This is a genomic window from Curtobacterium sp. NPDC089689 (genome assembly GCF_044749145.1).
GTDB lineage: Bacteria > Actinomycetota > Actinomycetes > Actinomycetales > Microbacteriaceae > Curtobacterium.
Genome location: NZ_JBIVHJ010000001.1, coordinates 1119706 through 1162061 on the forward strand (window position 1 = coordinate 1119706; position 42356 = coordinate 1162061).

Here is a 42356-nt window from a genome sequence, read left to right on the forward strand (position 1 = left end):
GCGGCTCGCCGCCACCGCGCGCGGCGCATCCTCCCCGGGCCGCGGCGCGCCGCGCCCCCCCCCCCGCGCCCCCCCCCGCGGGGGGGGGGGGGCGGGGCGCCCCCCCCCCCCCCCCCCCCCGGCCGTCATCCCGTTCCGCCTACTGCACCACCGGCTGCGGCAGTGCTGCGAGGATCTCGGCGGCCGCTTCGCGGCCCATCCGCACCGCCCCGTCGACGTGCTGGTACCCGTGCCCGGCGAGGTCGCTCGACGCGAACCGCAGCGGTCCGACGGCGGCTCGCTGGTCGGCGCCGTACCGGACGAGCCCGCCGAGGTCGAAGCTCGCGGCGTAGGCGCCACGGGTCCACTCCTCGGTGCCCCAGTCGCTCTCGTAGTAGACGACCGGGCGGCGCGCCTCGTCACCGTAGTAGTGCGCGAGCGAGTCGAGCACGCGGGCCTTGCGTTCCTCCGCCGACAGCGCGAAGACGTCGTCCGCGTGCTGGTCGGAGACGAACCCGACGAGCGTGCCCTGCTCGGAGCCGTGCATCGAGTTGTCGTACGCCTCGTGCACGAGCTCGTACGGGCTGAACGCGGTGCCGGACAGCCCCGCGCCCCGCCAGAACGGCCGGTCGTAGACGGCGTGCACCTTGATGACGAAGCCCATCGAGAGGTGCTGGTGGAGCTGGTGCTGCCGTCGGGGCAGCGGCGGCTCGTAGGAGATCCGCGAGTACAGGGGCGGCGGGACGGCCACGAGGGCCTGCCGCGCTCGGACCTCGACGCCGCCGTCGGCGATCGCGACCACGCCCTCGTCGTCCCAGCGGAGCGTCCGGACCGGGGCGTTCAGGTGAACGTCGTCACCGAGCCGGGCGGCCAGGCGCTCGGAGACCTGCTGCATCCCGCCGACGACGCGCTTGTCGAGGATGAAGTCGGCGTCGACGAGGTTCGAGAAGCTGCCCGCGGAGGCCGCCATGAGCAGGGCCTGCAGGGCGGAGAACGTGTGCGCGGGCTTCGTCAGCATGGCGCCGGCGATGAACAGCTCGACGTTCTCGGTCGCGACCCGGTCGTCGCTGAGCCGCCGCAGCCACTCGCGGAAGGAGACCTCGTCGAGCGCTGCGGCGTCGGGGGTCTCCCACGGCTGCGACGGGTCGACCTTCGCGACGTACTCGTCCACGACCGCCACGAGCCGCTCGATCTCGGTCGCGGTGGCCTCGGGCAGCGGGAAGATGTCGCCGGTGTACTCGGTGCGGGAGCCGTGCTGGTCGATGTAGACGCTCGAGCCCTCGCGGTACCGGTCGTACGTCGCGAGCCCGAGTTCCTCGAGCGTCTCGAGCAGGGCGGTCTGGTCCGGGGAGACCCACTGCCCGCCGATCTCGAGCGTCACGCCCTCGATGTCGTTCGTCCACGTCCGACCGCCGACGCGGTCACGGGCCTCGAGCACGGCGACGCTCCGGCCCTGCGCGACGAGACGGTTCGCGGCGACGAGGCCGGTCACCCCGGCGCCGATGACGACGACGTCCTTCTCGATGGTCACCGCTGCGTTCCCTTCGTGCGCCCGAACGGGTCGGGCGTCAGTGTGTACATGGTCTCGAGGTACTCGTGCAGGCCCTCGCCGCCACCCTCGCGGCCGAGCCCGGACTGCTTGACGCCGCCGAACGGTGCGGAGGCGTTCGACACGATGCCGGTGTTCAGCCCGAGCATGCCGGTCTCGAGCCGCTCCATGAGCCGCTGTCCGCGGGCGGGATCCTCGGTGAAGGCGTACCCGACGAGGCCGTACTCGGTGTCGTTCGCCGCGGCGATGCCCTCGTCCTCGGAGGAGAAGGTGCGGATCGCGAGGACCGGTCCGAAGATCTCGTCGCGGAGCAGGTCGCTGCCGGGCTGCACGTCGGTGATCACCGTCGGCGTGTAGAACGTCCCGGGGCCCTCGACGGGCTGGCCGCCGGTGCGGAGGGTGGCGCCCCGGTCGAGGGCGTCGGTCACGAGCCGGTGCGCCTTGTCGACGGCGCGCTGGTCGATGAGCGGTCCGATGGCGACGCCGTCGTCGGTACCGCGGCCGACGGTCATCGCCTCGACGCGTTCCGTGAGCCGCCGGGCGAACTCCTCGGCGACCGACTCCTGCACGATGAACCGGTTCGCCGCGGTGCACGCCTGCCCGGTGTTGCGGAACTTCGCCGCGAGGGCACCCTCGACGGCGAGGTCGAGGTCGGCGTCCTCGAAGACGAGGAACGGCGCGTTGCCGCCGAGCTCCATGCTCGTCCGGAGGACGTTCTGCGCGGCCTGCGCGAGCAGTGTCCGGCCGACGGGGGTCGACCCCGTGAACGACAGCTTCCGGAGCCGGGGGTCGTTGATGATCGGTTCGGAGAGCGCGCCGGCGTGGCTCGTCGGGACGACGTTGACGACCCCGGCGGGCACCCCGGCCTCGAGCAGCAGGTCCGCGAACAGCAGGGTCGTGAGCGGGGTGAGCTCGGCCGGCTTCACGACCGCGGTGCACCCGGCGGCGAGCGCGGGGGCGATCTTGCGCGTCGCCATCGCGAGCGGGAAGTTCCACGGGGTGATGAGGAACGTCGGACCGACGGGCTTGTGGGTGACGATCGCGCGCCCGGAGCCCTCGGGGTTGGTGCCGTAGGAGCCGCCGATCCGGACGGCCTCCTCGGAGAACCAGCGGAGGAACTCGCCGCCGTACGTGACCTCGCCGTTCGCCTCGGCGAGCGGCTTGCCCATCTCGAGCGTCATGAGGAGCGCGAAGTCCGCGCGGCGCTCCTGGAGCAGGTCGAACGCCTTCCGCAGGACCTCGGCGCGCTGCCGCGGCGGGGTCGACGCCCACGCCTGCTGGGCAGCTGCGGCGGCGTCGAGGGCGCGGACACCGTCTCCGGGGGTTGCATCGGCGATCTCGAGGAGCGTCTCGCCGGTGGACGGGTCGACGACGGGGAACGTCGCGCCGTCGGCTGCCTGCTGCCAGGTGCCGTCGACCAGGAGGCCCGTGGGGACCTTGGCGAGCAGCTCGCGTTCGGTGTCGGTGCGGGTGCTGAGGTCGGTCTGGGTGTCGGTCATGCTGCGGCGAGTCCTTCCAGGACGACGTCCAGGCCTTCGCCGAGGAGGGCGTCGTCGATCGCGAGCGGGGGGAGGAAGCGGAGGACGTTGCCGTACGTCCCCGCGGTGAGCGCGATCACACCGTGCTCGTACGCGTACTTGACCACACGACCGGTGAGCGCGGCATCGGGTTCGCCGGTCTCCGGGTCGACGAGCTCGATCGCGACCATGGCGCCGCGGCCCCGGACGTCGCCGATGCGGGGGTCCTCGGCCTGCGCGGCACGGAGGCGCCCGAGCAGGAGGTCTCCGATGGCTGCAGCGCGCTCCACGAGCCCGTCGTGCTCGAAGGCGTCGATCGCGGCGAGTGCGGCGGCGCAGGCGACCGGGTTGCCCCCGTACGTGCCACCGAGGCCGCCGACGTGCGCGGAGTCCATGATCTCGGCCCGACCGGTCACCGCCGAGAGCGGCATCCCGCCGGCCATGCCCTTCGCGGTCGTGACGAGGTCGGGGACGATGCCCTCGTGCTCGCTGGCGAACATCGCGCCGGTGCGGGCGAACCCGGTCTGGACCTCGTCGGCGATGAAGACGACGCCGTTCGCGGTCGCCCACTCGGACAGCGCCGACAGGAACCCGGCTGCGGGGACGACGAAGCCGCCCTCGCCCTGGATCGGCTCGATGAGCACGGCCGCGGTGTTCTCGGCGCCGACCTGCTTCTCGATCTGGGTGATCGCGCGCTTCGCGGCCTCGGCGCCGGACAGGCCACCGTCGCGGAAGGGGTAGGACATCGGGACGCGGTACACCTCGGGGGCGAAGGGGCCGAAGCCGTTCTTGTACGGCTGGTTCTTCGCCGTCAGCGCCATCGTGAGGTTCGTCCGACCGTGGTACGCGTGGTCGAACACCACGACGGCCTGCTTGCCGGTGTGCTTGCGCGCGATCTTCACGGCGTTCTCGACGGCCTCGGCACCGGAGTTGAACAGTGCCGTCCGCTTCTCGTGGTCACCGGGGGTCAGCCGGTTCAGCGCTTCGGCGACCTCGACGTAGCCGTCGTACGCCGCGATCGTGAAGCACGTGTGCGTGAACGACGCGACCTGCTGCTGCACGGCCTCGACCACGCGGGGGTGGGCGTTGCCGACGCTCGTCACGGCGATGCCGGACCCGAGGTCGACGAACGAGTTGCCGTCCGCGTCGACGACGACACCGCCCCCGGCCGCGACGACCGCGATCGGTACCGCGACCCCGACGCCTGCGGCCACCGCGACGCGCTTGCGGTCCATGAGCTCCCGGGAGCGGGGACCCGGCACCTCGGTGACGAGCCGGCGCTCCTGCGGCAGCGAGGGGCCACCCGTGGCGGCGCTGGTCGAGGGTGCGACGATGGAGGTCATGCGGCGATCGTAGGAGCCTCGCGCCGGGAGCCCCACCGTCCACGGCGTACAGCAGTCCCGGCCTCGTTCGCCACAGCGGATAGAGTCCGACCATGTCCGCGACCCTGCGTTCCCTGCTCCACCGCGCCGACCTCCGGCTCCGGCTGCTCACGCGCGACGACGCCCCGGCACTGGACGCCCCGCTGTCCTGGCTGCACAGCTCCGACCTCGAGGACCCGACGCCGTTCCTCGCCGACGGCCAGGGCCTCCTGACGACGGGCACGCAGTTCGGCGACGCCGAGGTGGATGCGGAGGTCGCCGAGGGCTACGTCGACCGACTCCGACGGCGCGGCGTCGTCGCGCTCGGGTTCGGGACGGAGGTCGTCCGGAACGGCACCCCGGCGTCGCTGGTCGCGGCCTGCGACGCGCACGGCCTGCCGCTCTTCGAGGTGCCCTACGAGACGTCGTTCATCGCCGTCGCGCAGGCGAACGCCGACGCGGTGTCCCGCGAGGCCAACGCCCGGAACGCGTGGGCACTCGCGGCACAGCGGGCGATCTCGCTCGCGGCGATGCGGCCGGACGGCCTCGGAGCGACGATCGCCGAGCTCTCCCGGCAGCTCGACGGCTGGGTCGGGCTGTTCGACCTCTCCGGGCGGCTCGACCGCGGGTTCCCCGACGGTGCCGTCCCGGTCGCCGACCTCGACGTACTGCGGTCCGAGGCGCTGCGGCTCCTGCGCGCGGGTCAGCGGGCGAGCCTCCCGGTCACCACCGAGCACCGCACCGGGTACACGCTCCAGACGCTCGGCAGCGGCGGGCACCTCGCCGGTGTGCTGGCGATCCAGAACGGCGGGGCCCTCGACCGGGCGGGTCGCGAGGTCGTCACCGCCGTCATCGCCCTCGCCGGACTGGCCCTGCAGCAGAACCGCGAGCTCGCCCGGGCCCGGGGGCTCCTGCGCACCGGACTCCTCACGATGCTGTCGGTCGGGGACCCGGCCGTCGTCGACTCGACCTCGCGCGAGGTCTGGGGGCCGTTGCCCGCGGAACCGGTGCGGATCGCGGCCGTCGACGTGGCCGACCAGGACCTCGACGCGGTCGTCGACCTGCTCGAGCTCTGGGTGCAGGACCGCCCCGGCCGGTTGTTCTTCGCCGTGGACGACGCGCTCTTCCTCTGCGTCGGCGCGGAGGACACCGCGGTGGTCGAGGAGCTCGTCGACCGCTTCGAGCTGCACGCCGGACTCTCCGACGGGGCCTCGTACCGGTACTTCGGCCGCGCCCGCACCGAGGCCGTGCAGGCGCTCGACCGCCGACGCGAGGGACGTCCCGGCACGACCGAGTTCGGCGACCTCGCCCGTGAGGGGGTGCTCGCCCACCTGGCCCACGTCGACGTCGACGCCGGGGCCGTCGCCCGCGCGTTCCTCGCCCCGCTGCTCGACCACGACCGGGCCGCGGGGACCGAGCTCACCCGGACTGTCCGGACCTGGCTGGAGCAGAACTGCGAGTACGACCGCACCGCGCAGGCCCTCGGCGTCCACCGGCACACCGCCCGCGCCCGGGTGGAACACGCCGGCCGGCTGCTCGACCGCGACCTCTCCGCGTTCGCCACCCGCGCCGACCTCTGGGCGGCGTTCGTCGTCGACGGCAGCGGCGGCCCGACCGGCGCCACCGGTACGACCGGCACCGGCGGAGTGGCTGCCGTCTAGGCTGTGCGCGTGCCGACCACACCGCCCCGCCGGCGCCTCAGCCCGGCCGAGCGGGAGTCCCAGATCACCGAGACGGCCGCCGCGGTCGCCCGCGCCGACGGCCTCACCGCGGTCACGCTGCGCGGGGTCGCCGCGGCCGTCGGGGTCGCCCCCTCACTCGTGGCGCACTACCGCCCGGTGATGGAGGACCTCGTCGGCGAGACGTTCCGCTCGATCGCGTCGGCCGAGGTCGCCGAGGTCGCCGGGCTCGTGGCGCGCGAGGCCGACCCGGTCGCACAGCTGGCCGTCCTGGTCGGCGCCGTCACCGATCCCGCCCGCGACGACGTGGCCGTCCTCTGGGCCGACGCGTGGAGCCTCGGCCGGACGAACGCGGTGCTCGCCGCCGCCGCGCGCGACGTCATGGACGACTGGCAGCGGCTCGCGACCGGTGTCGTCGAGGCGGGGGTGGGCGCCGGGGTCCTGCACGCCGAGGACCCGGCGGCCGTCGGACGGCTGCTCTTCGCCCTCGTCGATGCCGCGAACGGCTACGCCCTCGTCGACCACCTCGACCGGTCGACGCGCGACGATCTCGTCCGGAGCACGATCGCCCGCGCCGTCGGCCTCGACGCGGCCACCCTGCGGCGTTGAGCGTCGTCGCCGCGCGAGCGCAGCGCGACCGCGCACCGGACTGGAGGCACGGGTCGGGCCCGCCCCGCGCCTCCAGTCCGGAGGTGGCAACGCTCACCCCAGGACGCGCGCCGTCCAGTCGGCGAGCGCCGCGACCGCGCGGCGGGACACCGTCGCGTCCGGGACCATGCTCGTGAAGCCGTGGAACGCCCCCGGCCACACGTGCAGCTCCGCGTCGACGCCCGCGGCCCAGAGCGCGCTCGCGTAGACGACCGTCTCGTCGCGGAAGACCTCGGCGGTGCCGCAGTCGAGGTACGTCGGCGGGAGTCCGGTGAGGTCCGTCGCCCGCGCCGGTGCGGCGTACTCCGACACGTCGGCGGTCGCGCGGCGGGCGCCGAGGTACGCGTCCCAGCCGAAGCGCGTGAGCTGCCGGTCCGCGACCCCGACGCCGTCGATCTGCCGGCTCGACACCGTCGCGTCGCGGTCGTCGAGCATCGGCGAGACGAGCACCTGCGCGAGCACGCTCGGCCCCTGCCGGTCACGGGCGAGCAGGACCGTCCCCGCCGCGAGCCCGCCGCCCGCGCTCTGCCCGGCGACGACGATGCGCTCCGGATCGATCCCGAGCTCCTCGGCGTGCTCCGCGACCCAGACCAGTCCGGCGTAGCAGTCCTCGACCGGGTACGGGTCGGGGTGCTCGGGCGCGAGGCGGTAGTCGACGCTCACGAGCACGACGTCGTGGTGGTCGAGGAGCCACGGGTCGTACGAGTCGAGGTTGCCGAGGTGGTGCCCGAACACCATGCCGCCGCCGTGGATCGCGTACACGACCGGCGCGGTGCCGGTGCGGCCTCGGCGCTGGACGACGGCGAGGTCGATCGGATCGCCGAGGTGTCCCGGCACGCTGATGCTGTGCCGTTCGAGCCCGCGGCTCTCGAGACGGGCGTCGAGCTCGGCCTCGGTGACGTCGAGCTGGCGCATCCGGGGCAGGGCCTCGGGTGTCACGGTGACCGGTCCGCGGGCGGCGAGCGCGTCGAGGAACGGGACGAGCTCGGGGTCGAACGGCGGGTGGACGAGACGGTCGCTGGGCACGGGGTCGATCGGCACGGGGTGCACTCCTTCGGTGAGAAGTGGCGACTCCCGTGAGACGCGTGCGTGGTCTCGTGTGCCGGAGCTCACGGACGTTTTCCCTCTGCCGCGACCCTAGCGCACCGTCACGGTCCATCCCGGTTGCGCTCCCGCCGACGGCGGACCGCGACCAGAGGTGCAGCAGTGTCATGTTTGACATTTCAATACTGGCGCGCCAAGGTGGGCAATGGCGGCTGCGATCGCCACGGAAGACGAAACATGCCGGCACCGACGCCGGAGAGAAGGGAAAGACGTCCGTGAGCTCGAAGAAACATCAGCGTGTCGCCGCGATCGGCCTCGGCCCACTCGTGGTTGTGGCATCGACGTTGCTCGTCACCCCGGCGAACGCGGCGACCCGCACAGCCGAGGCGGCAGACATCTCATCTCCGGCCACGTCTGTTCTCAAGGAGATCGGACGCGAACTCGTGATTTCCGGCTCAGGCGCAGAACTCGCCTCCTTTGACCGTCTGAGCAGCACGCAACGCAACGAGCTTGCGTCCTACTTCCTCGACCCCGCGCCACGGGGCAACCCGAACGCCAGCGGTGGGCAAGCAACGTCGAAGTGCAAGGTCGTCGTGAAGCGCGGGGTCCTGACACCGTGGGGGACGGTTGCTTGGAGCACGTACTCGGCCATCCAGCGTCTCAGCGCGAGGGGGAACGGAGCGATCACGGCGAATCGCTGGGAGTGAACACCGTGCCGAACACCCAAGGAGGTAAGTCGTGAACCCTCTCGTACCGACCGTGCTGGACGGCACGTTGATGGTCGTCTCGCTCGTGGCGCTGGTGCTCTCGTTGAGCGCGTTCCTCTCCCTCGCTCGTGCAGGAGCGCTGACGGGTCGTCGTGGTCTCGCCTGGACGCTGGTGGTCCTGTTCGTCCCGTTCCTCGGGGCCACGGCGTGGTTCGTCGCACGGCACCGTGAGCGCGCGGCGGCGCGGCGGAAGCGTGGCGCCCACTGACGCGGTGCGAGCCCCCCGTGACCACACGACGGACGGGAGCCACGGTGCCAGCCGGCACCGTGCCTCCCGTCCGTCAGCGCGTCAGCGCGTCAGCCCTTGACCGGGATCGACTGCGCCTTGAGCGCTGCCACGGTCTTGGACTGTCCCGACTGGAGCGCCTCGAGGAGCGTGCCGTTCCCGGACGCCGCCTGGCCGAACCCGTCGGACACGTCCGAGTAGGTCTGGGTCATCGTCGGACCCCAGGTGAAGGGCTGGATGTCCTTCGCCGCGGTCGCGAACTCCTCGTAGATCTTCTGGTTGCCGTAGAAGGGGAGCCCCTCGGTCAGCGCGGGGAGGTCGGCGCCGGTGGTGGACGCCGGGTAGAGGTTGGCCTCCTTGTTGAGGGCGGCGAGCGCCTCCTCCGAGGTGTTCAGCCACACGAGGAACTTCGACGCCTCGGCCGGGTGCTTGCTGCCCGTGAAGACGACGTTGGACGAGCCACCCCAGGCGGCGGACTTGGTCTCACCCGAGATCCACTGCGGCATCGGCGCGACGGCCCACTTGCCCGAGGTCGAGGGCGCACCGCTCGAGATGGTGTTCGCTCCCCAGACGGCGGAGACCCAGGTCCAGTCCTGGCCCTTGTCGTACGCGTTGTTCCACTGGTCGGTGAAGCTCGGCAGCGTGTTGACGAGCTTCTTGTCGATGAGGTCCTGCCAGTAGTCGGCGACCTTCTTCGACGCGCTGTCGGTCAGGTCCACGTTCCAGTCCGAGCCGGAGTTCGAGAACCACTGGCCGCCGGCCTGCGAGACGAGCCCGGCGAACTGGTTGACGTCACCCTTGGCGAAGTTGGTGATGTTGCCGCCCATCGCCTTGATCTTCACGGCGTCCTCGGCGTACTCGTCCCAGGTCTTCGGCACGTCGAGGCCGGCCTTCTCGAACAGGTCCTTGCGGTAGTACAGCGCCATCGGGCCGGAGTCCTGCGGCACGGCGTAGACCGACTTCGACTCGCCGAAGGTGACCTGGTTCCAGAGGCCGGAGGAGAAGTCCTTCTTCGCGTCGCTGATCCCGGCGCAGGCGCCGATGTCCTCGAGGCCGCCCTGCACCCGGAAGGCCGGCAGCGTGTCGTACTCGACCTGGCCGATGTCCGGCGCCTGCTTCGCCTTCAGCTGGTTGAAGAAGTTCTGGTACGTGCCGCTGTTGCCGTTCGCGACGATGGAGACCTTGACCTGGATGTCCGGGTTCTCCTTGTTCCAGATCGCCACGACCTTGTCCATGTTGGGGACCCAGGTGGTGAAGTCGAGCGTGACCTTGCCGCTCGACGGCTTGCAGCTCGCGGCCGCGGTGTCGGAACCGCCTCCGGAGCCGCTGCCGCCGGCGCTGCAGCCGGCGAGGGCCACGGTCGCGGCGACCGCCACGGCGGCGACGCTGAGGAACTTCGTTGTCTTCATGCTGTTTCCGTTCGGATGTGGGTGAAGGGTCGGTGGTGCTGGTGGAGGCCGTCGCGGATGCGGCTGGGGGATCACAGCCGCGACGGGGTCGGGGATGCTGCTACTTCAGGCCGCCGGCGCCGAGGCCGGATCGCCAGAACCGCTGGAGGGAGAGGAACGCGATGAGCAGCGGGATGATCGAGACGAACGACCCGATGAGCACGAGGGTGCGCAGGTCCGGGTACTGGTTCACGCTCGAGTTCCACGTGTAGAGGCCGAGGGTGACGGGGAACAGGGACGAGTCGCGGAGCATCACGAGCGGCAGGAAGAAGTTGTTCCAGATCGCGACGAACTGGAACAGGAAGATCGTCACGAGTGCGGGCGACATGAGCCGAACGGCCACGGTGAAGAAGGTGCGGACCTCGCCGGAGCCGTCGATGCGGGCGGCCTCGATGATCTCGTCCGGCACGCTCGACGCCGCGAACAGCCGCGACAGGTACACGCCGAACGGGCTGACGATGCTCGGGAGGAACACCGACCAGAACGTGTCGGTCAGGTCGACCTGGCTGAAGATGAGGAACAGCGGCAGGGCCAGCGCGGTCGCCGGGACGAGCACGCCGCCGAGGAACACGTTGAAGAGGGCCTCGCGGCCGCGGAACCGGTACTTGGCGAGTGCGTACCCGCACATCGCGGAGAGCACGGTGCCGATGAGCCCGGCGACGCCGGCGTAGGCGATGCTGTTGAGCATCCACCGGACGTAGACGCCGTCCTGGTAGGTGAACAGCCTGCCGAGGTTGCCGAGGAAGTCCTGCACGCTGGAGGCGCTGAACCACAGCGAGAACGTCGTGTTGAAGTTCGCGGTCGTCTTCGTCGACGAGACCAGCAGCCAGAAGATCGGCAGCAGGAAGTAGACGGTGAAGACGCCCATGACGAGCATCGCCGCGCCGCGCGAGATGACGCTCTCACGCGGTCCCCGCGCTCCGCGCTGGTGCGGCAGGGAGGCACGGTTCGGCTCGAGCGGTCGGCCTGCGTCCGCCACGAGGTCGCGTCGGGAGGGTGCGTTGACGGTCACTGGGCGGCCTTCCGCTGGGTCAGTCGGAGGAACCCGATCGACAGGACGAACGTGGCGACGGCGAGGACGACCGAGAACGCCGCGGCGAGGTTGAAGTTCGGCACCGAGGAGGTCGAGTAGACGAGCATGTTCGGCGTGAAGGTCGACGAGATCGTCGAGGTGAACTGCCGGAACACGGTCGGCTCGGTGAGGAGCTGGAGGGTGCCGATGATCGAGAACACCGCGGTGAGGACGATCGCCGGGATCACCATCGGGATCTTGATCGAGAGCGCGATGCGGAGCTGCGAGGCGCCGTCGAGCTTCGCGGCCTCGTAGATCTCGGTCGGGATCGCGAGGAGCGACGAGTAGATGATCAGCATGTTGTAGCCGACGTAGACCCAGGTGACGACGTTCGCGACGGCCCAGAGGACGGTGCCGGAGCCGAGCAGGTCGACCTTCGACGTGACGGCGGAGAACGGCGAGAGGTCCGGCGCGTAGAGGTAGCCCCACATGATCGCGGCGATGACCCCGGGGACGGCGTACGGCGCGAAGAACGCCAGGCGGAAGAACCGCTTGCCGCGCAGCAGCGGGGAGTCGAGCAGGAGCGCGAAGACCAGGGCGAGCGCGAGCATCACGGGGACCTGCACGACGCCGAACAGCAGCACGCGGAGGACCGAGCCCCAGAACTCGCTGTTCTGGAACACGAGCACGTACTGGCTGAGGCCGCCGAACACCTGCGTCGGGGCGCCGAACGTGCCCTGGCGCTCGATCTTCAGCAGCGACTGCCACACCGCGTAGAGGATCGGGACGAGGTAGAACGCGGTGAAGAGCACGGCGAACGGCGTGACGAAGACCGCGATCGCGCGGCGGTACCGGAAGCCCCCGCCGCGTCGACGTCGGGCGACCCGGGGTCGCTGGGCTGTGGTGGTCATGAGCGCTTCCTGTCCGTGCGGATGATCTGGGTGCCACCGGGGGCGATGGTCGTGGTGCCGGTGACGGCGCGGTCGGCGACGAGTTCGTGGCCCGCCTCGTGGTGCTCGACGGCCTGGTCGGTGTGGTTGAGCAGGAACACCCACTCGTGCTGGTCGTCACGGCGTCGGACGACCTCGAGTCCCGGCTGGGCGGCGGGGTCCGGCGACACCCCGGCCTCATCGAGGACGTCGCGGAGGAGTCCTCGGAGCGTCTCCGCGGCGAGGACGGTGGAGACGTACCAGGCGGCCCCGGCCCCGTGGTCGTTGCGGGTGACGGCGGGCGCCCCGGCGACCTCGCCGTCCGTGTAGTCGAGGACGCTCGTGGCGCCGCGGAGCTCGACCGGCTCGCTCCACACCGTGCCGACGGACCCGTCCGACAGGTGCACCTCGCCGCCAGCGGGCAGCGGGAGGAACTCGTCGACGCGGACGCCGAGGAGCTCGCGGAACGCCCCGGGGTAGCCGCCACGGCGGACCCGGTCGCGCTCGTCGACGATGCCGCTGAAGAACGTCACGACCGCTCGACCTCCGCCGGCGACGTGGTCGGCGATCACCGCGGCGTGCTCGTCGCGGACGAGGTACAGCTCGGGGACGAGGACGACGGCGTACCCGTCGAGGGGTGCTCCGGGCGCGACGACGTCGACCGTGACGCCGAGGTCCCACAGTGCGCCGTGGAGCGCGTGCACCTGCTCCAGGTACTCGAGCGCGGTGGTGGGGTGGGCCTCCAGGTCGGCCGCCCACTGGTTCTCCCAGCTGAACACGAGCGCGACGTCCGCGGTGACGCGGGAGCCGCGCAGCTCGCCGAGCCGCTCGACCAGGGAGCCCAGTTCGACGACGTCGCGCCAGGTGCGGGAGTCCGTGCCGGCGTGCGGGAGCAGCGCGGAGTGGAACTTCTCGCTGCCCTGCACGGACGCGCGCCACTGGAAGAAGCAGACGCCGTCGGCTCCGCGGGCGATGTGCGCCGCGGTGTTCCGCAGCATCTCGCCAGGGGCCTTCGCCACGTTGTGCGGCTGCCAGTTCACGGCGCCCGTCGAGTGCTCCATGAGGAGCCACGGGGTGCCGCAGGCGAGACCGCGCGTGGTGTCGGCGGCGAAGGCGAGCTCGACGTGCGGCCGGGGCAGGCGGTGGTCGAGGTAGTGGTCGTTGGCGATGACGTCCATGTCGCCGGTCCACGTCCAGTAGTCCATCGCCGTGATGTGCGCGGCGACCATGAAGTTCGTCGTGACGGGCTTGTCGCTCAGGCTGCGGAGCACCTCGGCCTCGGCGCGGTGGTGGGCGAGGAGTTCGTCGGACGAGAACCGGTCGAAGTCGAGCGTCTGGCCGGGGTTGGTGGAGGACAGCGTGGCCCGGGGCGGCAGGACCTGCTCCCACGCGGAGTAGCGCTGGCTCCAGAACGCGGTGCCCCACGCGGCGTTGAGTTCCTCGACGGTGCCGTAGCGGGCCCGGAGCCAGGTCCGGAAGGCCTCGGCGGAGACGTCGCAGTAGCAGTGGGCGTTGTGGCAGCCGAGCTCGTTCGAGACGTGCCAGAGCTTCACGGCCGGGTGGTCGCCGTACCGCTCGGCGGTGGCACGGACCAGGGCGAGGGCGTGCTCGCGGTACACCGGGCTGCTCGGGCAGAACGCCTGGCGTCCGCCGGGCCAGCGGGTGGTGCCGTCGGCGACGACCGGCAGGACCTCGGGGTGCGCGGTCGTGAGCCACGGCGGGGTGGAGGCGGTGCCGGTGCCGAGGTCGACCCCGATACCGGCGTCGTGCAGGAGCTCGATGACGCGGTCGAGTGCGCTGAAGTCGTACTCGCCCTGGCGTGGCTCGACGTGCGACCACCCGAAGACGTTGATCGCGACGAGGTTCACGCCGGCCTCGCGCATGAGCCGGACGTCCTCGACCCAGACCTCGGGGTCCCACTGCTCGGGGTTGTAGTCGCACCCGAACGCCAGGCCGGTCGAGCCGAGCCCGAGCGCGCCGGTGGCGACGGTCGGCTGGGTGGTGGTGGTCACGGGAGTCCTCGCTGGTCGGGGCGGTCCTGCCGTCCGGCCGCAAGCGACCCCTTCGACGGCGAAGGTCACCCAGGATTCTGGGAGCGCTCCCAGTCCGCCGCGATCGAGCGGGATCGAGAAGTTCTGGGAGCGCTCCCAGAGTGAACACCAGCGCGCCGCCGATGTCAACACGGCACGGTCACGGACCAGTCGGAGCGGTCGGTACGCTTGCCGCATGTCCGACGTCCGTGCCGCCCGTTCCCGCGCCACGATCCAGGACGTCGCGGACGAGGCCGGCCTCTCGCGCGGCACGGTCTCCCGCGTCCTCAACGACGAGCCGTACGTCTCACCGAAGGCCCGCGAAGCCGTTCAGGAAGCCGTCCGTCGCGTCGGCTACGTCCGCAGTGCCGCAGCCCGCAGCCTGGTCACGCGGCGTTCCGGCGCGATCGCGCTCATCGTCCACGAGCCCTCGGTCCAGGTGCTCGACGACCCGAACATCGGGAACATCCTGATCGGCACGAACACCGTGCTGTCCGAGGCCGACCAGCAGCTCGTGACGATCATGGTCGACTCCGCCCGCGACAACGAGCGCGTGGTCGAGTACCTCCGTGGCGGGTTCGTCGACGGCGCGATCGTGCTCTCCGCCCGCGATGGCGACGCCGTGACCCGGGCCGTCGAGGAGATCGGGCTGCCCGCGTGCTTCGTCGGCCACCCGTCGGACGCGCCGAACACCTCGTACATCGCGATCGACAACCGCGCCGCCGCGTACGAGATCACCAGTCGACTCGTCGAGACCGGACGGCAGCGCATCGGCATGCTCGCGTCCGGCCTCGACCGCGACTCCGGGCAGGACCGTCTCGCGGGCTTCGAGGCCGCGCTCGGGGACCGCTTCGACCCCCTGCTCGTCGCCCCGAACCCGCTCGTCAGCTACACGGCCGGCGTCGAGGGCATGCGCGAGCTCCTCGGCCGTGCGCCGGACATCGACGGGGTCTTCGCTGCGTCGGACGCCGTCGCCGCCGGGGCGATGGACGTCCTGCAGCGCGCCGGTCGGTCCGTCCCCGGCGACGTCGGCGTGGTGGGCTTCGACGACAGCGCGTGGGCGCTCCGCTGCGACCCGCCGCTGTCGACCGTGCGGCAGCCGGCCAAGACGCTCGGCGAGCACGCAGCGCGACAGGTGCTCGAGCAGATCGCCGGCTCCGACGAGGGTCCGCACGGGCTCATCCTGCCCACCGAGGTGGTCTGGCGGGCGAGCGCCTGACGAACGGTCGGGTCAGCCCCGAGCGCTCCGGCGCAGGGCGAGCCACTGCAGCAGCATGATCGTCTTGCCGTCGGAGATCCGCCCGTCGTCGACCATCGCGAGCGCCTCGCGCACCGGGAGCTCGAGCACCTCGATGTCCTCGCCCTCGTCCTCGATGCCGCCGCCGTCCTCCACCCGGTCTGCCGGCGTGTACACCCCGACGTACCCGTGCACCCGCTCGGTGACGGACCCGGGACTCATGAACGCGTCGAACACCTTCGTCAACGCCCCGAGCCGGATGCCGAGCTCCTCCGCTGCCTCACGCCGGACCGCCGTCTCCGGGTCGTCCTCGTCGAGCAGTCCCGCCGCGGCTTCCACGAGCATGCCGTCCGGGTGGCCGTTGACGTACGCCGGCCAGCGGAACTGCCGGGTGAGCAGGACGGTGTCGCGCTCCGGGTCGTGCGGCAGCACCGTGGCGCCGTTCCCGCGGTCGTAGGTCTCGCGCTGCTGGCGGTCCCACCGGCCGTCGCGCCGCCGCACGTCGAGCGTCGTCCGGCGGAGCACGTGCCAGCCGTTCGAGACCACCTCGACGTCGTGGACGACCACGTCCGGGTTGCGGTCGAGGTCACGGCCGACGGCGTCGAGGCCCGTGCGACCCCGGTCGTCCGGGACCCTCTCGCCGGGGCGTGCGTCCGTCATCGGGGTCTCCACGCCGCCACGGTAGCGCGGCGGCCGGACGCACCAGGATGAGCCGTGGACGACGCGACCGACGAGCCGGGGCCGAGCCGTGCCTCCAGGCCGGTCGCCGGGTCTCGCCCGGGCGGGCGCGGGCGGAACGCAACAGGCCCCCGGATTCCTCCGGGGGCCTGTTGCCTGCCTGGTGCGCGAGGGGGGACTTGAACCCCCACGCCGTTTCCAGCACACGGACCTGAACCGTGCGCGTCTACCAATTCCGCCACTCGCGCCAGCCCCAGAACACTACCATGCACAGACGGCCCCAGGCGCCAGCCACTACCATGCAGGAGTCCCTGACCGAGAACACTGGAGACCCATGGGCCTGTTGGACAGCTTCGAGCGGGGGTTGGAGCGCGCCGTGAACGGTGCGTTCGCCAAGACCTTCCGCTCCGGCGTGCAGCCCGTCGAGATCTCGAGCGCTCTCCGGCGCGAGCTCGACACGAAGGCGGCCGTCGTCTCCCGCGAGCGCATCCTCGTGCCGAACGAGTTCACCGTCCGGCTCGCCCCGCCGGACTGCACGCGCATGACGGACATCGGCCAGCCGCTCATCGACGAACTGCGGCAGATGGTGCAGCAGCACGCGGTGGCGCAGAACTACTCGTTCTCCGGGCCGGTCTCGATCACGCTCAAGCAGGACGGCACGCTCTCCACGGGGATCCTGCAGATCGACTCCTCGACCGTCCAGCGCGACGTCGCCTGGGTCGCGGTGCTCGACATCGGCTCCCAGCGGCACAAGCTCCAGCGTGGGCGCACCGTGATCGGGCGCGGTTCGGACGCCGACATCACCGTCGCGGACACCGGCACGAGCCGCAAGCACGTAGAAGTGATCTGGGACGGCAAGCACGCCCAGGCCAACGACCTCGGGTCGACGAACGGCTCGAAGCTGAACGGCGAACGCTTCCAGCAGGCGATCGTGGAGCCGGACTCCACCATCGAGATCGGTCGTACCCGTATGGTGTTCCGGGTGATCCCGGAGAACGACGGAGGTGCTCGATGACCACGGGGCTGACCCTGCTCGTCCTGCGCTTCGCGTTCCTCGCGGTGCTCTGGCTGTTCGTGTTCGTGATCGTCTTCGCCCTGCGGAGCGACCTGTTCGGCCAGCGCGTCCGGACGATCCCCACCGACCCCAAGGCCGCGCCGTCCGGGCCGACGACCCCGTCGATCCCGACCGCAGCGACGACCGCCTCCGCTCCGGCCGGGGCGTTCACCGAGCTCATCGACCAGGGTGGGGGCACCGCGTCGAACGCCGCCGTCGCCACCCGACTCGTCATCACCGAGGGGTCGCGCGAGGGCATGGAGATGCCCCTCGGCGGCGGTCCGATCACCATCGGACGCTCGAGCGAGTCGAACGTCGTCATCCGTGACGACTACACGTCCACCAACCACGCCCGACTCGATCTGCGTGCCGAGGGCTGGGTCGTCACCGACCTCGAGTCCACCAACGGCACGTTCGTCAACGGTCAGAAGGTGACCTCCCCGGTGCTCGTCGCCGAGGGGACGCCCATCACGATCGGGACGACGACGTTCGAGCTGCGGCGGTAGGCGGATGACGGCACGGACGCTGAGCGCCGCTGTGTCCCACGTGGGGCGCATCCGCGCGAACAACCAGGACTCCGGTTACGCCGGAGCGCACCTGTTCGCGGTGGCGGACGGCATGGGCGGGCACGCCGGCGGTGACGTCGCCTCGGCGATCGCGATCCGCCGCATCCGCGAGGTCGACCGCGAGTTCCCGTCGGCGCACGACGCCGAGTTCGCCCTGCAGTCGGCACTCATCGCGGCGAACCAGCTCATCACCGAGACGGTCTTCGAGCACCAGGAGCTCACCGGCATGGGCACCACGGTGTCCGCGCTCATCCGGGTCGGCGACCAGATCGCGATCGCGCACATCGGTGACTCCCGCATCTACCGCTACCGCGACGGCGAGCTCCAGCAGATCACGTCCGACCACACCTTCGTGCAGCGGCTCGTCGACAGCGGACGCATCACGCCGGAAGAGGCTGCGGTCCACCCGCGACGCTCGGTGCTCATGCGGGTGCTCGGCGACGTCGACGCGGCGCCGGAGGTCGACACCGCGGTCATGGACATCCAGCCCGGCGACCGCTGGCTGCTCTGCTCCGACGGCCTGTCCTCCTACCTGGCCGAGGAGCGCATCCGCCACGCACTCGCGTCGAACATGGACGCGAACCAGGCCACCCAGCGCCTCGTCAAGGAGACGCTGGACCACGGCGCCCCGGACAACGTCACCGTCGTCGTGATGGACGTCACGGACGCCGACGTCGTGGACGAGGACGACGCCGCGACGACGGTCGGATCGGCCGCAGCTCCGCTGACCTTCGAGGCCTCGACCGGCCGCAAGCCGATCCGCCTCCCCACCATCCTGCTGCACCCGCTCAAGGTCACCACGGCACCGGAGGACTCCCACTTCGAGCCCGAGTCGGACCAGTTCTTCGCGGAACTCATCGCGGAGGACCGCCGTCGGCGCGTCCGTCGCCGCGTGGCGTGGAGCATCGCGCTCGTGGTCGCGATCGCAGCCCTCGTCGGTGCCGTGTTCCTCGGTTGGCGCATCACGCAGGACCACTACTACGTCGGCTCCGACCGCGGGACGGTGGCGATCTACAAGGGTGTCCAGCAGTCGATCGGACCGATCGCGCTCTCCGACGTCTACGAGGACACCGACATCAGCGTGAGCGGCCTGCCCGAGTACACGCGGGAGAACGTCCGGTCGACGATCAACGCGCAGTCGCTGTCCGACGCGCGCGAGATCGTCGATCGACTCCGCAAGGCCGCCGAGACCGGGCAGGACCAGGCGGGGACCGGTGGCTCGTCACCCTCGGCGTCGCCGTCCGCGACCGGTTCCCCGACGCCGTCGCCGTCGCCCACCCCCGGGAAGAAGCGATGAGCAACGCGACCGCCCAGTCCTTCACCCAGGCGATCACGATCAAGCTCCGTGAACCCGCGCGGGCCCGGAACCTCGAGCTCGTCCTGCTCGTCATCGCCTGCGGCATCTGCGCCGGCGCGATGGTGCTCGTGCAACTCGGCACGAAGGGACGGCTCTTCGACACGTCCGTGCTGTGGATCGGCGCGACCATCCTCGGCCTGGCACTGATCATGCACGTCGTGCTGCGGATCGTCGCGAAGAACGCTGATCCGTTCATCCTGCCGGTCGCCCTGGTGCTCAACGGCATCGGCATCGCGGAGATCTACCGCATCGACGTCCACGACGGCCTGACCGGCTGGTCGGCGATCGGCGTCAAGCAGATCGTGTGGACGATCCTCGCGATGGCCGTGGCGATCGTCGTCCTGCTCGTCGTCCGCAACCACCGGTTCCTGCAGCGCTACCGCTACATCTTCATGGCGCTGACGATCTTCCTGCTGCTCATGCCGATGCTCCCGCTCATCGGGCACAACGTGAACGGTGCACGCGTCTGGATCAAGGTCGGCTCGTTCACCTTCCAGCCCGGTGAGCTCGCGAAGATCACGATGGCGCTGTTCTTCGCCGGCTACCTCGTGACCGCGCGGGACTCGCTGTCGATCGTGGGGCGCAAGGTCCTGGGCATGACCCTGCCGCGTGCCCGCGACCTGGGGCCGATCCTCATCATCTGGGCCGCTGCGATGAGCGTCCTCGTGTTCCAGCGCGACCTCGGCACCGCACTGCTCTACTTCGGCCTGTTCCTCGTGATGATCTACGTCGCGACGGCGCGGCTCAGCTGGGTGCTCATCGGCCTCGTGCTGTTCGTCGGCGGTGCCCTCGTGGCGCAGTCGGTCCTCGTGTACGTGCACGGCCGGTTCGAGCAGTGGCTGAACCCCTTCGACAACGCGATCTACAACGCCGACACCCAGGCGAGCTACCAGCTCGTGCAGGGTCTGTTCGGTTTCGCGAACGGTGGCATCACCGGCACGGGACTCGGGCAGGGGCGGCCCTACATCACCCCGGTGGCGAACGCCGACTACATCGTCGCGTCGCTCGGTGAGGAGCTCGGCCTGATCGGCGTCTTCGCGATCCTCGCCCTGTTCATCGTCTTCGCCTCGCGCGGCATCCGCGTCGGCTTCATGGCGCAGGACGACTTCGGCAAGCTCCTCGGCGTCGGCTTCGGCTTCATCATCGCGCTGCAGGTGTTCGTCGTCGTCGGCGGCATCACGCGCGTCATCCCCGTGACCGGCCTCACCACACCGTTCATGGCGGCCGGTGGATCCTCCCTGATCGCGAACTGGATCATCGCCGCGATGCTGCTGCGCCTGACCGATGCGATCCCGGCCGAACAGCGCGTGCAGCAGGGGTCGATCCCAGCTGCTCGCGGACGAGGGGCGACCAGGAAGGAGCGTGCCCGGTGAACCGACAACTCCGCGGTGTGTCCACCGTCATCGTGCTCATGTTCGTCGCGCTCTTCGTGTCGACCACGTCGATCCAGTTCTTCTCGGCCGAACAGCTGCGCGCCGACCCCCGCAACTCCCGGACGATCCTCGCGAGCTACTCCACGAAGCGCGGCGCCATCCTCGTGGACGGCAGCCCGATCGCGGAGTCCTCCCCGTCGAACGACCAGTACCAGTACCAGCGGAAGTACACGAACGGCGACCTCTACTCGGCCGTCACCGGGTACTTCACGATCGGACAGGGCAACGCGGGCATCGAGAGCGCCGAGAACGGCGTGCTCTCCGGCAACTCGGACGCCTCGTTCTTCCAGAACCTCAACGCGATCCTCACCGGCCAGGACGTCCAGGGCGACAACGTCAACCTGACGATCGACCCCGACGTGCAGAAGGCCGCGTACGACGCCCTGGGCTCGAACACCGGCGCCGTCGTGGCGATCCAGCCGAAGACCGGCAAGATCCTGGCGATGGTCTCGAAGGAGTCGTACGACCCGAACGTCCTGACCTCGCACGACACCGCCGACGTCGTCGCGAAGTACAAGGCGCTCGAGCAGGCCGCCGGGCAGCCGTTGAAGAACCGTGCGATCGCGGGCGACCTCTACACGCCGGGCTCGGTGTTCAAGCTCATCGTCGCGTCGGCGGCGCTCGAGGGCGGCAAGTACACCCTCGACTCGACGTTCCCCAACCCGTCGCGGCTGCAGCTCCCGGGCACGAGCGCGTACATCAACAACGCCGAGGGCGGCTCGTGCGGGGGCGGCGACAAGGTCAAGCTCCGCACGGCGATCCAGTACTCGTGCAACATCCCGTTCGCGGAGCTCGGGCAGAAGCTCGGCTACGACGCGATCAAGAGCATGGCGGACAAGTACGGCTTCAGCGACCAGATCGAGGTCCCGATGAAGGCCACCGCGAGCCAGTACCCCGACGTCAGCGACGACACCGCCCAGCTCATGCTCAGCGCGTTCGGCCAGGCGAGCGTCCGCGTCACCCCGCTGCAGATGGCGATGGTGTCGGCGGGCATCGCGAACGGCGGTACGGTGATGCAGCCGACGCTGATCGACTCGATCACGACGAGCGACCTCAAGACGGTCGAGTCGTTCTCCCCGAAGGAGTTCAGCAGCCCGCTGTCCTCGTCGGAGGCCGGTGACCTCACCGAGGCGATGCAGAGCGTCGTCAACGCGGGGACCGGGACGAACGCGAAGATCCCCGGGGTCGACGTCGCAGGCAAGACCGGGACCGCCGAGGGCGGGACCGGCGATCCCTACACACTCTGGTTCACGGGCTTCGCTCCGGCGAAGGACCCGGAGGTCGCCGTCGCGGTCGTCGTCGGCAACGGCGGCGGTCTCGGGCAGTCCGGGGTCGGCAACACGGTCGCGGCTCCGGTCGCGAAGAAGGTCATGGAGGCGGTGCTGAACAAATGAGACCCACCAGCGGGCTCACCTTCGGTGGGCGGTACCAGCTCTCGTCCCGCGTCGCGATCGGCGGCATGGGTGAGGTGTGGCAGGCGACCGACCTGGTCATCGGCCGCACCGTCGCGCTCAAGATCCTCAAGGACGAGTACCTCGGTGACCCCGGGTTCCTCGAGCGCTTCCGCGCCGAGGCCCGGCACGCGGCGCTCGTCAACCACGAGGGCATCGCGAACGTCTTCGACTACGGCGAGGAGGACGGCAGCGCCTACCTCGTGATGGAGCTCGTGCCCGGTGAGGCCCTCTCCACCATGATCGAGCGGGAGCACACGCTGCCGGTCGACAAGGTGCTCGACATCGTCGCGCAGACCGCGAACGCCCTCCAGGCCGCGCACGCCGTCGGCCTCGTGCACCGCGACATCAAGCCGGGCAACCTGCTCATCACGCCGGACGGCCGCGTCAAGATCACCGACTTCGGCATCGCACGCATCGCCGACCAGGTCCCCCTGACCGCGACGGGCCAGGTGATGGGCACCGTCCAGTACCTCTCGCCCGAGCAGGCCAGCGGCCACCCGGCGTCGCCGTCGACCGACATCTACTCGCTCGGCATCGTGGCGTACGAGTGCCTCGCGGGTCGGCGCCCCTTCACGGGCGAGTCGCAGGTCGCGATCGCGATGGCGCACATCAACGAACAGCCGCCGCCGCTGCCCGCCGACGTCCCGGAACCGGTCTCGGCGCTGGTGATGTCCTGCATCGCGAAGAAGCCGGCTGACCGTCCCGCGACCGCGGCGAACCTGGCCCGCGCGGCACAGGCGCTCCGCCGCGGGGACGTCGCTGCTGCGACCGTCGCCGTCCCGATGCTCGCGGACGCCGGGACCGTCGCGTTCAACCCGCCGCAGCGGCAGGGTGACGATGCCGCGACCGCACTCCTCGGTACCCAGGCCGGCTCGTCGGTCGGTGGTCCCCGCACCCCGCCGTCGCCCACCTCGGAGGACGACGAGCCGAAGAAGAAGCGCGCGTGGATCTGGTGGGTGGTCGGCATCGTCGTCCTGCTCGCCATCGGCGGTGTGATCGCTGCGGTCGCCTTGAACGGCAACGCGGAACCCGAGACGCCCGCGTCGACCAGCTCGTCCCCGCGGTCGACTCCGACCCGGAGCACGCCGACGCCCACCCCGACGCAGGTGAGCCGGATCGACATCGACTCGTCGGACTACGTCGGCCGTGCCACGAGCGACGTCGAGGCCGAGTTGCGGAACCTCGGTCTCGTCCCCGAGATCGTGAACGGCGACCCGGCGACCGGGACGAACCAGCCGAACACGGTGCAGTCGCTCGATCCGACCGGCAGCCTGACCGCCGGCACGCCGATCACCATCCGGCAGTACACGACGCCCCCGACGGTGTCGAAGCCGGACCAGCCGACGGCCGGCGACGTCTCCGACAGCGGCGCCGTGACCTTCAGCTGGGGTGAGGCGACCTGCCCGACCGGGTACTCCGTCTCCACCTACACGTGGAGCGTCCAGGGCGGTCGCGACAGTTCCGGTGCGACGAGCGGCACGACGTCCTCGACGGCCGTCAACATCCAGGCGGACGCTGAGGGTGAACCGGTGAAGTTCAACTACTCGGTGACCTGCGGCGCGGGGGGCAGCGACCTCCAGAAGTCGCCGGGCTCCGACTCGGTCACGGTGACCTGGACCGCGAACGACGGCTCCGACCCCGGCGACGGCACGGACCCGACGGACCAGCCCGGCGGCGACCCGACCGGACCGCAGGACTCGAACTGACCCCCGATCGGGGGCTCGACACCGTTCCGTAACGGTTCGGCCCGGGCGCCCGTCACCAGCGTCCCACCAGGTCGTCCTGCCGTACACTTGGCCGGACGAACAGACGGAGGAGTACGTGCCAGAAGGTGTGACAGCGGGGATCACGCTCCTCGCCGACCGCTACGAGATCGGTGACGTCATCGGTCGTGGCGGCATGGCCACCGTGCACCTCGGCAACGACACCCGGCTCGGGCGCAAGGTGGCCGTCAAGCTGCTGAAGCCGAGCCTCGCCAACGACCCGGCGTTCCGGACCCGCTTCCGGCAGGAAGCTCAGTCGGCCGCGCGGATGGCCCACCCGACGATCGTGCGCGTGTACGACGCGGGCGAGGAAACGGTCACGGAGACCTCCGGTGCCGAGGTCCAGGTTCCGTACATCGTGATGGAGCACGTCGAGGGGCGTCCGCTCTCCGACATCATCTCCGATGGTCCGGTCGCCCCGGCCGAGGCCGTCCGCATCACCGAGGGCATCCTCACGGCCCTCGAGTACTCGCACCGTGCCGGTGTCGTCCACCGCGACATCAAGCCGGCGAACATCATGGTCACGCACACCGGTCAGGTGAAGGTGATGGACTTCGGCATCGCCCGCGCCATCACGGACACCTCCGCCACGGTCGCGCAGACCACCTCGATCCTGGGCACGGCGTCGTACTTCTCGCCGGAGCAGGCGCGCGGCGAGACCGTCGACGCCCGCACCGACCTCTACTCGACCGGTGTGGTCCTCTTCGAACTGCTCACCGGACGTCCGCCCTTCATCGGCGACAGCCCGGTCGCGGTCGCCTACCAGCACGTGAGCGAGCAGCCTGCCGCTCCGTCCACGATCACGTCGGACGTCTCCCCGGCACTCGACGCCGTGACCCTGCACGCCCTCGTCAAGGACCGCACGCGTCGGTTCCAGAGCGCGGCGGAGTTCCGGACGGACCTGCAGCAGGCGGCCGCGGGTCAGGTGCCGTCCTCGACGCGGAAGCTCCAGCAGCAGCACGCGAGCGACGCCTCGACGATGCTGTTCGGCGTCAACCCGCGCACCACGTCGAACCCGGCGGTGGCGTTCCGCGAACTCGACGACGACACCGCCGAGCACCGGCCGCAGCGCACGCAGAACCGGCCTCCGGTGGCGTGGATCTGGGTGGGCATCGTGCTCATCGTCGCGATCATCGCCGCGACCGTGTTCTTCGTCGCGAACCTGCAGCCCGGCAAGGCACCGGTGTCCTCCTCGGTGACGGTCCCGAACGTCGTCGGTGCCACGTGGGACTCGGCGGCCACGCGACTGAAGAAGGACGACCTGGTCCCCGTGAAGGTCCCGGAAGCCTCGGACGACGTCGATCGCGGATCGGTCATCCGGACGGAACCCGGATCGGGCAACACGGTCGCGCGCAAGTACAAGGTGAACGTGGTGGTGTCCTCCGGGCCGGCCCAGGTCACCGTGCCGAACGTCGCGAACCAGACGCAGGACGCCGCCCAGCAGGCGCTCCAGGCTGCCGGGCTCGAGGTCGGGGCGGTGAGCTCCGACTACTCGTCGAGCGTGCCCGAGGGCACCGTGCTGAGCAGCGACCCGGGCAGCGGGTCCACCGCCACCAAGGGCACGGTCGTGAACCTCACGGTGTCGAACGGCAAGGTGCAGCTCCCGGACGTCACGAACCAGCAGTTCCCGGCCGCGAACCAGACGCTGCAGAACCTCGGGCTGACCGTCGGGCAGAACCCGTCGTACTCCTGCACGGGTGGTCTCGTCACGCAGCAGGACCAGCCCGCGGGCGACATCGCCCAGGGCAGCACCGTCACGCTGACCTACTGCGCCGGTTCCGCGCAGCCGCCGCAGACCGAGCAGCCGTCACCCGGTGACTCCTCGGGCGGCAAGGGCGACGGCAGCAAGCGCGACGACGGCTGACGCCGGCCCGTCCGCGAACGCGCCAGCGGCGGACGCCGATCCGGCCGGGAGGCCCGCCACGGGTCCCCGGAACACCGCGCCTGTGCTCCTGGTCGCCTCGGCCGCGGGGCGGCGTCAGGGCCGGTGTGCGGCGATGAGCGGGTTGAGGTCGGCTGCCCGCGCAGCGGCGCCGTCCAGCCCGGTCGTCTGGAGCCAGTTGCCCACCATCCGGTAGCCGCCCTCCGTGAGGACGGACTCGGGGTGGAACTGCACGCCGTAGACAGGGTGGTCGCGGTGCTCGACCCCCATGATCACGCCGCCACCCGTCCGAGCCGTCACGACGAGCTCGTCGGGGACCGTTCCGTCGACGATCGCGAGGGAGTGGTAGCGCGTCGCGGTGAAGGGGTGCGGGACACCGGTGAACAGCGTGCTGTCGTCGTGGTCGACCTGCGACGTCTTGCCGTGCATGAGCTCGTCCGCGTGGGTCACGACCGCGCCGAGGGCTTCGGCGATGGCCTGGTGGCCGAGACACACGCCCAGCAGCGGCTTGTCGGCGGCGATGGCCGCACGGACGGTCGGGATCGACACACCGGCGTCCGCGGGGGTACCAGGGCCCGGGGACAGGAGCACGCCGTCGTAGTCGGCGATCCGCTCGGCGATCTCGTCCTCGGAGAACGAGTCGTTGCGGACGACGTCCGTCTCGGCGCCCAGCTGCTGGACGTACCCGTTCAGCGTGTAGACGAAGCTGTCGTAGTTGTCGACGACGAGGATCTTGGTCATGAGCGGTTCACCGTACTCCTGGGGGATGTGCACAGTCGGAACGAGGCCTCTGCACACCTGTGTTGACGGTAGGATACCGGCCATGGCCAAGGACAAGGACCGCACCAAGCCCGCCCGGAGGACCCGAGCCGACTCGGTCGACACCGCGGGGGACAGCCCGAACCCCGTGTGGTTCAAGCCGGTCATGTTCGGCTTCATGCTGCTCGGGCTCGCCTGGGTCATCGTCTTCTACGTGTCCCAGGGCACGCTCCCGGTGCCGTCGCTCGATTCGTGGAACATCCTCATCGGCTTCGGCATCATGTTCATCGGCTTCCTGATGACCACGCGGTGGCGCTGACCGCGCACCACACCCCTCGACGCCCGTCGTGCCGCTCGGTACGGCGGGCGTCGTCGTTTCTCCACAAGCTTCGAATTGCCGTGTGCGCCGGTGAGCGTATTCTCCACCGCTCGTCCACAGCTATCCACACTTTCCACACCACTCTCCACACCTCGGTCCCCGAGTTATCCACATGTGAATCCACAGTGGGGATAATCACACGCGTGTAACTCACCGATTTGTCCACAGCTGTGGACAACTCGATGCGTGGGTTGTGGAAACGAAGCCGCTGACGTCCCTCCGGACATGACGAACGCCCCGCCGCACAGAGCGACGGGGCGTTCTCGGCACTGACCGCGATGCCTACCCGAGGAGCGCCGCGTAGCCGACGCCGATCCCGGCCAGGAGCACGACGGCCTCGCCCACGAGCAGGCCGATCTGCAGCCCCCGCTGCCGGACGTTGCGCGTCTTCGAGAAGACGAACCCGGTGATGAAGCCGAGCACGATCCCACCGATGTGCGCCTGCCACGAGATGTTCGTCCCCGGGAGGAACCCCACGACGAGGTTCAGCCCCATGATGACGAGCAGCTGGACCGCGTTGTACCCGAGGCTCCGCTGGATCACGAAGAACGCGGCGAACAGGCCGAAGATCGCTCCGGAGGCACCGACCACCGGCGTCTGCGGACTGAGCAGCGTGACGGCGAGGTCACCGCCCAGCCCGGCGAGGAAGAACAACGCCACGAAGCGCCAGGTCCCGAGGATGTTCTCGAGCATCCGCCCGAAGATCCACACCGCCCACATGTTGAAGAGGATGTGGAAGAACGACGAGTGCACGAACAGCCCGGTGACGATCCGCCACGGCTGGCTGCCGAGGAGCCGGGTGTCGTACGCCAGGTAGAGGTTGACGTAGCCACCGGCGACCTGGTTCAGCAGCCAGAGCGCCGCGGACACGATGACGATGACGAGCGTCGCCTTCTGGTCGAGCATCGCGAACCGTCGTCGAGCAACGGTCAGACCGCTCGGGGCACCCGATGCCCGACGGTTCGCCTGGAACTGCGCCCGCTGCTCACGCACGCACTCGGGGCAGTGCACACCCACCGCCGCCGGCGTCTGGCACTCGGGGCAGATCGTCCGGCCACACCGCTGGCAGAGCACGAAGCTCTGCCGGTCGGGGTGCCGGTAGCAGGTGTTCGGGTTGGACGCCGGGTCGGTCAACGGGTTCAGACGTCCTCGACGTCGATGCTCTCGATGACGACGTCCTCGAGCGGCTTGTCACGACCGTCGGTCGCCACACCTTCGATGGCGTCGACGACCGCGCGGGACTCGTCGTCCGCGACCTCGCCGAAGATGGTGTGCTTGCCCTGCAGCCACGGCGTCGCCACGGTCGTGATGAAGAACTGCGAGCCGTTCGTCCCGCGGCCGCCCTGGATGCCGGCGTTGGCCATCGCGAAGATGTACGGGCTCTGGAAGGTGAGCTCCGGGTGGATCTCGTCGTCGAACCGGTAGCCCGGGCCGCCGATGCCCTGACCGAGCGGGTCGCCGCCCTGGATCATGAAGTCCTTGATGATGCGGTGGAAGACGACGCCGTCGTAGAGCTTGTCGGTCGAGACCTTCCCGGTCCCGGGGTGGGTCCACTCCTGCTTGCCCGTCGCGAGGTCGACGAAGTTCTTGACGGTCTTGGGAGCGTGGTTGCCGAAGAGGTTGACGCGGATGTCGCCCTTGTTCGTGTGGATCGTTGCGACAGCGGTGTGCAGAGACATGTTCCGATTCTCGCATGTACTGCCGACGTACAGACGGTACGCACAGGCAAGCCTCCGTGACCTGTCAGGCGGCGCGGTGGCAGGATGGGGACACGCCGATCCTGTGGAGGTACCAGATGACGATCGAGATCCCGCGCAAGCGCAGGAAGCAGATCAAGAAGCTCAAGGGCAAGACCGCCTCGCTCCTCGGTGAGCAGCGCAAGGTCCTCGAGCACGCGAACGCGATCCTGGCCGAGGCCCGCTCGAACGCGGCCGACGCGGCCCGCAAGGACATCGCACCCCGTGTGCAGAACGCCATCGACAACGGGATCCGTCCCGCCGTCGCCACGGGCGTGCACGCGACGAAGAGCGCCGCGCAGACCGCTTCGCACCGCTTCCAGACCGAGGTCGTCCCCGGACTCGTCGCGACCGCCGGCTCCGTGATGAGCGTCAAGGACCTCGCGAGCGACCCGCGCGTCAAGAAGATCGTCAAGGAGGCCCAGAAGAAGGGCAAGAAAGCGAAGAAGACGGCGGAGAAGTACGTGCCGCACCAGAAGAAGAAGGGCCTCGGCTTCGGTGGCGTCGCACTGATCGTCGTCGGTGTCGTCGCCGTCGCCGGCGCTGCCTACGCCGCCTACCAGACCCTCCGCGCCGACGACGACCTCTGGGTCGCCGACGACGCCGACACGGCGGAGAAGCCCGCCGCCTGACCTCCTCGGTTCGTACGACGGCCCCCGGCGCGCGCCGGGGGCCGTCGTCGTGTCACTGTCCGTCTCAGCGCACGACGTCGTACACGCCGGTGACGATCCCGGTGGGTGACACCGACGTGCGCACGACCTGGAGTTCCGCGGGGGTGTCCCCGAACAGCCGCCGACCGCCACCGAGCACGACCGGGATCACCGTGAGGACGTAGCGGTCCACGAGCCCGAGGGCAGCGAGCTGCCGGACGACGTCACCGCTGCCGAGCACGGTGACCTCGCCCTCGATCGCGTCGACGGCCCGCCGGACGGTGGCACCGAGGTCACCGGCGAGCCGCTCCGAGTTCGGGTACGGCAGCTCGAGGTCCGGGTCGCGCGTGACGACGTACTTCCGGGTGTCCCGCAGCACCGGGGTGAAGGGGTTCTCCTCGGTCACGCCGAGCCAGTGCCCCACGACGTCGGAGTAGGTCCGCCGACCGAACAGCATCGCCCCGTCCGCCGATCCCGATCCGCCGCCGAAGGCCGCCATCGCTGCTTCGGGGTCCGCCGCGAGGGGCGCGACCGCCCACCCGCCGAGCCGGAACCCTCCGCGGGTGTCCTCGTCGGGGGATGCCGGTGCCTGCATCACGCCGTCGAGACTGACGTTCTCCACCACCACGAGTGTTCCCATGGGCCCATCCTGCGCCGGTGGCGCAGCGTGCGTTCCGCACGGACCAGCGGACGGGAGGCCCGTGGCGGCGCCGACCCGTGCCTCCAGTCCGTCCCGACCCACGGTGACGACGCCGCGTCCGGAACGGAGGTGGCCACACAACGAAGCCCCTGGGAAGCGACGGAGTCGCGACCAGGGGCGCCTGCGACGCACGCGCCGCAGGAGCGGCGGCGCGTCATGGGCACACGACGAAGCCCCTGGGAAGCGACGGAGTCGCGACCAGGGGCTTCTGCGAGTGGAGCCTAGGAGAATCGAACTCCTGACATCCTGCTTGCAAAGCAGGCGCTCTACCAACTGAGCTAAGGCCCCGAGAGGTCCAGCGTACTGGACCGAGGAGGAGATGGTGGGGCTACAAGGACTTGAACCTTGGACCTCTTCGTTATCAGCGAAGCGCTCTAACCGCCTGAGCTATAGCCCCTCAGACCAGATGAGAGCCTACCGTACCGATCTCGCAGAACGAAATCGAGCGGTCGATCCCACCCGGCCCGGGTGTGTCAGTTGTTCGTGAAGCCGACGAGCAGGCCGCCGGTGATCCGCACACTGAGGTTGTAGAGGACGCTCACGATCGCGCCGAGCACGGTGCCGACGACCACGTTGAGGATGCCCACGACGATCGAGAACCCGAGCACCTGGCCCAGCGAGAACTGGTCCATGATCGAGTAGTTGTTCTGGCCGGTCACGTCCTTCAGCAGGGCGTCGACCTGGGTGAAGACGCCCGTCTGGTTCAGGATGACCCACACCAGCGCCGTGGCGACGACGATGACGATCGAACCGGCAAGGGCGATGAGGAAGCTCAGCTTCACCATCGACCAGAAGTCGACGTACACCAGTCGCAGGCGGACCTGCCGGGTGCCGACGGGCCGCTTCGCCTTCTTCTGGAGCTTCTCGGCGACACTACTCATTGCTTGACTGGTCCTCTCCGGCCTCGCGGTCGGCGGGCTGGTCGTCGGCTGCTTCGGTCGGGCTGACCGTCTCCACCGGGCCCGCGGGCTCGATCTCGGCGTCGTCCTGGTCGTCCAGGTTCCGCTCACTGTTCCGGGCCACTGCGATGATGCGGTCGTTGTCCGCGAACCTCGCGAAGACGACGCCCATCGTGTCGCGGCCCTTGGCGGGCACCTCGGCCACGGCAGACCTTACCACCTTGCCCGATTGCAGCACGACGAGCACCTCGTCGTCCTCCCCCACGATGAGAGCCCCCACAAGGTCGCCCCGGTCGGCGGCCAGCTTGGCCACCTTGATGCCGAGACCGCCACGGCCCTGCACGCGGTACTGGTCGACGGAGGTGCGCTTCGCGTACCCGCCCTCGGTCATCACCCAGACGTAGCCGTCGTCCGAGACGACCCGCGCTGCGAGGAGGGAGTCGTCGTCGCGGAAGGACATGCCCTTCACACCCGAGGTCGATCGGCCCATCGGGCGGAGCGCGTCGTTCGAGGCGGTGAAGCGCAGCGACATGCCGTGCTTCGACACGAGGAGCAGGTCGTCGGTCTCGTCGACGAGCAGCGCCTGGACGAGGGTGTCCCCGTCGCGGAGGTTGATCGCGATGATGCCGCCGCTGCGGTTCGTGTCGTACTCGGTGAGCGCGGTCTTCTTGACGAGCCCGTGCTGCGTCGCGAGCACGAGGTACTGCGCGGCCTCGTAGTCGCGGATGTCGAGCACCTGCTGGATCTGCTCGTCGGGCTGCATCGCGAGGAGGTTCGCGACGTGCTGACCCTTGGCGTCGCGGCCGGCCTCTTGCAGCTCGTACGTCTTCGCGCGGTAGACCCGGCCCTTGTCCGTCAGGAAGAGCAGCCAGTGGTGCGTCGTGGTGACGAAGAAGTGCTCGACGACGTCGTCGGCGCGGAGCTGCGCGCCCTTCACTCCGCGACCACCGCGGTGCTGCGAGCGGTAGTTGTCGCTCCGGGTGCGCTTGACGTACCCGCCGCGGGTGATGGTGACGACCATCTCCTCCTCGGGGATGAGGTCTTCCATCGACATGTCGCCGTCGAAGCCGAGCATGATCTCGCTGCGGCGGTCGTCCCCGAAGCGCGCGACGATCTCGTCGAGCTCCTCGATGACGATCGAACGCTGCCGCTCGGGCTTCGCGAGGATGTCGTTGAAGTCGGCGATCTTCCGCTCGAGTTCCTCGGCCTCGTCGTGGATCTTCTGCCGCTCGAGAGCAGCGAGGCGACGGAGCTGGAGCTCGAGGATCGCGCGAGCCTGGATCTCGTCGACGTCGAGGAGCTCCATCAGACCGGAGCGGGCCTCTTCGGCGTCGGGCGACCGACGGATGAGCGCGATGACCTCGTCGAGCGCGTCGAGGGCCTTGAGGTACCCGCGCAGGATGTGCGCGCGCTTCTCGGCCTCGCGCAGCCGGTACTGGGTGCGGCGGACGATGACGTCGATCTGGTGCTCGACCCAGGCGGAGATGAACCCGTCGAGCGCGAGGGTGCGGGGCACGCCGTCGACGATCGCGAGCATGTTCGCGCCGAAGTTCTCCTGCAGCTGCGTGTGCTTGTACAGGTTGTTGAGGACGACCTTCGCCACCGCGTCGCGCTTCAGCACGATGACGAGACGCTGACCGGTGCGGCCCGACGTCTCGTCGCGGATGTCGGCGATGCCGGCGAGCTTGCCGTCCTTCACGCCCTCGGCGATCTTGATCGCGAGGTTGTCCGGGTTCACCTGGTACGGGAGCTCGGTGACGACGAGGCACGTGCGGCCCTGGATCTCCTCGACGTTCACGACGGCACGCATCGTGATCGAGCCGCGGCCGGTCCGGTAGGCGTCCTGGATGCCCTTGGTGCCGAGGATCTGCGCGCCGGTCGGGAAGTCCGGGCCCTTGATCCGCTGCATGAGCGCGACGAGGAGTTCCTCACGCGTGGCCTCGGGGTTCTCGAGTGCCCACTTCGCGCCCTCCGCGACCTCGCGGAGGTTGTGCGGCGGGATGTTCGTCGCCATGCCGACCGCGATGCCGACGGAACCGTTGACGAGGAGGTTCGGGAACCGCGACGGCAGGATCGCCGGCTCCTGGGTGCGACCGTCGTAGTTGTCCTGGAAGTCGACGGTCTCTTCCTCGATGTCCCGCACCATCTCGAGGGCGAGCGGGGCCATCTTGGTCTCGGTGTACCGCGGGGCGGCGGCGCCGTCGTTGCCGGCGGAGCCGAAGTTGCCCTGGCCGAGCGCGAGCGGGTACCGCAGGGACCACGGCTGCACGAGGCGGACGAGCGCGTCGTAGATCGCCGAGTCGCCGTGCGGGTGGAACTGGCCCATGACGTCGCCGACGACGCGGGAGCACTTCGAGAACGCGCGGTCGGGGCGGTAGCCGCCGTCGTACATCGCGTAGAGGACGCGGCGGTGCACCGGCTTCAGCCCGTCGCGGACCTCCGGCAGCGCGCGGCCGACGATGACCGACATCGCGTAGTCGAGGTAGGAGCGCTGCATCTCGAGCTGCAGGTCGACCTGCGAGATGCGGTCACCGGAGACGACGATGTCCCCGCTGTCGCCGTGCACGATCTCGGGCTGCTCGTCGGCGCCGTTCTCGTTGTCGTCAGCCATGTGGCTTCGTTCCCTTTCTGGACAGCCTGGAGGCTGTGGTTCCGTTGGTCGCGCCGGGCGCGACCACAGGTGGTCGGGTCTGGTGCTCGCTGCTCACGCCGTGCCTCCCGGCTCGGGTGGTGACGAGCTCAGATGTCGAGGAAGCGGACGTCCTTGGCGTTCTGCTGGATGAACTGGCGACGCGCGTCGACGTCCTCGCCCATCAGCGTCGCGAAGACGCTGTCGACGGCGGCGGCGTCCTCGAGGGTGACCTGCAGGAGCGTGCGGGTGTCCGGGTTCATGGTGGTGTCCCAGAGCTCCTTGTAGTCCATCTCGCCGAGACCCTTGTAGCGCTGGATGCCGTTGTCCTTCGGGATCCGCTTGCCGGACGCGAGGCCGGCCTGCAGCAGCGCATCGCGCTCGCGGTCCGAGAACACGTACTCGTGGGCGGAGTTCGACCACTTCAGTCGGTACAGCGGCGGCTGTGCGAGGTAGACGTAGCCGCGCTCGATGAGCGGCCGCATGTAGCGGAAGAGGAGCGTCAGGAGGAGCGTCGTGATGTGCTGGCCGTCCACGTCGGCATCGGCCATGAGCACGATCTTGTGGTACCGCGCCTTCTCCGGGTCGAAGTCCTCGCCGATGCCGGCGCCGAACGCCGTGATCATCGACTGGATCTCCTGGTTGGCGAGGGCACGGTCGAGACGCGCCTTCTCGACGTTCAGGATCTTGCCCCGCAGCGGGAGGATCGCCTGCGTGAGCGGGTTGCGCCCCTGCACGGCCGAACCACCGGCGGAGTCGCCCTCGACCATGAAGATCTCGGAGATCGTCGGGTCCTTCGACTGGCAGTCCTTGAGCTTGCCGGGCATCCCACCGGACTCGAGGAGACCCTTGCGGCGGGTGGTCTCGCGCGCCTTGCGGGCGGCGAGTCGGGCCTGGGACGCCTGGATCGCCTTGCGGATGACGTCGCGCGCCTGGGTGGGGTTGCGGTCGAACCAGTCGGCGAGCTCGGTGCCGACGACCTTCTGCACGAAGCCCTTCGCCTCGGTGTTGCCGAGCTTGGTCTTCGTCTGGCCCTCGAACTGCGGTTCGCCGAGCTTGATGGAGATGACGGCCGTCAGACCCTCACGGATGTCGTCACCCGTGAGGTTGTCGTCCTTCTCCTTGATGATCTTGTTCTCACGCGCGTACTTGTTGACGAGCCAGGTCAGCGCGGCGCGGAAGCCCTCTTCGTGGGTGCCGCCCTCGTGCGTGTTGATCGTGTTCGCGAAGGTGTGGACGCTCTCCTGGTAGGAGGTGTTCCACTGCATCGCGATCTCGAGCGCGATCTGGCGCTCCTTGTCCTCGGCCTCGATCGAGATGACGTCCTCGTGCACCTTGTCGGACTTCTTCTGCGCGTTGAGGTACTCGACGTAGTCGATGAGCCCGCGTTCGTAGTGGAAGGTGTCCTTCCGAGCCTCTTCGCCCTCGTCCGGGGTGCGCTCGTCGCGGAGCTCGATCTTCAGGCCCTTGTTGAGGAAGGCCGTCTGCTGGAACCGGGTGCGCAGCGTCTCGTAGTCGAACTCGGTCGTCTCGAAGATCTGGTCGTTCGGCCAGAACGTGATCGTCGTACCCGTGCGGTCGGTCTCCTCACCCTCGGCGACCGGGGCGACGGGGACGCCGTCGGTGTAGCTCTGCCGGTAGACGTGCCCGTCGCGGGCGACCTCGACGTCGAGCTCGGTGCTGAGCGCGTTGACGACGGACGAACCGACGCCGTGCAGACCACCGGAGACCGCGTAGCCGCCACCGCCGAACTTGCCACCGGCGTGGAGGACGGTCAGGACGACCTGGAGGGTGGAGACACCCTCGGTCGGGTGCGTGCTGACCGGGATGCCACGGCCGTTGTCGACGACGCGGATGCCACCGTCTTCACGGATGGTGATGCCGATCGTGTCGCAGTAGCCGGCGAGGGCTTCGTCGACGGAGTTGTCGACGATCTCGTAGACCAGGTGGTGGAGACCGCGCGGACCCGTCGAGCCGATGTACATGCCCGGGCGCTTGCGGACGGCTTCGAGGCCCTCCAGCACCTGGATCTGGTCTGCACCGTAGGACGGTTCGTTCTTCTGTGCGTCGTCAGATCCTGATGTCATGTCGAGAGAGCTCCTGCCTGCGCGCGGAACACCCGCACACTGCACTGCCCAGTCTACCGCGTCGGGCGTTCGTTCGAGGCGGAATCCGGGCGCTGACGGGCCTTTTTTCGCCCGGCAGGATGAAATTGTCGGCTCAACCGTAGGTGTCGCGAGGACCGCGCCCCTGGACCGTCCTGGGACCGCGTTTCCAGGTGGGGGAGTCGGGCCCGGAAACCCGGATCGACTGGACCCCTGCCTGCGGGTGCCGTTCGGCGATGGTCGTGGTGATGGTCGACCGCATGAGTCGGAGCTGTGTCGCCCACGCCGTCGAGTCGCACCGGATGACCAGCGCACCGTCGTCGATGGTCACCGGACGGGAGTGCTTCGCGAGCTCTTCCCCGACGACGCCGGACCAGTCGACGAACAGCTCGGAACGTGCGAGCGGCTCGACCCAACCCAGTTCGTCCGCGAGCGACCCGACGACGTCGCCGAGGCCCTTCGGCTCACGACCGCGACCGTACGGCACCGAGTCGGCGTCGACCTCGCGGGCGCGACGTCGGCGAGCATCGACCGTCCGGAGCGAGGGGTCGCCGAAGACCGCCTTGAGGTGCCGGTAGAACCGGGAGGGCTCGGTCGGCTTCCACGGCTTCGGCATCAGGACGCCGTGTCCGCGGTCGGCGGGTCGACGACCGCCGCGTTGCTCGGGTCGGCGATGCTCCCCGCACTCGTCGGGTCGACGATCGTCCCCGCCTCGATGTGCACGGTGTGCGCCGCCAACTGCGCGGGCACGTCCCCGAACACGGCCGCCGTGATGAGCACCTGCTCGTAGTCGGCGACCGCGTTCGCCAGGCGTTCACGGCGTGACTCGTCGAGTTCGGCGAACACGTCGTCCAGGATGATGATCGGGTCACCGAGGGTCGACTCCGCGCGGAGCACCGCGGCGCTCGCGAGCTGGACCGCCAGCGCGAACGACCACGATTCGCCGTGACTGGCGTATCCGCGGGCCGGTAACCCGTTCAACTGGAACAGCACGTCGTCCCGGTGAGGTCCGACGAGCGTCAGCCCACGGTCGAGTTCGTCGCGACGACGGCGTTCGAGCGCACTCCGGAACGCCTCGGCGGCGGCGGGGACGCTCACCGGCTCGTCCGGCGTCCCGAGCACCGGATCGGTCGCGGCGGCGTCCTCGGGATCGCCACCGCGGACGCTGAGCACGCCGGTGATGGTCGCTTCGTGCCGTTCACCGGCGACGGTCGCGTAGGCCTCCGTCACGAACGGAGCGAGGCGTCGGGTCAGGTGGTCGCGCGCGGCGATGATCTCGGCACCGAACGACACGAGCCGGTCGTCCCACACGTCGAGCGTCGACAGGGCGCCCGCCTTCGATCCGGTCGCCCGGGCCGACTTGAGCAGCGTGTTCCGCTGACGCAGGGTCCGGTCGTAGTCGGCGAGGACCCCCTGCATCCGCGGAGCGATCTGGCCGAGGAGCTCGTCGAGCATCCGTCGACGTCCGGCCGGTTCGCCGCGGACCAGCGCGAGGTCCTCCGGGGCGAACAGCACGCTCGTGCAGTACCGCGGGAGTTCACGGGGCTTGATCGCCGCGCGGTTCACCTGCGCCCGGTTCGACCCCGAGCGGTTGATCTGCACCTCGGCGAGGATGCTCCGGTCCTCGTGGGCGAGCCGGGCACGGACGATCGCCGCGTCACAGCCCTGCCGCACGAGTGCCGCGTCGGTGGGGACACGGTGCGAGCCGAGGGTCGACAGGTAGCCGATCGCCTCGACGAGGTTGGTCTTGCCCTGTCCGTTCCGGCCGACGAACAGGTTCGGCCCGCGTGCGAGGTCGACCTCCGCCTCCCGGTAGTTCCGGAAGTCGGTGAGTTGCAGGTGGTCGACGTGCACGCGGGCCGAGACGAGCTCAGGTGGTTACCCGAGCTACGCCTTCTTGACGGCGTGGCCGCCGAACTGGTTGCGGAGCGCCGCGACGGCCTTCATCGTCGGGGACTCGCTGCCCTGACGCGACACGAAGCGCGCGAACATCGCGGCCGAGAGCGCGGGCATCGGCACGGCGAGCTCGATCGCCTCTTCGAGGGTCCAGCGACCCTCGCCCGAGTCGTCGACGTAGCCCTCGAGCTCGTCGAGCTTCGGGTCCTCGTTGATGGCCAGCACGAGCAGGTCGAGCAGCCAGGACCGCACGACGGTGCCGCGCTGCCACCCGGCGAAGACCGCGGGGACGTCGTGGACGATGTCCTTGGCCTCGAGGAGCTCGTAGCCCTCGCCGTACGCCTGCATGATCGCGTACTCGATGCCGTTGTGGACCATCTTCGCGTAGTGCCCCGCGCCGACGCCGCCGGCGTGCGAGAAGCCCTCTTCGCGCGGGCCCTCGGGGCGGAGCGCGTCGAAGACCGGCATGGCGAACTCGACGTCCTCGGGGGCGCCGCCCACCATGAGGCCGTAGCCGTTCTGCTTGCCCCAGACGCCACCGGAGACGCCGGCGTCCATGTAGCGGATGCCCTTGGCGTCGAGCTGCTTGGCGTGCACCTCGTCGTCGAGCCACTTCGAGTTGCCGCCGTCGATGACGAGGTCACCCTCGCCCAGGACGTTCGACAGGTCGGTGATCACGTCGTCGGTGATCTTGCCGTGCGGGACCATGACCCACACGAGCTTCTTGCCCTCGGGGAGCGCCGCGGCGAGGGCGCCGAGGTCAGCGACGTCCGAGACCTCGGGGTTCGCGTCGTAGCCGGTGACCTCGATGCCTGCGTTGCGGAGACGGGCACGCATGTTGTTGCCCATGCGACCGAGGCCGACAAGACCGATGTGCATGATTTCCTCTTCTGTTCGTCGTCGCGCTGATGCAGGGGTGGCGCGTCAGCGCAGTGTTCGGCTGTTGCGCTTACCGCAGCAGGAGATTGGGCTGCAGCAGGTACCGGTATCCGTCCGTGGCAGGTGCGTCCTGCGAAGTCTGGCCGGTGAGGAGCACCGGGCCGGGCTTGTTCGGGTTCTCCGTCTTGGTGAAGGAGATGCGGACGAACTCGGAGTGCACCGCGTTCAACCCGTCCAGGAGGAAGGCGGGCTTCAGCGAGACCACCGTTTCCTCTCCGGTCAGCAACGCACTGATCGACTCTGACGCCTGCGCTTGTTCGGACCCGATCGCCTCGAGCGTGAGCCCGTCGACCGAGAAGGAGAACCGGAGCGCCGCTTCGCGCTCCAGGACGAGGGAGACCCGTCGGACCGCCTCGACGAGCTCCGCGGTGTTGATCACCGCGTGGTCGTCGACGGTCTCGGGGAAGAGCCGGCGGACCGGCGGGTAGTTGCCCTTGATGAGCAACGAGGTCACGGTCTTGTCGTCGGCGTGGAACGCGATGAGCTCGCGGTCCGAGGTGCCGCTGATCGAGACCGACACGGTGGACGCCGAGCCGAACGTGCGGCCGACCTCCTGCAGGGTGCGCGCCGGGACGAGCGCGTGGAGCGGCTCGGAGCCGACACGGCCGGAGTCCCACGCGATCGTCCGGACGGCGACGCGGTACCGGTCGGTCGCGATGAGCGAGAGGTCGTTGTCGCCGACCTCGAGCTGCACGCCCGTGATGACCGGCGTGACGTCGTCGCGGCTGGCGGCGACGGCGACCTGCGACACGGCCTCGGAGAACGCGTCGCCGGGGATGACGCCGGTCTGCGCACCGATCTCCGGGAGGGTCGGGTACTCCTCGACCGGCATGGAGAGCAGCGTGAAGTGCGCCGAGCCGCAGCTCACCGAGATCTTGGTGTCCTCGGTTGTGAACGTGACGGGGGCGTTCGGGAGCCGGCTCGCGATGTCGTTGAGCAGTCGGCCGGAGACCAGGACCGTGCCCGGCTCGTCGATCTGCGCCGTGATGGACGTCTGTGCGGAGACCTCGTAGTCGAAGGACGACAGCGTCAGACGGTCGCCTTCGGCGTGGATCAGCACACCGGACAGGATCGGGAGGGTCGTGCGCTGTGGGAGGAGCTTCACCGCGAAGGAGACGGCTTCGGAGAAGACGTCCCGGTTGACCTCGAACTTCACAGCTGGGACCCCTGTCGATCGTTTGGACTGTCCGGCCGCCCCATTGTGGCACAGCGCAGCGGCCGCCGGATTCTTGTCATCCCGCCGTCCACAAGGTTGTCCCACGGAGATTCATCGTTAACCAGGATCAATGGTGTTAACGCCTGTGCACAGTGTGGATAACTCTGTGCATCCCGCTTGTCCACAAGGAACTACACAGGTGTGAGTTGTGAGTGGTGTGTTGACGAGGTCTGGATGAGTAAACGTCATCTATCCACTTCCATCCCCAGTCTCCACAGGTGGGGTCAGATCTGTGTACAACCGGACCGCGTGTCATCCACAGTTATCCACAGGCTTTCCACACTGTGGGAATCTCGCCGCCTGGAACCGTCTCAGATGGTGGACATGCGCGCATTCACACTGATCAGAGGGCGTGTCGCACGCATCCGACATGTCGCTGCCGCGACGAGGAGACGAACTGGCGCGCCCCGCTCAGCGGTGACCCGCCGGCGTCGCGCGGGGCGCGCCGACCGAGCCGGCGAGGGAGGGGTGCCAGCCCGCACCGCGCCTCCAGTCCGTCCGCGTCTCGCGACGTGCGTCGCGACGCGTCGTACCCAGCGGGGTCAGCGGTAGCGGCGGTCCTGCTTGATCCGGCTCGTGAGCTCGGTGACCTGGTTGTAGATCGACCGACGCTCCTTCATGAGCTCGGTGATCTTCTTGTTGGCGTACATGACCGTGGTGTGGTCACGGTTGCCGAACAGCTGCCCGATCTTCGGGAGGGACAGGCTCGTCATCTCCCGGCAGAGGTACATCGCGATCTGTCGCGCGGTTGCGATCGCCTGGGAGCGGGAGGAGCCGTAGAGGTCGTCGACGGAGAGCTTGAAGTACTCCGCGGTGTGGTTGATGATGTCCGTCGGCGCGATCACGTTGTCGTCGTCGAGCGTGATCAGGTCCTTCAGGACCGTCTGCACGAGCGCCATGTCGACGGCGGTCCGGTTGAGGCTCGCGAACGCGGTCACCCGGATGAGCGTGCCCTCGAGCTCCCGGATGTTGCTCGACACCTTCGACGCCATGAACTCGAGGATGTCGTCGGGCACCTGCAGGTGGTCGGACTGCGCCTTCTTGCGGAGGATCGCGATGCGCGTCTCGAGGTCGGGCGCCTGCACGTCGGTGATGAGCCCCCACTCGAAGCGCGAGCGCATCCGGTCCTCGAAGCCGGTGAGGTGCTTCGGTGCGACGTCCGACGTGATCACGACCTGCTTGTTGTGGTCGTGCAGGGTGTTGAACGTGTGGAAGAAGGCCTCCTGCGTGGAGTCCTTCCCCTGGAGGAACTGGATGTCGTCGATCAGCAGGATGTCGATGTCGCGGTACCGCTGCTGGAACTGGTTCGACCGGTTGTTCGCGATCGAGTTGATGAAGTCGTTCGTGAACTCCTCGCTCGACACGTACCGCACCCGGATGCCCGGGTAGAGGCTCTCGGCGTAGTGGCCGATCGCGTGCAGGAGGTGGGTCTTGCCGAGGCCCGAGTCGCCGTAGATGAACAGCGGGTTGTACGCCTTGGCCGGAGCCTCGGCGACCGCGACCGCCGCGGCGTGGGCGAAGCGGTTCGACGACCCGATGACGAAGTTGTCGAAGTTGTACTTCGGGTTGAGCCGGGACTCCGGCCGGCCACCGGTACCAGGGGCGTCGATCTGGCTCGGGACGAACGGCGCCTCGATGTACTGCCGGGGTGCTGCGCTCTGCTCGACGGTCGCCTGCGACGCTTCGGCGTACTCGGGGACGTGCGTCGCGGTCACGACGTCCACGCGGGGCTCCGAGGCCATGTCCGGGTTCACGGTGATCGCGAAGTTGGCGACCGCGTCGTCGCCGATCCGGGCGATCGCCTCGGTGATGGGGATGCGGATGCGCTGTTCGAGCATCCCGCGGGTGAGGTCGTTCGGCACCTCGAGGTAGAGGGTGCCGGCGAGCACGCCCTTCGGCTCGACCAGGTTGAGGAAGCCCTGCAGCTGCGGGGTGATGCGGTCGTCCTCGGCGAGGAGTCCGAGCACCGACGTCCAGAGGTCCTCGACGGGGTCGGCCGGCATCGTCATGTCGCGCTCGTCTCCAGGTTCGTTCGTGCTCGTGTGCTCGTCGGGTCATCGTCGGCGGTGGCGGCTGCACGCCGCGGGCCCCCCCGGTACCGCTCGGTCGAGGACGGCGTCGGCGGCACCCTCGGCGCCGGAGGCGGACACTGTGCCGAACCGTACGGTCCACAGGGTTGTCCACAGCCTTGTCCACGACCGCCCGACCGAGCTCTGGAGGGGGAATCCCTGTCGTACCGGGCCGAGGGCGGATCGATCACACCACTGTACGGGACCACAGCGCGTCGCACCGAACCGAAGTTTTCCCCAGTGTGGACAATGGTCGTGCGCACTGCGGTCCCGGTCGTCGTTTGACCTCTCTGCCGCTGTCACGTACCGTTAACCAGTTGACTGCGGCCAGTTGGTCGCGCCCGTTACGCGTCGTTCGGTGCTCCGAGCGGCAACACACATACATACGTGACGGCTCACACGGACACTCGCGCAGTGCACTCTGGCGCAGTGATCGGTGCAGCCGCGTGGAGATCATCATGAGCAAGCGCACCTTCCAGCCGAACAACCGCCGCCGCGCCAAGAAGCACGGCTTCCGCGCCCGCATGCGTACCCGTGCCGGCCGCGCCATCCTCGCCGCGCGCCGTTCCAAGGGCCGCACCGAGCTCAGCGCCTGAGCAGGCATCGCCTGATCGACCGCCGATCGGTCCGCTCGCGGACCGTTCTCCGGTAGCGAGCATGCTGGCCCGCGCCAACCGCATCGTCCGTGGAGACGACTACCGGTCCGTCGGGGGGGGGGGGGGCCCCCCCCCCCCCCCGGCCGGCCGGGCGGTCCCAGGGCGGGGCA

Annotated in this window: 36 protein-coding genes and 3 tRNA genes; 15 read left to right on the forward strand and 24 right to left on the reverse strand. The window is 69.7% G+C overall.

Features of this window, described 5'->3' with window-relative positions; translation table 11 throughout:
* Nucleotides 1-139: 139 nt before the first annotated feature.
* From ACIPYW_RS05490 to gabT, 3 genes are read right to left on the reverse strand one after another with little or no spacing between them, the layout of a single operon-like run.
* A complete protein-coding gene (locus ACIPYW_RS05490; protein ID WP_400411522.1) occupies nucleotides 140-1510 on the reverse strand; it encodes a flavin monoamine oxidase family protein in 1371 nt (456 codons plus the stop codon).
* Nucleotides 1507-3027 (reverse strand): NAD-dependent succinate-semialdehyde dehydrogenase, encoded by a 1521-nt coding sequence (locus tag ACIPYW_RS05495; protein WP_400411524.1) that lies wholly within the window; start codon nucleotides 3025-3027, stop codon nucleotides 1507-1509. The genes ACIPYW_RS05490 and ACIPYW_RS05495 overlap by 4 nt, the downstream gene beginning before the upstream one ends.
* Nucleotides 3024-4388 carry a 4-aminobutyrate--2-oxoglutarate transaminase gene (gene gabT / locus ACIPYW_RS05500; RefSeq protein WP_400411526.1) on the reverse strand — a complete coding sequence of 455 codons (1365 nt, stop codon included), beginning with the start codon at nucleotides 4386-4388 and terminating at the stop codon, nucleotides 3024-3026. The genes ACIPYW_RS05495 and gabT overlap by 4 nt, the downstream gene beginning before the upstream one ends.
* 92 nt (nucleotides 4389-4480) lie before the next feature.
* Here gabT and ACIPYW_RS05505 point away from each other — a divergent pair, with 92 nt between their 5' ends.
* A complete protein-coding gene (locus ACIPYW_RS05505) occupies nucleotides 4481-6067 on the forward strand; it encodes a PucR family transcriptional regulator (protein WP_400411529.1) in 1587 nt (528 codons plus the stop codon).
* A gap of 9 nt (nucleotides 6068-6076) precedes the next feature.
* A complete protein-coding gene (locus ACIPYW_RS05510; RefSeq protein ID WP_400411531.1) occupies nucleotides 6077-6694 on the forward strand; it encodes a TetR/AcrR family transcriptional regulator in 618 nt (205 codons plus the stop codon).
* 93 nt (nucleotides 6695-6787) lie between these two features.
* Here ACIPYW_RS05510 and ACIPYW_RS05515 read toward each other — a convergent pair whose 3' ends face one another.
* Nucleotides 6788-7774, reverse strand: a complete 987-nt coding sequence (locus ACIPYW_RS05515; RefSeq protein ID WP_400411533.1) for an alpha/beta hydrolase — start codon at nucleotides 7772-7774, stop codon at nucleotides 6788-6790.
* A gap of 278 nt (nucleotides 7775-8052) precedes the next feature.
* Here ACIPYW_RS05515 and ACIPYW_RS05520 point away from each other — a divergent pair, with 278 nt between their 5' ends.
* On the forward strand, nucleotides 8053-8484 hold the full coding sequence (locus tag ACIPYW_RS05520; RefSeq protein ID WP_400411536.1) for a hypothetical protein: 432 nt from the start codon (nucleotides 8053-8055) through the stop codon (nucleotides 8482-8484).
* 31 nt (nucleotides 8485-8515) lie between these two features.
* Nucleotides 8516-8752 carry a PLDc N-terminal domain-containing protein gene (locus ACIPYW_RS05525; RefSeq protein ID WP_400411539.1) on the forward strand — a complete coding sequence of 79 codons (237 nt, stop codon included), beginning with the start codon at nucleotides 8516-8518 and terminating at the stop codon, nucleotides 8750-8752.
* 89 nt (nucleotides 8753-8841) lie between these two features.
* Here ACIPYW_RS05525 and ACIPYW_RS05530 read toward each other — a convergent pair whose 3' ends face one another.
* From ACIPYW_RS05530 to ACIPYW_RS05545, 4 genes are all read right to left on the reverse strand, one after another.
* A complete protein-coding gene (locus ACIPYW_RS05530) occupies nucleotides 8842-10179 on the reverse strand; it encodes an ABC transporter substrate-binding protein (RefSeq protein ID WP_400411544.1) in 1338 nt (445 codons plus the stop codon).
* Between the two features lie 100 nt (nucleotides 10180-10279).
* Entirely contained in the window at nucleotides 10280-11230 is a 951-nt protein-coding gene (locus ACIPYW_RS05535; protein WP_400411547.1) for a carbohydrate ABC transporter permease, read from the reverse strand.
* A complete protein-coding gene (locus tag ACIPYW_RS05540) occupies nucleotides 11227-12141 on the reverse strand; it encodes a carbohydrate ABC transporter permease (protein WP_400411550.1) in 915 nt (304 codons plus the stop codon). The genes ACIPYW_RS05535 and ACIPYW_RS05540 overlap by 4 nt, the downstream gene beginning before the upstream one ends.
* Nucleotides 12138-14171: a beta-galactosidase gene (locus ACIPYW_RS05545; protein WP_400411552.1), complete on the reverse strand. Its 2034-nt coding sequence runs from the start codon at nucleotides 14169-14171 to the stop codon at nucleotides 12138-12140. Before ACIPYW_RS05545 ends, ACIPYW_RS05540 begins: the two co-directional genes overlap by 4 nt.
* Nucleotides 14172-14385: 214 nt before the next feature.
* Between ACIPYW_RS05545 and ACIPYW_RS05550 the strand changes: the two genes are divergently transcribed.
* Nucleotides 14386-15408: a LacI family DNA-binding transcriptional regulator gene (locus tag ACIPYW_RS05550; protein WP_400411554.1), complete on the forward strand. Its 1023-nt coding sequence runs from the start codon at nucleotides 14386-14388 to the stop codon at nucleotides 15406-15408.
* A 12-nt stretch (nucleotides 15409-15420) separates the two neighbouring features.
* On the opposite strand, the gene ACIPYW_RS05555 is transcribed toward ACIPYW_RS05550, so the two are convergent.
* Complete coding sequence (locus ACIPYW_RS05555; protein WP_400412520.1) at nucleotides 15421-16086, reverse strand: NUDIX domain-containing protein; 666 nt, start codon at nucleotides 16084-16086, stop codon at nucleotides 15421-15423.
* Between the two features lie 179 nt (nucleotides 16087-16265).
* Nucleotides 16266-16352 (reverse strand) — tRNA-Leu (locus ACIPYW_RS05560).
* An 86-nt stretch (nucleotides 16353-16438) separates the two neighbouring features.
* Here ACIPYW_RS05560 and ACIPYW_RS05565 point away from each other — a divergent pair.
* The 7 genes from ACIPYW_RS05565 (at nucleotide 16439) to pknB (ending at nucleotide 25595) form a co-directional block, all read left to right on the forward strand.
* Nucleotides 16439-17119 carry a DUF3662 and FHA domain-containing protein gene (locus ACIPYW_RS05565; protein WP_290133360.1) on the forward strand — a complete coding sequence of 227 codons (681 nt, stop codon included), beginning with the start codon at nucleotides 16439-16441 and terminating at the stop codon, nucleotides 17117-17119.
* Entirely contained in the window at nucleotides 17116-17664 is a 549-nt protein-coding gene (locus ACIPYW_RS05570; protein ID WP_400411556.1) for an FHA domain-containing protein, read from the forward strand. The genes ACIPYW_RS05565 and ACIPYW_RS05570 overlap by 4 nt, the downstream gene beginning before the upstream one ends.
* A 4-nt stretch (nucleotides 17665-17668) precedes the next feature.
* Nucleotides 17669-19021, forward strand: a complete 1353-nt coding sequence (locus ACIPYW_RS05575) for a Stp1/IreP family PP2C-type Ser/Thr phosphatase (protein ID WP_400411559.1) — start codon at nucleotides 17669-17671, stop codon at nucleotides 19019-19021.
* Nucleotides 19018-20454: an FtsW/RodA/SpoVE family cell cycle protein gene (locus tag ACIPYW_RS05580; RefSeq protein ID WP_290133363.1), complete on the forward strand. Its 1437-nt coding sequence runs from the start codon at nucleotides 19018-19020 to the stop codon at nucleotides 20452-20454. The genes ACIPYW_RS05575 and ACIPYW_RS05580 overlap by 4 nt, the downstream gene beginning before the upstream one ends.
* Nucleotides 20451-21908 carry a peptidoglycan D,D-transpeptidase FtsI family protein gene (locus ACIPYW_RS05585; protein WP_400411561.1) on the forward strand — a complete coding sequence of 486 codons (1458 nt, stop codon included), beginning with the start codon at nucleotides 20451-20453 and terminating at the stop codon, nucleotides 21906-21908. Before ACIPYW_RS05580 ends, ACIPYW_RS05585 begins: the two co-directional genes overlap by 4 nt.
* Complete coding sequence (locus tag ACIPYW_RS05590) at nucleotides 21905-23674, forward strand: protein kinase (protein ID WP_400411563.1); 1770 nt, start codon at nucleotides 21905-21907, stop codon at nucleotides 23672-23674. The genes ACIPYW_RS05585 and ACIPYW_RS05590 overlap by 4 nt, the downstream gene beginning before the upstream one ends.
* Before the next feature lie 115 nt (nucleotides 23675-23789).
* A complete protein-coding gene (gene pknB / locus ACIPYW_RS05595) occupies nucleotides 23790-25595 on the forward strand; it encodes a Stk1 family PASTA domain-containing Ser/Thr kinase (protein ID WP_400411565.1) in 1806 nt (601 codons plus the stop codon).
* Between the two features lie 114 nt (nucleotides 25596-25709).
* On the opposite strand, the gene ACIPYW_RS05600 is transcribed toward pknB, so the two are convergent.
* Nucleotides 25710-26354: an aminodeoxychorismate/anthranilate synthase component II gene (locus tag ACIPYW_RS05600; RefSeq protein WP_290133367.1), complete on the reverse strand. Its 645-nt coding sequence runs from the start codon at nucleotides 26352-26354 to the stop codon at nucleotides 25710-25712.
* 82 nt (nucleotides 26355-26436) lie between these two features.
* On the opposite strand from ACIPYW_RS05600, the gene ACIPYW_RS05605 reads away from it, so the two are divergent.
* Entirely contained in the window at nucleotides 26437-26691 is a 255-nt protein-coding gene (locus ACIPYW_RS05605; RefSeq protein WP_058724800.1) for a cell division protein CrgA, read from the forward strand.
* Nucleotides 26692-27033: 342 nt separating this feature from the next.
* On the opposite strand, the gene ACIPYW_RS05610 is transcribed toward ACIPYW_RS05605, so the two are convergent.
* Together ACIPYW_RS05610 and ACIPYW_RS05615 are read right to left on the reverse strand one after the other, a co-directional pair.
* Nucleotides 27034-27885, reverse strand: a complete 852-nt coding sequence (locus tag ACIPYW_RS05610) for a rhomboid family intramembrane serine protease (protein ID WP_400411569.1) — start codon at nucleotides 27883-27885, stop codon at nucleotides 27034-27036.
* Nucleotides 27886-27890: 5 nt separating this feature from the next.
* The gene (locus tag ACIPYW_RS05615) at nucleotides 27891-28430 is read right to left on the reverse strand and encodes a peptidylprolyl isomerase (protein WP_400411570.1); all 540 of its coding nucleotides are present in this window, start codon (nucleotides 28428-28430) and stop codon (nucleotides 27891-27893) included.
* Nucleotides 28431-28546: 116 nt separating this feature from the next.
* On the opposite strand from ACIPYW_RS05615, the gene ACIPYW_RS05620 reads away from it, so the two are divergent.
* Entirely contained in the window at nucleotides 28547-29119 is a 573-nt protein-coding gene (locus tag ACIPYW_RS05620; RefSeq protein ID WP_058724803.1) for a hypothetical protein, read from the forward strand.
* Between the two features lie 64 nt (nucleotides 29120-29183).
* Here the strand turns inward: ACIPYW_RS05620 and ACIPYW_RS05625 are convergent, their stop codons facing one another.
* From ACIPYW_RS05625 to dnaA, 11 genes are all read right to left on the reverse strand, one after another.
* Nucleotides 29184-29777, reverse strand: a complete 594-nt coding sequence (locus tag ACIPYW_RS05625) for a dihydrofolate reductase family protein (RefSeq protein WP_400411572.1) — start codon at nucleotides 29775-29777, stop codon at nucleotides 29184-29186.
* A 275-nt stretch (nucleotides 29778-30052) separates the two neighbouring features.
* A tRNA-Ala gene (locus tag ACIPYW_RS05630) sits at nucleotides 30053-30125 on the reverse strand.
* Nucleotides 30126-30157: 32 nt separating this feature from the next.
* Nucleotides 30158-30234 (reverse strand) — tRNA-Ile (locus ACIPYW_RS05635).
* Between the two features lie 76 nt (nucleotides 30235-30310).
* Nucleotides 30311-30718 (reverse strand): DUF3566 domain-containing protein, encoded by a 408-nt coding sequence (locus tag ACIPYW_RS05640; protein ID WP_022904049.1) that lies wholly within the window; start codon nucleotides 30716-30718, stop codon nucleotides 30311-30313.
* A complete protein-coding gene (gene gyrA, locus ACIPYW_RS05645) occupies nucleotides 30711-33347 on the reverse strand; it encodes a DNA gyrase subunit A (protein WP_400411575.1) in 2637 nt (878 codons plus the stop codon). The genes ACIPYW_RS05640 and gyrA overlap by 8 nt, the downstream gene beginning before the upstream one ends.
* 128 nt (nucleotides 33348-33475) lie before the next feature.
* The gene (gene gyrB / locus ACIPYW_RS05650; protein WP_058724804.1) at nucleotides 33476-35452 is read right to left on the reverse strand and encodes a DNA topoisomerase (ATP-hydrolyzing) subunit B; all 1977 of its coding nucleotides are present in this window, start codon (nucleotides 35450-35452) and stop codon (nucleotides 33476-33478) included.
* A 133-nt stretch (nucleotides 35453-35585) separates the two neighbouring features.
* Nucleotides 35586-36086, reverse strand: coding sequence for a DUF721 domain-containing protein (locus tag ACIPYW_RS05655; RefSeq protein ID WP_400411578.1), 501 nt, complete (start codon nucleotides 36084-36086; stop codon nucleotides 35586-35588).
* Nucleotides 36086-37324, reverse strand: a complete 1239-nt coding sequence (recF, locus tag ACIPYW_RS05660) for a DNA replication/repair protein RecF (protein ID WP_400411580.1) — start codon at nucleotides 37322-37324, stop codon at nucleotides 36086-36088. Before recF ends, ACIPYW_RS05655 begins: the two co-directional genes overlap by 1 nt.
* A 33-nt stretch (nucleotides 37325-37357) precedes the next feature.
* Entirely contained in the window at nucleotides 37358-38245 is an 888-nt protein-coding gene (gene gnd, locus ACIPYW_RS05665) for a phosphogluconate dehydrogenase (NAD(+)-dependent, decarboxylating) (protein WP_400411583.1), read from the reverse strand.
* A gap of 70 nt (nucleotides 38246-38315) precedes the next feature.
* On the reverse strand, nucleotides 38316-39461 hold the full coding sequence (gene dnaN, locus ACIPYW_RS05670; protein ID WP_290133375.1) for a DNA polymerase III subunit beta: 1146 nt from the start codon (nucleotides 39459-39461) through the stop codon (nucleotides 38316-38318).
* A 602-nt stretch (nucleotides 39462-40063) separates the two neighbouring features.
* On the reverse strand, nucleotides 40064-41530 hold the full coding sequence (dnaA, locus tag ACIPYW_RS05675; protein WP_400411586.1) for a chromosomal replication initiator protein DnaA: 1467 nt from the start codon (nucleotides 41528-41530) through the stop codon (nucleotides 40064-40066).
* Nucleotides 41531-42048: 518 nt separating this feature from the next.
* Here dnaA and rpmH point away from each other — a divergent pair.
* Entirely contained in the window at nucleotides 42049-42186 is a 138-nt protein-coding gene (gene rpmH, locus ACIPYW_RS05680; protein WP_019181680.1) for a 50S ribosomal protein L34, read from the forward strand.
* The last annotated feature ends 170 nt before the right edge of the window (nucleotides 42187-42356 follow it).

Coding starts and splice junctions, on each gene's coding strand:
- ACIPYW_RS05600 (WP_290133367.1), bottom strand. CDS start 26,354: ATGACCAAGATCCTCGTCGTCGACAACTACGACAGCTTCGTCTACACG.
- ACIPYW_RS05505 (WP_400411529.1), top strand. CDS start 4,481: ATGTCCGCGACCCTGCGTTCCCTGCTCCACCGCGCCGACCTCCGGCTC.
- rpmH (WP_019181680.1), top strand. CDS start 42,049: ATGAGCAAGCGCACCTTCCAGCCGAACAACCGCCGCCGCGCCAAGAAG.
- ACIPYW_RS05555 (WP_400412520.1), bottom strand. CDS start 16,086: ATGACGGACGCACGCCCCGGCGAGAGGGTCCCGGACGACCGGGGTCGC.
- ACIPYW_RS05625 (WP_400411572.1), bottom strand. CDS start 29,777: ATGGGAACACTCGTGGTGGTGGAGAACGTCAGTCTCGACGGCGTGATG.
- ACIPYW_RS05615 (WP_400411570.1), bottom strand. CDS start 28,430: ATGTCTCTGCACACCGCTGTCGCAACGATCCACACGAACAAGGGCGAC.
- ACIPYW_RS05540 (WP_400411550.1), bottom strand. CDS start 12,141: ATGACCACCACAGCCCAGCGACCCCGGGTCGCCCGACGTCGACGCGGC.
- ACIPYW_RS05580 (WP_290133363.1), top strand. CDS start 19,018: ATGAGCAACGCGACCGCCCAGTCCTTCACCCAGGCGATCACGATCAAG.
- gyrA (WP_400411575.1), bottom strand. CDS start 33,347: ATGGCTGACGACAACGAGAACGGCGCCGACGAGCAGCCCGAGATCGTG.
- ACIPYW_RS05570 (WP_400411556.1), top strand. CDS start 17,116: ATGACCACGGGGCTGACCCTGCTCGTCCTGCGCTTCGCGTTCCTCGCG.
- ACIPYW_RS05655 (WP_400411578.1), bottom strand. CDS start 36,086: ATGCCGAAGCCGTGGAAGCCGACCGAGCCCTCCCGGTTCTACCGGCAC.
- ACIPYW_RS05565 (WP_290133360.1), top strand. CDS start 16,439: ATGGGCCTGTTGGACAGCTTCGAGCGGGGGTTGGAGCGCGCCGTGAAC.
- ACIPYW_RS05550 (WP_400411554.1), top strand. CDS start 14,386: ATGTCCGACGTCCGTGCCGCCCGTTCCCGCGCCACGATCCAGGACGTC.
- ACIPYW_RS05530 (WP_400411544.1), bottom strand. CDS start 10,179: ATGAAGACAACGAAGTTCCTCAGCGTCGCCGCCGTGGCGGTCGCCGCG.
- ACIPYW_RS05575 (WP_400411559.1), top strand. CDS start 17,669: ATGACGGCACGGACGCTGAGCGCCGCTGTGTCCCACGTGGGGCGCATC.
- gyrB (WP_058724804.1), bottom strand. CDS start 35,452: ATGACATCAGGATCTGACGACGCACAGAAGAACGAACCGTCCTACGGT.
- gabT (WP_400411526.1), bottom strand. CDS start 4,388: ATGACCTCCATCGTCGCACCCTCGACCAGCGCCGCCACGGGTGGCCCC.
- dnaA (WP_400411586.1), bottom strand. CDS start 41,530: ATGACGATGCCGGCCGACCCCGTCGAGGACCTCTGGACGTCGGTGCTC.
- ACIPYW_RS05620 (WP_058724803.1), top strand. CDS start 28,547: ATGACGATCGAGATCCCGCGCAAGCGCAGGAAGCAGATCAAGAAGCTC.
- ACIPYW_RS05640 (WP_022904049.1), bottom strand. CDS start 30,718: ATGAGTAGTGTCGCCGAGAAGCTCCAGAAGAAGGCGAAGCGGCCCGTC.
- ACIPYW_RS05495 (WP_400411524.1), bottom strand. CDS start 3,027: ATGACCGACACCCAGACCGACCTCAGCACCCGCACCGACACCGAACGC.
- ACIPYW_RS05605 (WP_058724800.1), top strand. CDS start 26,437: ATGGCCAAGGACAAGGACCGCACCAAGCCCGCCCGGAGGACCCGAGCC.
- ACIPYW_RS05590 (WP_400411563.1), top strand. CDS start 21,905: ATGAGACCCACCAGCGGGCTCACCTTCGGTGGGCGGTACCAGCTCTCG.
- gnd (WP_400411583.1), bottom strand. CDS start 38,245: ATGCACATCGGTCTTGTCGGCCTCGGTCGCATGGGCAACAACATGCGT.